This is a genomic window from Vibrio gazogenes (genome assembly GCF_002196515.1).
In the GTDB taxonomy this organism is placed as follows: domain Bacteria; phylum Pseudomonadota; class Gammaproteobacteria; order Enterobacterales; family Vibrionaceae; genus Vibrio; species Vibrio gazogenes_A.
In genome coordinates this window covers 3,401,546-3,459,216 of the sequence record NZ_CP018835.1, presented here as the reverse complement: position 1 = coordinate 3,459,216, position 57,671 = coordinate 3,401,546, and the positions used below count along the sequence as shown (strand labels likewise).

55 protein-coding genes (2 of these 55 running past the window's edge) are annotated in these 57,671 nt (G+C 43.9%); 27 read left to right on the top strand and 28 right to left on the bottom strand.

From position 1 onward, the window contains the following. On the bottom strand, positions 1 to 974 hold the 5' portion of the coding sequence (locus tag BSQ33_RS15650; protein ID WP_088134486.1) for a trans-sulfuration enzyme family protein. The gene continues 265 nt to the left of window position 1, outside the view; only the first 974 of its 1,239 coding nucleotides appear in the window; its start codon is at positions 972 to 974; its stop codon lies beyond the left edge, outside the window. 218 nt (positions 975 to 1,192) lie between these two features. Between BSQ33_RS15650 and BSQ33_RS15645 the strand changes: the two genes are divergently transcribed. Next, entirely contained in the window at positions 1,193 to 1,669 is a 477-nt protein-coding gene (locus tag BSQ33_RS15645) for an Lrp/AsnC family transcriptional regulator (RefSeq protein ID WP_021019383.1), read from the top strand. 152 nt (positions 1,670 to 1,821) lie between these two features. Here the strand turns inward: BSQ33_RS15645 and BSQ33_RS15640 are convergent, their stop codons facing one another. Both BSQ33_RS15640 and BSQ33_RS15635 read right to left on the bottom strand, forming a co-directional pair. Further along, the gene (locus tag BSQ33_RS15640) at positions 1,822 to 2,019 is read right to left on the bottom strand and encodes a DUF4250 domain-containing protein (RefSeq protein ID WP_021019384.1); all 198 of its coding nucleotides are present in this window, start codon (positions 2,017 to 2,019) and stop codon (positions 1,822 to 1,824) included. Between the two features lie 107 nt (positions 2,020 to 2,126). Beyond that, positions 2,127 to 2,804, bottom strand: a complete 678-nt coding sequence (locus BSQ33_RS15635) for a hypothetical protein (protein ID WP_027694047.1) — start codon at positions 2,802 to 2,804, stop codon at positions 2,127 to 2,129. A gap of 209 nt (positions 2,805 to 3,013) precedes the next feature. Here BSQ33_RS15635 and BSQ33_RS15630 point away from each other — a divergent pair, with 209 nt between their 5' ends. After that, on the top strand, positions 3,014 to 5,254 hold the full coding sequence (locus BSQ33_RS15630; RefSeq protein WP_088134485.1) for a YgiQ family radical SAM protein: 2,241 nt from the start codon (positions 3,014 to 3,016) through the stop codon (positions 5,252 to 5,254). Between the two features lie 61 nt (positions 5,255 to 5,315). Here BSQ33_RS15630 and serC read toward each other — a convergent pair whose 3' ends face one another. Both serC and BSQ33_RS15620 read right to left on the bottom strand, forming a co-directional pair. Then, the gene (serC, locus tag BSQ33_RS15625) at positions 5,316 to 6,410 is read right to left on the bottom strand and encodes a 3-phosphoserine/phosphohydroxythreonine transaminase (RefSeq protein ID WP_088134484.1); all 1,095 of its coding nucleotides are present in this window, start codon (positions 6,408 to 6,410) and stop codon (positions 5,316 to 5,318) included. A gap of 159 nt (positions 6,411 to 6,569) precedes the next feature. Next, complete coding sequence (locus BSQ33_RS15620; RefSeq protein ID WP_157721412.1) at positions 6,570 to 7,826, bottom strand: DUF945 family protein; 1,257 nt, start codon at positions 7,824 to 7,826, stop codon at positions 6,570 to 6,572. A gap of 265 nt (positions 7,827 to 8,091) precedes the next feature. Between BSQ33_RS15620 and BSQ33_RS15615 the strand changes: the two genes are divergently transcribed. From BSQ33_RS15615 to BSQ33_RS15605, 3 genes are all read left to right on the top strand, one after another. Beyond that, positions 8,092 to 10,044: an ATP-binding protein gene (locus BSQ33_RS15615; RefSeq protein WP_088134482.1), complete on the top strand. Its 1,953-nt coding sequence runs from the start codon at positions 8,092 to 8,094 to the stop codon at positions 10,042 to 10,044. 24 nt (positions 10,045 to 10,068) lie between these two features. Further along, entirely contained in the window at positions 10,069 to 10,569 is a 501-nt protein-coding gene (locus tag BSQ33_RS15610; RefSeq protein WP_021019390.1) for a response regulator, read from the top strand. 314 nt (positions 10,570 to 10,883) lie between these two features. Next, complete coding sequence (locus BSQ33_RS15605) at positions 10,884 to 11,432, top strand: hypothetical protein (RefSeq protein WP_021019391.1); 549 nt, start codon at positions 10,884 to 10,886, stop codon at positions 11,430 to 11,432. 65 nt (positions 11,433 to 11,497) lie between these two features. Here BSQ33_RS15605 and BSQ33_RS15600 read toward each other — a convergent pair whose 3' ends face one another. After that, positions 11,498 to 12,103 (bottom strand): TfoX/Sxy family DNA transformation protein, encoded by a 606-nt coding sequence (locus tag BSQ33_RS15600; RefSeq protein WP_027694048.1) that lies wholly within the window; start codon positions 12,101 to 12,103, stop codon positions 11,498 to 11,500. Positions 12,104 to 12,421: 318 nt separating this feature from the next. Here BSQ33_RS15600 and BSQ33_RS15595 point away from each other — a divergent pair, with 318 nt between their 5' ends. The 5 genes from BSQ33_RS15595 (at position 12,422) to BSQ33_RS15575 (ending at position 18,643) form a co-directional block, all read left to right on the top strand. Continuing rightward, positions 12,422 to 13,342, top strand: coding sequence for an HDOD domain-containing protein (locus BSQ33_RS15595; protein ID WP_088134611.1), 921 nt, complete (start codon positions 12,422 to 12,424; stop codon positions 13,340 to 13,342). Between the two features lie 141 nt (positions 13,343 to 13,483). After that, positions 13,484 to 15,136 carry a pyridoxal-dependent aspartate 1-decarboxylase PanP gene (panP, locus tag BSQ33_RS15590; protein ID WP_088134481.1) on the top strand — a complete coding sequence of 551 codons (1,653 nt, stop codon included), beginning with the start codon at positions 13,484 to 13,486 and terminating at the stop codon, positions 15,134 to 15,136. A gap of 325 nt (positions 15,137 to 15,461) precedes the next feature. Beyond that, positions 15,462 to 16,316 carry a MurR/RpiR family transcriptional regulator gene (locus tag BSQ33_RS15585; protein WP_027694049.1) on the top strand — a complete coding sequence of 285 codons (855 nt, stop codon included), beginning with the start codon at positions 15,462 to 15,464 and terminating at the stop codon, positions 16,314 to 16,316. 179 nt (positions 16,317 to 16,495) lie between these two features. Then, positions 16,496 to 16,762: a GrxA family glutaredoxin gene (locus BSQ33_RS15580; RefSeq protein WP_027694050.1), complete on the top strand. Its 267-nt coding sequence runs from the start codon at positions 16,496 to 16,498 to the stop codon at positions 16,760 to 16,762. A gap of 198 nt (positions 16,763 to 16,960) precedes the next feature. Beyond that, complete coding sequence (locus BSQ33_RS15575) at positions 16,961 to 18,643, top strand: aspartate:alanine antiporter (protein WP_021019397.1); 1,683 nt, start codon at positions 16,961 to 16,963, stop codon at positions 18,641 to 18,643. Between the two features lie 80 nt (positions 18,644 to 18,723). On the opposite strand, the gene fabV is transcribed toward BSQ33_RS15575, so the two are convergent. Next, complete coding sequence (fabV, locus tag BSQ33_RS15570; protein ID WP_088134480.1) at positions 18,724 to 19,926, bottom strand: enoyl-ACP reductase FabV; 1,203 nt, start codon at positions 19,924 to 19,926, stop codon at positions 18,724 to 18,726. 396 nt (positions 19,927 to 20,322) lie between these two features. Here fabV and BSQ33_RS15565 point away from each other — a divergent pair, with 396 nt between their 5' ends. Next, positions 20,323 to 21,252 carry a 1-aminocyclopropane-1-carboxylate deaminase/D-cysteine desulfhydrase gene (locus tag BSQ33_RS15565; protein ID WP_088134479.1) on the top strand — a complete coding sequence of 310 codons (930 nt, stop codon included), beginning with the start codon at positions 20,323 to 20,325 and terminating at the stop codon, positions 21,250 to 21,252. Between the two features lie 32 nt (positions 21,253 to 21,284). Here BSQ33_RS15565 and BSQ33_RS15560 read toward each other — a convergent pair whose 3' ends face one another. The 3 genes from BSQ33_RS15560 to BSQ33_RS15550 form a co-directional block, all read right to left on the bottom strand. Beyond that, entirely contained in the window at positions 21,285 to 22,649 is a 1,365-nt protein-coding gene (locus tag BSQ33_RS15560; protein WP_088134478.1) for a TrkH family potassium uptake protein, read from the bottom strand. A 1-nt stretch (position 22,650) separates the two neighbouring features. Further along, positions 22,651 to 23,304, bottom strand: coding sequence for a potassium channel family protein (locus tag BSQ33_RS15555; RefSeq protein ID WP_021019401.1), 654 nt, complete (start codon positions 23,302 to 23,304; stop codon positions 22,651 to 22,653). Between the two features lie 90 nt (positions 23,305 to 23,394). After that, positions 23,395 to 24,453, bottom strand: a complete 1,059-nt coding sequence (locus BSQ33_RS15550; RefSeq protein WP_088134477.1) for an FAD:protein FMN transferase — start codon at positions 24,451 to 24,453, stop codon at positions 23,395 to 23,397. Positions 24,454 to 25,033: 580 nt separating this feature from the next. Between BSQ33_RS15550 and BSQ33_RS15545 the strand changes: the two genes are divergently transcribed. Continuing rightward, positions 25,034 to 26,773, top strand: coding sequence for an ABC transporter ATP-binding protein (locus tag BSQ33_RS15545; protein ID WP_088134476.1), 1,740 nt, complete (start codon positions 25,034 to 25,036; stop codon positions 26,771 to 26,773). Further along, on the top strand, positions 26,770 to 28,554 hold the full coding sequence (locus BSQ33_RS15540; RefSeq protein WP_021018692.1) for an ABC transporter ATP-binding protein: 1,785 nt from the start codon (positions 26,770 to 26,772) through the stop codon (positions 28,552 to 28,554). Before BSQ33_RS15545 ends, BSQ33_RS15540 begins: the two co-directional genes overlap by 4 nt. 122 nt (positions 28,555 to 28,676) lie before the next feature. On the opposite strand, the gene BSQ33_RS15535 is transcribed toward BSQ33_RS15540, so the two are convergent. Together BSQ33_RS15535 and BSQ33_RS15530 are read right to left on the bottom strand one after the other, a co-directional pair. After that, entirely contained in the window at positions 28,677 to 29,207 is a 531-nt protein-coding gene (locus BSQ33_RS15535; RefSeq protein ID WP_021018691.1) for a NifB/NifX family molybdenum-iron cluster-binding protein, read from the bottom strand. Positions 29,208 to 29,630: 423 nt separating this feature from the next. Further along, positions 29,631 to 29,906 carry a DUF134 domain-containing protein gene (locus BSQ33_RS15530; RefSeq protein WP_021018690.1) on the bottom strand — a complete coding sequence of 92 codons (276 nt, stop codon included), beginning with the start codon at positions 29,904 to 29,906 and terminating at the stop codon, positions 29,631 to 29,633. 355 nt (positions 29,907 to 30,261) lie between these two features. Here BSQ33_RS15530 and BSQ33_RS15525 point away from each other — a divergent pair, with 355 nt between their 5' ends. From BSQ33_RS15525 to BSQ33_RS15485, 9 genes are all read left to right on the top strand, one after another. Then, positions 30,262 to 31,689, top strand: a complete 1,428-nt coding sequence (locus tag BSQ33_RS15525) for a S41 family peptidase (RefSeq protein ID WP_088134475.1) — start codon at positions 30,262 to 30,264, stop codon at positions 31,687 to 31,689. 201 nt (positions 31,690 to 31,890) lie between these two features. After that, positions 31,891 to 32,844, top strand: coding sequence for a M23 family metallopeptidase (locus BSQ33_RS15520; RefSeq protein WP_021018688.1), 954 nt, complete (start codon positions 31,891 to 31,893; stop codon positions 32,842 to 32,844). A gap of 8 nt (positions 32,845 to 32,852) precedes the next feature. Next, a complete protein-coding gene (locus BSQ33_RS15515; RefSeq protein WP_021018687.1) occupies positions 32,853 to 33,203 on the top strand; it encodes a bactofilin family protein in 351 nt (116 codons plus the stop codon). A 361-nt stretch (positions 33,204 to 33,564) separates the two neighbouring features. Continuing rightward, complete coding sequence (locus BSQ33_RS15510) at positions 33,565 to 34,710, top strand: substrate-binding domain-containing protein (protein WP_088134474.1); 1,146 nt, start codon at positions 33,565 to 33,567, stop codon at positions 34,708 to 34,710. Positions 34,711 to 34,748: 38 nt separating this feature from the next. Then, positions 34,749 to 35,720, top strand: a complete 972-nt coding sequence (locus BSQ33_RS15505) for an ABC transporter substrate-binding protein (RefSeq protein WP_420070637.1) — start codon at positions 34,749 to 34,751, stop codon at positions 35,718 to 35,720. A 40-nt stretch (positions 35,721 to 35,760) separates the two neighbouring features. Beyond that, positions 35,761 to 36,573: an ABC transporter permease gene (locus tag BSQ33_RS15500; protein WP_088134609.1), complete on the top strand. Its 813-nt coding sequence runs from the start codon at positions 35,761 to 35,763 to the stop codon at positions 36,571 to 36,573. A gap of 3 nt (positions 36,574 to 36,576) precedes the next feature. After that, positions 36,577 to 37,362, top strand: coding sequence for an ABC transporter permease (locus BSQ33_RS15495; RefSeq protein WP_021018683.1), 786 nt, complete (start codon positions 36,577 to 36,579; stop codon positions 37,360 to 37,362). 27 nt (positions 37,363 to 37,389) lie between these two features. After that, complete coding sequence (locus BSQ33_RS15490; protein ID WP_088134608.1) at positions 37,390 to 38,475, top strand: ABC transporter ATP-binding protein; 1,086 nt, start codon at positions 37,390 to 37,392, stop codon at positions 38,473 to 38,475. Beyond that, complete coding sequence (locus BSQ33_RS15485; protein WP_021018681.1) at positions 38,469 to 39,284, top strand: phosphodiesterase; 816 nt, start codon at positions 38,469 to 38,471, stop codon at positions 39,282 to 39,284. Before BSQ33_RS15490 ends, BSQ33_RS15485 begins: the two co-directional genes overlap by 7 nt. Before the next feature lie 198 nt (positions 39,285 to 39,482). Here BSQ33_RS15485 and BSQ33_RS15480 read toward each other — a convergent pair whose 3' ends face one another. Further along, complete coding sequence (locus BSQ33_RS15480; RefSeq protein WP_021018680.1) at positions 39,483 to 40,265, bottom strand: NAD(P)H-dependent oxidoreductase; 783 nt, start codon at positions 40,263 to 40,265, stop codon at positions 39,483 to 39,485. 88 nt (positions 40,266 to 40,353) lie between these two features. Here BSQ33_RS15480 and BSQ33_RS15475 point away from each other — a divergent pair, with 88 nt between their 5' ends. Next, complete coding sequence (locus tag BSQ33_RS15475) at positions 40,354 to 41,259, top strand: LysR family transcriptional regulator (protein WP_088134473.1); 906 nt, start codon at positions 40,354 to 40,356, stop codon at positions 41,257 to 41,259. A 420-nt stretch (positions 41,260 to 41,679) separates the two neighbouring features. Continuing rightward, complete coding sequence (locus BSQ33_RS15470) at positions 41,680 to 41,874, top strand: hypothetical protein (RefSeq protein WP_021020225.1); 195 nt, start codon at positions 41,680 to 41,682, stop codon at positions 41,872 to 41,874. A gap of 111 nt (positions 41,875 to 41,985) precedes the next feature. Here BSQ33_RS15470 and BSQ33_RS15465 read toward each other — a convergent pair whose 3' ends face one another. From BSQ33_RS15465 to BSQ33_RS15435, 7 genes are all read right to left on the bottom strand, one after another. Continuing rightward, the gene (locus BSQ33_RS15465; RefSeq protein ID WP_088134472.1) at positions 41,986 to 42,921 is read right to left on the bottom strand and encodes a tetratricopeptide repeat protein; all 936 of its coding nucleotides are present in this window, start codon (positions 42,919 to 42,921) and stop codon (positions 41,986 to 41,988) included. A gap of 617 nt (positions 42,922 to 43,538) precedes the next feature. Continuing rightward, positions 43,539 to 43,862, bottom strand: coding sequence for a hypothetical protein (locus BSQ33_RS15460; RefSeq protein ID WP_157721411.1), 324 nt, complete (start codon positions 43,860 to 43,862; stop codon positions 43,539 to 43,541). A gap of 253 nt (positions 43,863 to 44,115) precedes the next feature. After that, on the bottom strand, positions 44,116 to 44,673 hold the full coding sequence (locus BSQ33_RS15455; RefSeq protein ID WP_088134471.1) for a hypothetical protein: 558 nt from the start codon (positions 44,671 to 44,673) through the stop codon (positions 44,116 to 44,118). A gap of 81 nt (positions 44,674 to 44,754) precedes the next feature. After that, positions 44,755 to 45,522 carry a tetratricopeptide repeat protein gene (locus BSQ33_RS15450; RefSeq protein ID WP_088134470.1) on the bottom strand — a complete coding sequence of 256 codons (768 nt, stop codon included), beginning with the start codon at positions 45,520 to 45,522 and terminating at the stop codon, positions 44,755 to 44,757. A gap of 288 nt (positions 45,523 to 45,810) precedes the next feature. Beyond that, positions 45,811 to 46,317: a hypothetical protein gene (locus BSQ33_RS15445; RefSeq protein ID WP_088134469.1), complete on the bottom strand. Its 507-nt coding sequence runs from the start codon at positions 46,315 to 46,317 to the stop codon at positions 45,811 to 45,813. Next, positions 46,299 to 47,195, bottom strand: coding sequence for a hypothetical protein (locus BSQ33_RS15440; RefSeq protein WP_088134468.1), 897 nt, complete (start codon positions 47,193 to 47,195; stop codon positions 46,299 to 46,301). The genes BSQ33_RS15445 and BSQ33_RS15440 overlap by 19 nt, the downstream gene beginning before the upstream one ends. 37 nt (positions 47,196 to 47,232) lie before the next feature. Then, complete coding sequence (locus BSQ33_RS15435; protein WP_021020223.1) at positions 47,233 to 47,670, bottom strand: hypothetical protein; 438 nt, start codon at positions 47,668 to 47,670, stop codon at positions 47,233 to 47,235. 62 nt (positions 47,671 to 47,732) lie between these two features. Between BSQ33_RS15435 and BSQ33_RS21620 the strand changes: the two genes are divergently transcribed. Continuing rightward, the gene (locus BSQ33_RS21620) at positions 47,733 to 47,912 is read left to right on the top strand and encodes a hypothetical protein (protein WP_157721410.1); all 180 of its coding nucleotides are present in this window, start codon (positions 47,733 to 47,735) and stop codon (positions 47,910 to 47,912) included. A 126-nt stretch (positions 47,913 to 48,038) separates the two neighbouring features. On the opposite strand, the gene BSQ33_RS15430 is transcribed toward BSQ33_RS21620, so the two are convergent. From BSQ33_RS15430 to BSQ33_RS15410, 5 genes are all read right to left on the bottom strand, one after another. Continuing rightward, positions 48,039 to 48,350 (bottom strand): hypothetical protein, encoded by a 312-nt coding sequence (locus BSQ33_RS15430; protein ID WP_021020227.1) that lies wholly within the window; start codon positions 48,348 to 48,350, stop codon positions 48,039 to 48,041. A 121-nt stretch (positions 48,351 to 48,471) separates the two neighbouring features. After that, positions 48,472 to 48,699 carry a hypothetical protein gene (locus tag BSQ33_RS15425; protein WP_088134467.1) on the bottom strand — a complete coding sequence of 76 codons (228 nt, stop codon included), beginning with the start codon at positions 48,697 to 48,699 and terminating at the stop codon, positions 48,472 to 48,474. A 119-nt stretch (positions 48,700 to 48,818) separates the two neighbouring features. Continuing rightward, positions 48,819 to 49,322 carry a hypothetical protein gene (locus tag BSQ33_RS15420; protein WP_088134466.1) on the bottom strand — a complete coding sequence of 168 codons (504 nt, stop codon included), beginning with the start codon at positions 49,320 to 49,322 and terminating at the stop codon, positions 48,819 to 48,821. Positions 49,323 to 49,334: 12 nt separating this feature from the next. Next, complete coding sequence (locus BSQ33_RS22255) at positions 49,335 to 50,510, bottom strand: peptidoglycan-binding domain-containing protein (RefSeq protein WP_088134465.1); 1,176 nt, start codon at positions 50,508 to 50,510, stop codon at positions 49,335 to 49,337. Further along, positions 50,500 to 52,482, bottom strand: a complete 1,983-nt coding sequence (locus tag BSQ33_RS15410; RefSeq protein ID WP_088134464.1) for a type VI secretion system Vgr family protein — start codon at positions 52,480 to 52,482, stop codon at positions 50,500 to 50,502. Before BSQ33_RS15410 ends, BSQ33_RS22255 begins: the two co-directional genes overlap by 11 nt. Positions 52,483 to 52,902: 420 nt before the next feature. Between BSQ33_RS15410 and BSQ33_RS15405 the strand changes: the two genes are divergently transcribed. Then, positions 52,903 to 53,097, top strand: coding sequence for a hypothetical protein (locus BSQ33_RS15405; RefSeq protein WP_021020225.1), 195 nt, complete (start codon positions 52,903 to 52,905; stop codon positions 53,095 to 53,097). Between the two features lie 205 nt (positions 53,098 to 53,302). Here the strand turns inward: BSQ33_RS15405 and BSQ33_RS15400 are convergent, their stop codons facing one another. The 3 genes from BSQ33_RS15400 to BSQ33_RS15390 are packed head-to-tail and all read right to left on the bottom strand — an operon-like array spanning position 53,303 to position 57,048. Beyond that, entirely contained in the window at positions 53,303 to 53,707 is a 405-nt protein-coding gene (locus tag BSQ33_RS15400) for a hypothetical protein (RefSeq protein WP_088134463.1), read from the bottom strand. After that, complete coding sequence (locus tag BSQ33_RS15395) at positions 53,700 to 55,082, bottom strand: hypothetical protein (RefSeq protein WP_088134462.1); 1,383 nt, start codon at positions 55,080 to 55,082, stop codon at positions 53,700 to 53,702. Before BSQ33_RS15395 ends, BSQ33_RS15400 begins: the two co-directional genes overlap by 8 nt. Beyond that, the gene (locus tag BSQ33_RS15390) at positions 55,075 to 57,048 is read right to left on the bottom strand and encodes a type VI secretion system Vgr family protein (protein ID WP_088134461.1); all 1,974 of its coding nucleotides are present in this window, start codon (positions 57,046 to 57,048) and stop codon (positions 55,075 to 55,077) included. The genes BSQ33_RS15395 and BSQ33_RS15390 overlap by 8 nt, the downstream gene beginning before the upstream one ends. Positions 57,049 to 57,477: 429 nt before the next feature. Between BSQ33_RS15390 and BSQ33_RS15385 the strand changes: the two genes are divergently transcribed. After that, on the top strand, positions 57,478 to 57,671 hold the 5' end (the start) of the coding sequence (locus BSQ33_RS15385) for an AraC family transcriptional regulator (RefSeq protein ID WP_021020220.1). The gene runs 634 nt beyond the window's last position; 194 of the gene's 828 nt are visible here — the first part of the coding sequence; its start codon is at positions 57,478 to 57,480; the stop codon falls past the right edge of the window.

Sequence of the window (57,671 nt, the reverse complement as noted above, 5' to 3'; positions counted from 1 at the left end):
ATGATTCCTCCGCCATAAGCCATTTGTTCACAGGCCAGAGGATATTGAGGGTGAGAAGCAAGTCCCGGATAATTCACTTGTTTGACCCGGGGATGATTCTCCAGCCATTGCGCGATCTGTAACGCAGAATCACTGATGGTTTTCATCCGTGGATACAATGTCTCGATACCACGCATAATCAACCAAGCATTTTGAGCACTGATCGTTGCACCAAAATGCGCCGCCGCTCTGGAACGAATTTGTGCAATCAACGTTTTACTCCCCGCAACACATCCACCCAATGCATCCCCGTGCCCGTTGATAAATTTCGTCAGAGAATGAATTACAAGGTCAACTCCCAGCATGACCGGGCGAGTAATGACTGGCGTAGCAAAGGTGGAATCAACCGACAGCAGTACATGATGCTGTTTGGCTAAATGGGCCAATTGTGCCAAGTCCGTCAGACGAAGTAATGGGTTACAGGGACTCTCAGCATGTATCAGTTTGGTATTGGGGCGAATCGCCTGTGCAACTGCATCGAGATCCGTCAGATTCACCGGAGTCACTTCGATACCGTAATCAGGCAGAACGTCTCTTGCTAACTCATAAACAGCGGCATAGCACACATCACTGATAATCAAATGATCACCGGCGCGAAGCAGTGAAAAAAACACGGCAGACAATGCTGCCATACCGGTTGTCGTCGCATAAGCATCATTGGTACATTCCAGTGCAGCAATGCGCTGTTCAAGCTGGCGGACGGTTGGATTCGTCCAGCCGGCATACAAAAAAGGTGCATCGGCCAAATCCTCAATCCCGTTCGCAGAAAATGAACCTTCTTCTGGAACAAAACTGTGATTCACCGACATTGTAATGTGAGGCGTTGTGGGTTGGGTTTGTTGATCCGGCAAAAAACCAGCTGACAGTGCCAGCGTTTCAGAACGATACGCATCAGGGCGATACGTTTTACAATAATGCGGCAAGGGCTTAGACATCAATACCTGCTTCCATAAGTTTCAAATCGAGGTTTCAAAAAAGAAATTTCCAATAGCGTGCACAATAGAACAGATGTGAACGGTGACACACATCATCTCAGATCAAATAGTATCGGGTAAAAAAGAGCGGCTGAACGGAGAAATCACCCGACCAAGTTATGATTTTCTGCATTGTTTATCGTAATATGCAGAAAATCCGCATCTTGAGACCTTAAAATATGCAGCTTGACTTATTTGATAAAAAAATACTGGATATCATGCAACGCAACTGTCGGCTGCAAACCGAACGGATTGCAGAACAGATTGGATTATCGGCATCCGCTGTACAACGACGGATCAAAAAACTACGTCAGGCAGGGGTCATTCAGCAGGAAATCGCCATCATTGATCCGCAATATCTGATGAATCATATGAGCTTTTTGGCGGGTTTGGAGATCGAGCGAGATAACTATCAGACCCTCTCCCACTTCAAAAGCTGGGCCGAGCAGAAAGAAAATATCCAGCAAATTTATTATGTGACGGGTCAATTCGACCTGATGGTCTTGGTGACCGCAGCGACAGCGCTTGAATATGATGCGTTTATCGAAAAATTGATGCAGGAGAATCCGAGAATCCGGCGGGTTACAACGCATGTGGTTCTGGATAGTCCGAAACGTTCCTTTTATACCCCGGTCAAAGACCATCAACCCGAGTAACCATCACGCTCAACACCGCTAGTCATTCACGAAATCAATGATACAGAATAACGCTTCAAAATCAGCAAGGCCGAATGTCACGTCCGGCCTTGCTGATGCCAATCTGCCCTGTTCATTCAATGAGACTCACCCTTTCTCAACCAATGACTCGCTCAGTTTTCGGCTTTAAATTGATTGGTGAGCGGATCGTACTGATAGCCCAGATGACCCAACTTATCGAGTACGGCTTGAGAGTTAAACTCATAAGTGGTCACTAAATCATCAAAACTTTCACATTCGAGTCGCAGTTTCTCATTGATGATACCAAGCAAAATCGAGTTATCTAAACGATCAATCATTGAAAAATCCATCACTATCCTCCTGTCGGCGATTCTGAGGCCATAAGCCTGAATGAAGTCAACCTGATTTAAGTGTAGTGCGAAATCCTGACAAACAACGGAATAAAAATACTATCGAATTAAAAATACAACAGATGAAATCCGGTCATCGATGTTAAAAGCACCACACAGGAAATCCCCAGTTGAACTTTATCCGCGCTTTTGGCCATGAGTAAGTGCCACGACCAGATAATCACAGCCGTGACTAACAGGGAAAAGCTGAGCAAAATGGAATGGAGTACGTTTTGCAACTGAATCGGATCCATATTGGCAGCCAGCGGTACAATACAAAGCGTCAGTAACATCGCCGCCAGAATCCCTGCGATGGGTAACAGTCGGTGGAAAGCTTGCAGACGTGTTCTGGCAATCGTCAGTAACCAGTGTGCTGCAATTGCGCCTAACAACAGACATGACAATATCAACGTCACCGCAGCAACCCAATTCGGTGCAGTCAGTATGGCATAAAGCATTGTCAGTCCGGCCACCCCATTTGCGAGATAAAGTATTTTGAGCGGCCCTTCTTGTCGCGTTTTACCCGTTTTAACCTGAGAATAGAAATAACCAATCAGCACAACATTGAACAATGTATATAAATGCTGGGAAGCAACCAGCAGCCATAGCACCAGTAAGAGTGGTAAAATGCGGTGAATTCTCCCACGCTGTCCCGGACAGATTTCTCCTTTAGTCAAAACGAGGGTAAGAATAAATTGTGCTCCGGCGGTCATTGGAAGCAATACAGCAATAAAAGCATTCAGCATAACGAAATCTGGCATAAAATTAGATAGCGCGATCATACCAAAAACGCAGTTGGATGAAAGCCGAATGATGCAGAACTGTCGAGGCACATCGTGTCAACAAGCCCTGATCATAACAAATCAATCCCCCGATTAATTTTGTGGATGAATGAGGCTGGCGAGTCCCCCCACTTGCCGCTATAATGCCCGCCGCACATTCATGAGGTCAAAATATGCACAGCTCCACAACGCCAATTCATCATTATGAACCCTACTGGGCCAAGTGCTTTGGTCACGCACCATTTCTGCCAACCAGCAGACAAGAAATGGACCAGTTGGGCTGGGATAGCTGTGATGTCATCATCGTCACCGGTGATGCCTATGTCGATCACCCAAGCTTTGGTATGGCGATAATCGGTCGGCTGCTTGAGGCTCAGGGATTCCGGGTCGGCATCATTTCGCAACCGGCGTGGCATAACAAAGATGATTTTATGGCGCTGGGACAGCCAAATCTGTTTTTTGGCATCACGGCCGGCAATATGGACTCAATGATCAATCGTTATACCGCAGATAAAAAACTGCGTCATGATGATGCCTACACACCCGGAAATGAAGGTGGAAAACGGCCGGACCGAGCGACACTGGTCTATTCTCAGCGCTGCCGCGAAGCCTATAAAGAGACACCGATTATTTTAGGCGGTATCGAAGCCAGTCTGCGTCGTGTCGCCCATTATGACTACTGGTCCGATAAAATCCGTCGTTCGATCTTATTTGATGCCAAAGCTGACCTGTTACTGTTTGGTAATGCTGAACGGGCTTTGGTTGAAGTGGCTCATCGACTGGCGCAGGGAGAAGCCATTCAGTCGATGACACGTATCCGAGGCACAGCCGTGATCCGCTCGCAAGCCCCTGATAACTATCGAGTCATCGACTCTTCACGGATAGAAAAACCGGGAAAGCCGTTTGTACCGACCAATCCTTATCAGGCAGAACCCGACTGTGAAACCAATACCACCGGTGAGACTGCGGCACAACCCATTACTGTTCGTCCTTCCCGTCATGATGCTGAAACGACTGCGGTTCGTCTCCCGTCGTATGAAAAACTGGTCAATGACCGGATTCTTTATGCACACGCAAGTCGGGTGCTTCATTTGGAAACCAACCCATACTCAGGACGAGCGCTGATACAAAAACATGGTGATCGGGAATTATGGGTCAATCAGGCGCCGATTCCGCTGTCGACTGAAGAAATGGATTTCGTGTTTGGCCTGCCTTACGCCCGGGTTCCACATCCTCGCTACGGAAAAGCGAAAATTCCGGCCTACGATATGATCAAAACATCGGTCAATATTATGCGTGGCTGCTTTGGCGGCTGTTCTTTCTGTTCAATCACCGAACACGAAGGCCGGATCATTCAGAATCGTTCGAAAGAATCGATTCTGGAAGAGTTGCAAGAAATTCGCGACAAGGTTCCCGGCTTTACCGGCACAATCTCTGATCTCGGCGGGCCGACGGCCAACATGTATCGTTTAGGCTGCTCGGATCCGAAAGCCGAAGCCAATTGCCGTCGCCCTTCCTGCGTATTCCCGGGCATCTGCCATAAACTCAATACAGATCATAAGCATACAATTGATTTATACCGATCAGCCCGCCAGGTAGAAGGTATCAAAAAAGTATTGATTGCTTCCGGTGTCCGCTACGACTTGGCTATCGAATCACCAGAATATGTCAAAGAACTGGTAACCCATCATGTCGGTGGCTACCTGAAAATTGCCCCGGAACATACTGAAAAAGGGCCGTTAGATCTGATGATGAAGCCCGGGATGGGGACTTACGAACAGTTCAAAACAATGTTTGAACAATACAGTGCTGAAGCCGGGAAAAAACAGTATTTGATCCCCTATTTCATCTCAGCACATCCTGGCACCGAAGACGAAGATATGTTGAATTTGGCACTATGGCTGAAGAAAAATAATTTCGAGTGCGATCAGGTTCAAAATTTTTACCCATCCCCGATGTGTAACGCCACAGCCATGTACCATGCAGAGACTAATCCTCTCAAACGCGTCAAATATAAAAAGCGGGATATTGTTCCGGTGGCTAAAGGAGAACGTCAGCGCCGTCTGCATAAAGCATTGCTTCGCTATCATGATCCCAAGAACTGGCCATTAATCCGACAAGCGCTGGTCGATATGGGGAAAAAATATCTGATTGGAGACGGACCACACTGTCTGATTCCGGCAGATGATCAACACAAGCAAACACCGGCGCAGCGCAGACAATCCGGCAGACACGGGGCGAAACGTTTTGCGACCAAACACAGCAAATCTCAACCGGGATTTGCACCATTACGCGAGGGACGCGATCGCGATCGATCTCAGGGAACGCGATCTCAGGAAACGTCATCTCAGCCAGTGAAATCCCAGCGACGTGGCAAAAATACTGCCAAATCCAAACGAGTAAAAACATCGTAACCCATAAAAAAACGCAGCACTTTTGCTGCGTTTTATCAATCAATATTGCGGAAATTCAGAGTTATGCGTATTCCGCCTCGAATTCTTGCATAAACGCAACCAATGCCTGAACACCGGCTAATGTCATTGCATTATAAATTGACGCTCGCATACCACCTACGGCACGGTGCCCTTTCAATGCCACCAAACCTCGCTCTTTGGCTAGCTCAAGGAATTTGCCGTCCAGTTCAGGTTTTGCCAACTGGAACGGAACATTCATCCGAGACCGATTATTCGGGTGAATCGTATTGCGATAAAAGGACGACTGATCGATGTAGCCATAAATTGTCTCGGCTTTTTCACGGTTGATCTGCTCAATTGCTTTGACCCCACCCTGACTTTTCAGCCATTTAAAAACCAGACCAGAAAGATACCAAGCATATGTCGGGGGCGTATTGAACATTGAATCTTTTTCCGCCAGTTCTTTATAGCTCAGGACACTCGGTAACATTTTATGGGCGAATTCAAGTAAATCATCCCGAACGATAACAATCGTAATCCCAGCCGGCCCGATATTTTTCTGAGCACCGGCATAGATCACGCCGTACTGACTGACATCAATTTGCCGAGACAGAATATTGGAAGACATATCTGCCACGATAGGTTTATCCGTGACCGGCAGGTCATTAATCTCAATACCATCAATGGTTTCATTCGGACAAAAGTGAACATACGCGGAATCCGATGCAATTTGCCATTCACTGGCTGGTTTTACCGCCAATTGTCCGTCAATATCGGTCTTGGCATCAAATGTATCGATGTTGCAGTATTTACTCGCTTCATCAATCGCACTCTCTGCCCAATATCCGGCATCAATATAAGTCGCCTTGGTTGACTGACCCAATAAGTTCAACGGTACCGCTGCAAATTGTGCTCTGGCCCCCCCCTGACAAAACAGGACTTTATAATTATCAGGAATATTCAACAGATCCCGAAGATCCTGCTCCGCTTCTTGGGCGACTTGAATAAATTCTTTACTGCGATGGCTGATTTCCATCACCGATGTGCCCAGTTGATTCCAGTCGATAAATTCGGATTGCGCTTGTTCCATCACGGCTTTTGGTAAAGCTGCAGGGCCTGCACTGAAGTTATACACGGTGTCAGACTTTAACTTCATGGGTTCGTTGCTCCTACGGTCAATCATGCGTTTATAATAGAGACTTTGATTAATATCACTTTTCCTGTGACAAAAAAAGCAGAAAAGAGGCAAATTGCCTCTTTTCGAATTCTGATGCTGAAATAACCCGGAATAAATCGATTGAACGATAAAAAGTGGTTACATTTGCATCATTACGGACATCAATATCACCATCAGCGGGACTTTTTTCCCACTTTCAAACACAAGGTCGCCATCTTGCACAGTTGCGTTCATTTGATAGGCATCACCATTTTCCTGCATCATTTTCATGGTCACCAGTTCATCGACGCCTTGACGCAATACAGGGAAAGCATCAGCAACCGCTTTAGGCACTTGACTTTCGACATGCCCCGTCAGTTTTTTGACAACTTCCAGCGGGTCTTGTGGGGTGGCTTGCATATCTTCTGCCGGCAATTTCAAATCAACTTTAGACTCGATTTGTCCTTGTGCTAAACCGATATCCAACTGTTCTAACGCCATTGAGAAACCTTTGGTAACCAATTGATCAAGTGCTTGCTGTAAACTTTGCGCATCAGCCGGTGTGATATCGGTATAGTGCTCCAATATTTTCGCGATCTTCGCCAGACTGTCGACATCTAACTGCCCCATCGAGAAAATTACATTCAGGTGTTCGACGACACCATCCTGAGCTGAAATTTTGGCAATGTTGAACTGTTGACGAGTATCGTATCGAGCCCGATCCGCATCCATTGATGAGGTGTTCTGATACCCAACCTTCTCTAAAGTAAAATTACCGAGTTCTGAATCATCAGACATCACCATTTTATCGACTTGGAGTGTTTGAGAACCAATCCAGAATCCTTTTTCTTTCTTACCCTGACCATTGCCATAAAGATTGGTTAAATTGATTTGCAGATCGGCATGACTAAACTGCACTGATGGAATATCCAGTTTATAGTCAACTTCACCTAATGTGGTTACATCACCAGATAAAGACATCGGTGTCGATGTCATTGACCACGTGGTGCCCTGATAATGGGCCACCTGACTATCGATTTCAAAATGAGTATTGCCGTTAAGTTGTGTCTGAGTCACGATTTTTAGCGGCTCATCCGGCTGATTGTCTAACTGCGTCACTGCATCAATCGAAAAAAGGCCATGTTTCACATCACTATTCAAAATCCATGACGTGGGTAAATTATCATTCTGCATCTGGGCTTTTAAACCTGGGTCAGTCACCTGAATCTCGGTTTGAACATGTGACGAAAGATATCCACGGTCATAATTCAGCACTTTTGCGGTCACCAACTGATTCTTAATATTGGCAATGTTGTCTTGAAATACTCTTTCAGCTATCTGTCCGACGACTAATGGCCAACAGGCCACCAAGCAGACCGCACCGCCAACTGCTGCTACTTTTTTAAGTTGATTCATAACACAGGATCTCTTTGGTTTATTGTCTATCATACATAGTCAAATAACCTTGAAACGGATATCCACCCGTTTGAACAGAAAAGTTATTTGAATATTTATTCTTACACTTTCAATCATATTTATCGATGATATTCACATCAATCGTGCAACCCAGACTGTTTCATTTCTTTTCACCGATAAACCGTTCATTATAGAACTTAGCTCTCATCCCCATCAGTAAAACCTTGGTAAAGTTTCAGAAAAATATTGTATCCGTGAGAGCATTGTGAACCACTACGCGATTATCTGCTTAGATAACAACCCGATCAGTGTGGAACAGTATCAGCATGAACTGACCCCTTTCACTGGCCTGTTCGATCTATATTGCGTCGATTCTATCAGCGACGCGCAGTATACACTGGATTTTATTCATCAACGTTCACAAATTGTTGCTTTAGTGATCGCCTGCCACCATGATGCACTTAATGGCGCAGATTTCTTAATTCAGCTTGACAAACAACCACATACCAAAGATGCCAGAAAAGTGCTTATCAGCGCGGGAAAAGATATTCAGGTCATTTTGTCTGCCGTCAATGAAGGAAGATTGGATCACGCACTCACCAAGCCACTGCCTGATCAAATATTGTACCAAACCGCCTACAAAGAACTGACTCAATTCATTCTCGACGCCGAATCTGACAATTTATTAGACTACAGTCAAGTGCTTGACCAGAAACAACTCTTACGTGCTCATGTGGATAATTCCATGCGACATTTCCGCCAAGGATTTATTCATGATTATCATCAGATGAGTGACACTGAACTGGCAGAAAAGGTGATCGTCCTTCTTTATGCCTTCTTTGAGCAAAAAGATGAAACCCACGCGTGCCGGACATACTCCTCAAATCACCTGCTCACCCGGGAAGGCGAAGAAAATCAGTTTCTCTGGTTTATCACGCAAGGAGAGGTTGCCCTGTTTAAGCAAGATGAACTGGGTCATGAACGCGAAGTTGTCCGGCATCAGAAAGGAAATCTGGTCGGTGGGATGTCATTTGTGACCGGAGAGGCTTCCTTTTCAACGGCTGTCACCCTAACCAAAACCCATGTCATCAAGCTTGATCGAGAGGTTTTTGCCAAAGTAATGCATTCCGATAGTCAGCTATTGCCACTATTCACTAATTTACTTTTACGTCATTTTAACCGACGCCTTCAACGCAGTATTACCACAAAGCTGGAATTACAGAAAACGCTCGAATCACTGGAAGCAACGCAGCAACAGTTAGTCGAACGAGAGAAGCTTGCCGTCCTTGGCCAACTCGTAGCCGGAGTCGCCCATGAACTGAATAACCCTGTTGCAGCGATTCAACGTGGCGCTGAAACACTGGCCGAACAAATTCAGTGGGTATTCAATACACACACACCGGCATTGACTGAACAAGCAACTGCGTTACTGCACCGAGCCATGACCGTCACCCCGCTTTCAACATCAGAAGAGAGACAACGGGTAAAAGCGCTGGAAAATCAGTTACCGGATCGCAGCCTCGCCAAAAAATTAGTCAAATTACAACTGGATCATGATCATGATCTCATCAAACAGCTCACAACCGACCAGACCGATGCCAAAGCGTACGTGCATCAACTTGAACATTATATGAAAACAGGTCATGCGCTGCGGTCCGTGCTCATCTGCACTCAGCGGATCACAGATATGGTCAAAGGCCTGAAGAGTTATGCGCGTAAAGATGATGAAGGCTATCTTCCCGTCAATATTCATGAGGGCATTGAAGATACATTAGTCATTTTTGAAAACCGACTCAAAAGATATCAACTGATCAAAGAATATGCCGATCACTCATTGGTTTACGGTCAACCTACTGCATTACAGCAAGTCTGGGTCAACCTACTGTCGAATGCACTCGATGCGCTCCCTGAACACCATGGCAAGATTGAAATACACACCCGACAGGTCGAACACCAACATCGCGCTTACTTATGTGTGACCGTGACCGATAATGGGACAGGTATTCCGGCTGAACTCCAAGATAGAATTTTTGAACTAAACTTTACCACCAAAAAAGAAGGAAACTTTGGTCTCGGGATCGGCCTTTCAGTCTGTCAGCAGATCATTCAACAACATCAAGGCTGGATTCAGCTCAATTCACAAGTGGGTGAAGGCACAACAATTGATGTTTATCTACCTCTCGTCCAACCGAGCATAGATAAACACATGCAATCATGAATAGTGATGATGAAGGAGCACACTATGAATCAACGTTATTTGATCCTCTGTGTTGATGACGAACGGGAGATTTTAGACAGCGTGGTCCAAGACCTCGACTGTTTTGAAGATGATTTCGTCGTTGAGGCAGCCCAGTCGGTATCGGAAGCAAAAGAAGTCTTGTCTGACTGTCAACAACAAGAGATTCCTCTGGCACTGATTCTTTGTGATCACATTATGCCGGAACAGACTGGGATTCAATTTCTGATAGAACTCAATGCCGATCCGCAAACGGCCAAGGCACGTAAAGTCCTCCTGACCGGGCAAGCTGGCCTTGATGATACCGTCAAAGCGATTAACCATGCTGGTTTGGATTTTTATATCAGTAAACCTTGGCAAGGTGATGCACTTCGCCAAACCATTAAACACCAACTCACCCAGTATATGATTGAGAACGAATCTGATCTGTCCCCCTGGATGAAAATACTGGATACAGCGGAAATACTTGCGGCACTTTCACAACGGCGTCGTGAATTTGGCGAGTGATTCAAACAACGCTTAAGGACGCCTTGAGAAAATGACATGATTGAATGGTCTTCAATAGTCATTCGCTTTCCCATACTTTTATATGGAAATGGTTATCGCCCCCGTCATCAATGTGATGATGTGTACCAACATGATGATGTGTTTTAGCTCTCATTTATGGCATTGTATTTGCAATACGCTTCACTCACACGACAAAAGCATGACACTCTTAAGGTAGCATTATGCCTCTCATCCGGTTTATGATGTGTTAAAGGGTTGATTGAAGGCAGAATTACTGCCATTTTACAGGGATTCTAAATAAGATAGGTTCGGTTATGCGTAAAATTATTAGTGCAGCAGTGTTGTTACTAGCCTCTGGTTATACATTTGCAGCGGTAGATCCAAATAGTCCATCGGTAATGAGCAACTTCAGTTATGACTACTATGAAGCTCGGATAGGTATTAGTCCCAATACTTATGGCGCAGGTTTTAGTATGTCAGTTCATCCCAATGCGCATGTGATAGGACGAGTCGATTCAGAACTTGAAGGTGATTACGACCTGACAGGCGGCTTAGGCTTCCACGCTCCCATTAACAATTGGGCTGACTTCACTGGTGAAATGTTAGTCCGCATGGTTGATCACGATGACTCCCGAGGTAGCGATACTGGCATGGAATTGAATCTGGGTGTTCGCCAGTGGTTAGGGCCACAACTTGAAGTCGGTGGCAAAGTGGGCTATCTGAGCATTGATGACGACGACGACTGGTTGGGTGCTGCCTATGCTCGCTTCCACTCGACAGAATTGTTCTCGGTTGCGGCTGAAGCTCGCTTTAATGACACATATGATGATCAAATTATCTTAAGCGCTCGCTTCAAATACTGATTTGAACAATTGACCTAATTACTCATGACTAATACAGCCAAGTTAAGCGACTTGGCTGTTCAATATTACCCCTCCTCTATTCCCATCAGGATGCAGCACTCATTCAACAACTGCTGTTTGCGCTTTTCCGGGATCAGTTTCCAGTGAATTTCGTCAATGGCTCCTACAAATTTCCATAACAGTTTAATGTCTGTCGTCGTGCCATACAGTTGCCTGACTTTGATAAAGGTTTTCAAAGCCCCCAATTTAAAGAATGTGGCAACATCCGGAATCCCCGATTTCTTCATCATGCGTTCGATAGTCAAGTGTAAATTGGGCAAATCTCTCAAACGCCGGTTCGATAATGCATATTTTTGCTTTTTCTGAAAAATAGCCAATGCCTTGGAACGACTGATCAGCTCTCCCAAATAAGGATAATCGGATTGAAACAATTCAGTAATATCATAATAATTCACTTTAGAAATACTTTGTTTTTTAACAAAGACATATTTTGAGCAATTTAACGCATTTAATTTTTCATCCAGAACACCGCCTCCTCGAATATAAATATGATTGGTGCTGATTAAAGCAAACATGGCATCTTGCCAAAATAGCCCGATATCCCCAAATATTGACTTCGTGTCAAAGTTTTCTCTTTCCATTAAGTAATCAAAAAATTTTGTTGCTATCATTTACCCTAGCCTCGGTAGTCGTTATATGTTTATTTCAGGCTGACGTCATAGGCGATAACTCGGAGATTCATTGCGGGAACGTCCGAGCTGTCGTCTTATTGTCGGTTTAAAAGATATAACGAATTGATTTCTAAAATCTCGGCAAGGGGTGTGAAATGAGTCCCATCAAAACTAGAGCAATCACGCAGAGATAATAAATATGCGTGTGTATTCTCAATTTGAACTTAAGACCGATATTTTTTATAACGCTTCGATAATTCATTGCGGTGCTGTCAGTGCAACGCTAAAATAACCTAAATAGCAACGAATCTGATGAATATGAATCACGTCTCTTTTTTTTGGCTTCCGAGTGATCAACAAGCCTTATTTCTGGCAATTGAAACCGAATTTGCCCAAATGGTTGAACTGTCTATACGAAGCGGAAAGATAGAACTCCCTCCGATCCCTCAGGTTGTACTGGAAATCCAGAAACTCTGTTTGGATGAAACGACGACTGTCACTGATGTCGCAGAATGTCTGATCGATGATCCAGGCTTGACCGCAGTTGTCCTGCGTATTGCGAATTCCGTCATTTTTAATTCCAGAAGCATTGCCTATAGCGATATCAACACAGCTGTATCAAGACTGGGAATTTTTAGGGTCAGAGACATTGTCACGGCACAGGCCGTGAAACAACTGAAGTACTCGGTGAACCTTCGCGACGACTGTAACCAAATCCTCCGTCAGAGTGCGACCAACTCAAGAAAACTATGTGCAACAATGGTCTTGGTCACGAATACATTTAAACATCTGGATCCACAGGAATATGCTTATCTGGAATCAGATAAGGCCTTGCTGGTCGGTCTATTAGCGGATATCGGGTTATTCTGCCTACTCAATGAATATCATCTCTACCTTGAACAAGGTAACTACCTTGATCATGACTTGGCCATGCGTATTTTTGAATCTCGCTGTAGCCGAACTAGCTACCATGTCCTCAAAACATGGGGATTTGATCAAGATTTTCTTTCTGTGGCATCCAACAAAGAGAGACCACATAAACCCAAAGAGGTCTCTTATCTTGATATCGCCAAGATTGCTTACCACTTATTGCTGTTTCGTGAGCAAGATGAAAGCATTGACGATCACGAGGTTGAAATCAACGCGACTGGTGCTGAAGTTTTATATGAACTAAGTAACCTATCGGATAACGACTTTAAATCTCAGATTCGTTCGATCATTCATTTATCTGGATTTTGACCTTTTATTATTGAGCCTCCCAAACCGCCATCATCGAGACAGTCGTGGTTTGGGTAAGCCCATCAATTAATACGGGACATTCACTAGGTTTTCGTTTAGATTGTCCCGCCCAAATAAGCCACGACACGATTTGATAGCTTTATGGTTGTAAAAAGCAAAACAGCGCAAGCCAATTTTGATAGCCTGCTTCGAATTTTCACCATACCGGAAGGTCCGGGGTCCACGCTGACCCAAATCGAAGAAGAGATCTCTCAGAACCTCAATCAGTTCTTACGAGAGCATATCGTTTCCGAAGAAAAACCGCTGAAAACCATTGAGCAAGATTTTCTTTCTTCACAGATTCCGGAACAACCGACATTTGTCTCTGAACATACCCAACATTTGCTGGACAAAGTCGTCGCTCAGTCGGTTCATACATCGGCTCCCAGCTTTATCGGTCATATGACATCGGCGCTGCCCTATTTTCTGATGCCGCTGTCAAAAATCATGATTGCGCTGAACCAAAACCTCGTCAAAATTGAAACCTCGAAAGCCTTCACACCACTCGAACGTCAAGTCATCGGCATGTTACACCGACTGATCTATACGGGTAATGAAGAGTTCTATACGCAGTGGATGCACAGTGCCAACCATTCACTGGGAGCATTTTGCTCAGGCGGAACCATTGCCAATATCACGGCCTTATGGGTCGCCCGCAATAATGCGCTCAAGGCTCAGGGTACATTTCAGGGCGTTGAGCAGGAAGGTCTGTTCCGAGCCATGCAACATTATGGCTATGAGGGGTTAGCGATTCTGGTCTCAGAACGCGGTCATTATTCGTTAAAAAAAGCAGCAGATTTACTGGGAATCGGTCAGCAAGGTTTAGTTGTCATTCCGACGGATGAACATAATCGAATTATACCCGACGAGCTAAAAGCAACCATCCAACGGTTGAAGCAACAACAGATTTTGCCATTTTCAGTCGTCGGTGTCGCCGGAACAACGGAAACAGGCAATATCGACCCACTTGCTGAAATGGCTGCAATTTGTCAGCAGGAACAGTGTCATTTCCATGTCGATGCAGCATGGGGTGGTGCAACATTGATGTCGAATCAATACCGTCATCTGTTAAACGGTATCGAACAAGCCGATTCAGTGACCATCGATGCGCATAAACAACTCTACCTTCCAATGGGCGCTGGAATGGTGATATTTAAATCACCCACATCAAGCCATGCGATTGAGCACCATGCCCAATATATTCTTCGCGAAGGCTCGAAAGATTTAGGTAGCCGGACACTCGAAGGTTCCCGCTCCGGCATGGCAATGTTGGTTTATGCATGTATGCATATCATCAGTCGTGCGGGTTATGAATTGCTGATCAATGAAAGTATTCAAAAAGCGGCTTATTTTGCCGATCTTATTGGTCAGCAGGATGACTTTGAACTCGTTTCAGAACCTGAGTTGTGTTTATTGACTTATCGTTACGTTCCTCACCAAGCACGTCTTGCCTTGCAACACTGCACTGGTGATACACTTGCCCAACTCAATCAACAATTGAATGCACTGACAAAATTCATTCAGAAAAAACAAAGAGAATCAGGAAAGTCATTTGTTTCCCGAACGCAACTGACACCCAAGCGTTGGCAGCATCTCAATACCATTGTTTTCCGCGTCGTGCTTGCCAACCCGTTAACCACCAAAGATATATTACATGCAGTTTTAGAAGAGCAGCGGCATATTGCTACGCTCGCCCCGACATTACTGCGCCAAATCCAACGCTCAGCAGAAAACATTCTGTCAGGCAACATATAATATGCATCCCCTGTTTTCAGTCACCCGATCACATCTGCTGAAATTTTATTTCTGACTGATGTAAGAAATGAATCATTTTGTCTTAGATAAATACTGTTTTGTCGGATTTGGCGGTAAAATTAGGGGATCATATGAAATTTAGTTTGAGGCCTGTCATATTCTTATCATTTGATAACCTGAAATGTTACAGAATTACCGGTGCATACGTTTATACTCATTTCCCATGCCCACTTCGTGATGAATGTTGAATGCTTTGGGTATCATGATTCGATATCGCCAGTGATCAGGTCGAATTCCTGAAATGTTCTTTCCCCGTGTGAACACTATGAATACATTAGAAAAAATTCAAAAAAACCTGGAAAATTTTAGCAAATCTGAACGCAAAGTTGCAGAAGTCATCATGGCATCACCACAAACTGCAATCCATTCCAGTATTGCGACCCTTGCCAAAATGGCTGATGTGAGTGAGCCTACAGTCAACCGCTTCTGTCGCCGTTTAGATACCAAAGGCTTTCCTGACTTTAAACTTCATCTTGCCCAAAGTCTGGCAAACGGGACACCGTATGTGAACCGTAACGTTGAAGAAGATGATGGCCCCGATGCTTACACGCATAAGATTTTTGAATCCACGATGGCTTGCCTTGATGTTGCCAAAAACAGCATCGACGCTGCACAAATTAACCGTGCCGTTGATTTGCTGACACAAGCCAAGAGAATCTCATTTTTTGGCTTAGGGGCATCTTCTGCGGTCGCACGTGACGCGCAGAATAAGTTTATTCGTTTTAATATTCCGATCTCTTGTTTTGAAGATATTGTCATGCAGCGAATGAGCTGTATCAATTGCACCGATAATGATGTTGTTGTACTGATCTCTCATACTGGCCGGACGAAGAGTCAGGTTGAGATCGCACATCTCGCCAAACAGAATGGTGCAACCGTCATCGCCATCACTGCCAAAGACTCACCGCTCGATCAGGTCAGTTCACTCTCCATCTGTCTTGACGTCCCGGAAGATACTGATGTCTATATGCCGATGGCAAGCAGAGTGGTTCAGATGACGGTCATTGACGTGCTCGCAACCGGGTTTACATTACGTCGCGGCTCAGGGTTCAGGGAAAACCTCAAACGAGTGAAAGATGTCTTGAAAGACTCCCGCTACGATAAATTACCTCAGTTCTGACACAGCGCATCATATCCTTAAGATTTTCACCGCATGTGGGCCCATAAATGGCCCACATTTTTTCAGCGGCAGCTCATCGATTACATCGTTTTAATCTATTAAAGCAAGAGGCAGATGTAACTTTATTTCCGAAGTCACTTCAGGCATAGTTACGCCAACAACACATGAAGGAGAAAGTTATGTTTGTAGTGATATTTGGTCGTCCCGGCTGCCCATTCTGTGTTCGGGCAAAAGAACATGCAGAAACGTTGAAAGAAAAACGTGACGATTTTAATTTCCGCTACGTTGATATCCAAGCAGAAGGCATCAGCAAAGCCGATTTGGAAAAAACCGTAGGTAAGCCCGTTGAAACTGTACCGCAAATCTTTATCGATCAGACTCATATTGGTGGCTGTACTGAATTCGAAGCTTATGCTAAAGAAAATTTAGGTCTGTTTGACGCATAATCACGACCTGACTGACCTGCCAATTATCTGGCAGGTTTTGTTTTTCTGACACGCCAACGCATTGATTCTCTCCCCTCTCCCCCTCGGTAAGATGAAAATTCTTCTTTGTGCCAAAAAGCCTAAAAAATACCCTTATTTTTTCTTATATTTCAGATACAATTTATCCGCCATCTTTCTTCCACATCCCTGAGTCAAGTTGTGAATATAAACGTTGTTCTGCTGTTAAAAGAAAATCCTATTCTGCTTATTTTTGTTGTTCTGGCGAGCGGTCTGGCGCTGGGAAAAATTCGTTTCGGTAGCCTACAGGTCGGCAACTCCATCGGGGTTCTGGTGACCTCGCTCCTGATGGGCCATCTGGGTTTTTCTCTGAATTCAGAAGCACTCACTATTGGCTTCATGCTATTTATTTACTGTGTCGGTATCGAGGCGGGCCCCAATTTTTTCGGGATCTTTTTCCGAGATGGGAAACACTACCTCGTCCTGAGTCTGACGGTCCTGATCATTGCCAACCTAATCACTTATTTCGGAGGCAAAGCCCTGCATCTGGATTACGGCCTTTCTGCGGGAATGATGGCTGGCGCACTGACCTCAACACCGATTCTCGTCGGCGCCCAAGATGCCTTAAGCTCCGGACTGGCAGAAATCCCCCGAAACATGGATATGTCCCGCGTTCTGGAGAATGTCTCAGTCGGCTATGCGATTGCTTATCTTATCGGCCTCATCAGTATGATTATGTTTGCGAAGCTTCTGCCGAGACTACAAAAGCAAAATCTCTCCGATTCTGCCCGACAAATCGCTCGGGAGCGCGGCTTAGGTCATAACGGACAACGAAAAGTCTACTTACCTATTATTCGTGCATATCGGGTGGGAAAAGAACTGACAAACTGGATTGATGGTCGGAATCTTCGTGAATTAGGCATCTACCGTCAAACCGGCTGTTACATCGAACGAATCCGGCGAAATGGCATTCTGGCCCATCCGGACGGTGATGCGATCTTACAAGAAGGCGATGAAATTGCACTGGTCGGCTTCCCTGATAGTCACGCTAGACTGGATCCCAGTTTCCGAAACGGTAAAGAAGTTTTTGACCGCAATTTACTTGACCTGCGCATTTCAGAAGAAGAGATCGTCGTCAAAAGTGACAGCATGGTCGGAAAGCGCCTGTCTGACTTGAACCTTTCTGAGTATGGCTGTTTTCTCAACCGCGTGGTCCGGGCACAAATTGAAATGCCAATGGACTCAGATATTGTGCTCACCAAAGGCGATCTCCTTCAGGTCAGTGGTGAAAAAAGTCGGGTGCAAGGGCTCGCGGATAAAATCGGTTTCATTTCGATTCACAGCCAGATGGCAGACTTATTGGCTTTTTGTGCCTTTTTCATTTTTGGCATTACGCTCGGCCTGATTACCATGACCTTCGGCCAAGTGTCTTTTGGTTTAGGGAATGCTGTCGGGCTATTACTTTCTGGAATTACGCTCGGCTTTTTACGGGCCAATCACCCAACCTTTGGTTATGTCCCGCAAGGTGCGCTCAATATGACCAAAGATCTCGGATTGATGATTTTTATGGTTGGTATCGGGCTGAGTGCCGGTGGCAGTATGTTTGAACACCTGTCAGAAATCGGTATCAAAGTGATTGGCCTCGCATTTCTGGTCAGCGTCGTCCCGGTATTTTTTGCTTACCTCATTGGTGCTTATGTCCTGAAAATGAACCGCGCGTTGCTGTTTGGTGCCATTATTGGTGCAAGAACCTGCGCACCGGCAATGGATATCGTCAATGACTATGCGAAATCAACCATCCCTGCGCTCGGATATGCGGGCACCTATACCATTGCCAATATTCTGATGACACTAACCGGTACCGTCATCATTCTACTGAGTTAATCAATCAGGCTAACGTCTGCTCCGATGCGGATCAAAAAAAGCGCCATGATGGCGCTTTTTTATCTTTCATCGAAAACAAATCAGATATCAATTACATCAAACTCAACGGCCGGATTGACATCCGCGTCATAATCTACGCCATCAATACCAAAACCAAACAGCTTCAAAAACTCGTCTTTGTATGCTTCATAATCTGTCAGTTGTTTGAGGTTTTCGGTTGTGATTTGTGGCCACAGCTCACGACAATGTTGCTGAATGTCTTCTCTCAGCTCCCAGTCATCAAGACGCAGACGATTGTGGTCATCCACAGCCGGTGCCTGACCGTCAGCGCGATACAGTCGCTCACTGAACAGACGATAGATCTGCCCCATACATCCTTCATGAACGCCTTCTTCACGCATCTTTTTAAACACCATCGAGATGTAAAGCGGCATGACCGGAATTGCAGAACTGGCCTGAGTGACAACCGATTTCAAGACAGCAACATTTGCCGAGCCCTGTTTGGCGCTCAGTTGCTGGTTCAGCGCTGTTGCAGCACGATCCAAGTCCATCTTCGCACGACCCAACGCACCATCCCAATAGATCGGCCAGGTCAGCTCGGTACCGATATAGCTATATGCAACGGTTTTACAACCATCTGCAAGTACACCAGCGTCGTTCAATGCATTAATCCAGAGTTCCCAGTCTTGTCCGCCCATGACGGTCACTGTGTCTTCAATTTCCTGCTCAGTTGCAGGTTCAATACTGGCCTCAATAATGACATCCCGATTGGTATCCACAGCAGTTGATGTGTAAGTTTCACCAATGGGTTTCAGCGCTGAGCGAACCAATTCGCCACTATCAGGCATTTTTCTGACTGGGGATGCCAAAGAATAGACAACCAGATCAATCTGACCCAAATCTTGCTGAATCAGCTCAATCGCTTTCTGTTTTGCTTCATGAGAAAACGCATCGCCATTAATGCTTTTCGCATAAAGACCGGCTTCATGCGCACATTTGTCAAACGCAGCAGCGTTGTAAAATCCTGCGGTCCCCGGTTTCTTCTCGGTTCCCGGCTTTTCGAAGAAAACGCCGATTGTTGCCGCACCACCACCAAATGCCGCAGCAATACGTGATGAAAGTCCATAGCCACTGGAAGACCCGACAACCAGTACGCGCTTAGGCGCATTATCTACGCTTCCTTGTGATTGGGTATAAGCGATCTGCTCTCTGACATTCGCTTCACATCCGACTGGATGTGTTGTCGTACAAATAAATCCACGAATTTTAGGTTTGATGATCATATTCAACTTCCTTTAAAAAACCCCGTAAGAATAAAAGTTTCGTCTCGAAATCTCACCCTATTTCTTAAGATTTCCCCTCAAAAAGTGAGTGGTTGGATCTCTTCTTCCCAACTTTAAGACTAGAAATGGCATTATCTCATTGAAAATAATATTAAATTTATTTAACAGTGCCTCGCTCGCACTATGGATTCAAACAAAAAAATGAAAACATAAGGAACTATCTGTGACACCACCAGTCTGATTTAACAAGATTGACAGAAACGTTGAATGATTTTTTTGTCAATACTGCTTTTTCTTGTTAACTCCTATTTATAGCAGCCAGTACAGTTTGTACTGGCTTTTTTTTGTCTTGGATGCGTATTGTGATGGCGAACAACTCAAGCTATCCTTGCCGACATGAATATATTGACCCATAGCCCGATGACCGAGCACACGTTTGACGGCAAGCACTTCTATCTCAAGCGAGATGATTTACTTCACCCCCAGTTTTCAGGCAACAAAGCCCGCAAACTGATGACCTTACTTGATGCGCCTTTGCCTCAAATCACCACGTTAATCAGCTATGGCTCTCCGCAAGCCAATTCTCTTTACTCATTTGCCGCACTGGCACAACTCAGAGGCTGGCAGTTTGAATATTACGTTGATCATATTCCTCAGTGGTTAGCCGAACACCCACAGGGGAATTACAAAGCAGCGTTGGCACTCGGTGCAACAATCTACCCCACAGGACAACATCCAACTTCAGCGATGCATCCTTGTGACTATATTCAACACGTTCGTCGCCCTGATGAGCGTTGTCTGGTTTTACCGGAAGGCGGACGAAGTGATATTGCTCAGCCGGGAATTGCGACTCTTGGGGATGAAATCATCGACTGGTGCCATAAACACCGGATTGAGCGCCCTGTTGTCGCGCTGCCCGCTGGCACCGGCACCACAGCACTCTATTTACATCAACATCTGGCAACGCATCAGATTGAAGTGCTGACCTGCGCCTGTGTCGGTGGTGAATCTTACCTGAAGCAGCAGTGGGATATGCTGTCTGCCACCAGCTACCCGACCGTTTTATCTCTGTCGCAAAAACACCATTTCGGTAAATTATACCGCGAAGACTACATAATCTGGCTGAATCTCTGCCGCGAGACCCAAGTCGAATTTGATTTACTCTATGACCCACTGATGTGGCGCTGTCTGCAACGCTGGTTAACCGAGCACCCTGATACACCGCTGATCTACATTCATCAAGGTGGTTTACTGGGCAATGTCAGTATGCAGGCCAGATACCAACGTAAATACGCGGATCTTCTTTCAGGCAGACATGATGGTTGATACAGCAACGAACACAACAGATTGGCTATCTGCTACCCAATAACCAGTTTTGTTTCCGGATAACGTAAACGATGCGTTCTGGGGCTAGCAAGAAAGTACGCGATTGTGAGCGGTCCCAACCGGCCGATAAACATCATCAGCATGATAATTACCTCTCCGGTACCAGACAGCGATGCTGTCAATCCTCGGGAAAGTCCGACCGTTCCCAATGCCGAAATGGCTTCAAAAATAATATCAACCATCGGGGCATGTTCACTCAGCAGCAAACCGAAAATAGCCATCCAACTGACCCCAATGGAAATAACGGTCAGCGCCAATGCTTTATTGATCGTTTCTTTGGAAATTTCTCGTTTAAATACTCGAATGGCTGAATCGCGTCGCAAATACCCATATGTCGCCAGAATCAGCACAATGAATGTCACCACTTTTATGCCACTGGCGGTACTCATTGAACCGCCGCCGATAAACATCAGCACCAGTATCACGGATGTAGTGGCATCTTTAAGCTGATCGATTGGCAGTGTGTTGAACCCGGCGGTTCTCGGTGTTACCGCCTGAAACCATGAGGCCAACCACTTCCCTGTTTGGCTCAAAGGTGCCAGCGTATGAGGATTATTATATTCAATACAATAGATTAGAATCACGGCTACCGCGTTAATGATTATCGTCCCGGAGATCATTAATTTGCTGTACGGTGTCAGTAAAACCCAACGGCGATTACGGATCAAATCCAGCCAGACGGAAAAGCCCAATCCCCCGATAATCAACAATCCGGTAATCGTCAGATTGACGACCGGATCCGAAACATACGGCATCAGACTACGGCTATCCAGCGCAAACCCGGCATTGTTAAACGCACTGATGGTATAAAAGAAACCATGAAATAAACTGGTTTTCCACCCCAGTTCCGGCAACCAGTAAAGCGACAAAATGACCATGCCGATCGATTCGACAATCAACGAAAAATATAAAACGGATTTGGCAGTAGAAACTAATGTCGGCGCATCGGTTTGGTTGAATGCTTCTCTGATCACCGTTCGCTGCAAGAAATTGATTTTACCGCCCAATGCGATTAACGTCACAACCGCAAAAGTCATCAGCCCCAACCCACCGAACTGGATCAGTATGGCAATAATCACCTGACCAAAACCGGTAAACTCGGTTCCTGTATCAACAACGGAAAGTCCGGTCACCGTCACTGCCGAGGTCGCTGTAAACAGACTGTGCGCCCAACTAATGGGGGCCACTGTCGCCAGCGGCAACTTCAGTAAACATGTCCCCAGTAAAATCAACAACAGAAAACTGCCACATAAGACAATCGGGGGCGCGGCTGCAATCTTGCGCCTTGTTTTTGGTCTTCTGACTATCGGAGATGTCGAGGGCTGCCATAATGCCATATCACACCAACCTTGGCGCAATATGCTCTAACGCTTCTCTGCTCCCGCACAACAAACATGTATCATTTTCCTGTAAGAGAAAATCATTCGTCAGGCGGGTAAATGTGTCTCGCCCGCGTTTCACCAAAATCGCTTCAACCTTGCCTTGCGCTTTATCCAGCAAGGTCGAAACTGGCTGGTGATGCAGTCCCGACTTCACTTCAATATCCACGACATATAAGCCATTGCCGATCGCCAGGTAATTATTCACCATTGGATAATTGAGAGCCTGTGCGATTCGCACTCCCATCTCTTCTTCAGGGTGAATAATCCTCGCCACACCAAGCTTTGACACAATGTTATGATGGGCTCTAGAGCTAGCCTTCACCCAAATCTCTTTTACACCCAGATTCTTTAACGCCAGAATACACAGCAGGCTCGATTCCAGCTCTTCACCAATCGCAACGAGCACGGCACTACTCGCTGCCAGTTCCAGCTCCCTGAGGGCATGTTCATCGGTCACATCACAAATGATTGATTGCGTCAGATCTTCGACATACAACTCAGCGATTTTCGGATTTCGATCGACGCCGGTCACGGTATGCCCGAGATTGATCAACTCCAGACTTGTTGCCACGCCAAACCGCCCTAAACCAATCACCGTAAAATGTGCCATACTTTTCACCTTTTCCTCAGGTCGCCCTGTATTTGCCGTTACTCATCGCGAGTATTAACTGATATGTCCCTTCGGCGTTCATTCTCAGATTTACTCCTGAGTGAACATCACTCGTTTGGAATGCTCGAGAGCCGAACTCTGCTGATCAATAAATTTGCCTTGTTCTGCACGAATAAAGAACACCTCTAGATTTTCCCGCTGCGCGACCTGATACCCTGCTTTCGGCCCAAGACATAACATTGCCGTGGCCCAGGCATCACTTTCTGCGGGGGTCTGGCCGAATACTGATGCAGACACCAAATCATGCGTCACAGAAGCCCCGGTGCGCGGGTCAAGAATATGCGAGTATGACTGACCATCAGCATCAAAAGAACGGCGATAAGTCCCTGATGTATCGAGCGTCACACCTTGTTCATCCTGAATCGTCACAATTTTATAAGGCTGAATATCAGCCTCTTTATGAATTGGGCGTTCAATGGCAATACGCCACTTCGAACCATCGGGTTTGTGACCTTTGATTTTCATATCTCCGCCAAACTCCACCAAATAATTGCTAACCCCGTGAGATTCCAGAATCGCACTGAGCTTACCAATCGTATAGCCTTCTCCCATCGAAGAAAAATCGATCTGTACCTGGGGTAAAGTTTTACGAATGCGTTTGCCCTGTTCATCAACCTGAATTTTGTCCAACCCAACCTCGGCTTTCACGGCTGCGATTTGCTGACTATCCGGTACTTTGAAATCATGCTTTCTGAATCCCCACAAATTGAATAACGGCCCGATAGTCGGATCATAGCACCCCTGGGTTTTCTGATTGATTTTCCGAGCAATACTCAGGAGTCGTAAGAAATCATCTGAAGCAGGTTGCCACTGAGTTGAGGTGCTTTGATTAAATGTTGAAATATAAGAATCATTCCGATAAGTCGATAACTCTTTATCAATATTCGCCAATTGCTGATCAAACAGCGGACGAATGTCATCGCTCGAAACATCCGACGCTGACCACCAGCTGATATGATAGGTTGTTCCCTGTGCATAACCTTCCAACTTTTGTAACTCAGGTGTCCGGCTACAGGCCGTCACCATAACAAGGCACACCAGCGCAACAACACAACGAAAACGGTTCAACAACATTCTTTGGGTAAACATAAAACAACCTGATTGCTAAAAAAATTGGACAAAGTTTAACGGTAGGCAGAAAAGATTACTATACCCAAAGTATCGGGGATACGCCCCAAAAACATTGACTTCACAGCCAAAAAATCACTCAGCACCGGGGGATTTCGAGTCGCGTAACAACCGCAATCATGCCAACCATGCGACAGCATAAAAGCAAGTTCAGGACGCCTGACTAGGGGCTGCTGACCTTTCGTGGTTGAATTTTGTTCAATCTGAACGGGTATTGATCGCGGCGCGGGGCATGCCGCTTAGCTATCCTAAGCAAATGACCCGTAACAAAGAGCAAGACACGTTCAGATGAACCCTCTGGGCAGCATTTGTCGCTCATTTATCCAGCGTTAGGTCATGGTTCATGTAGATCGCTACACTTCACATGACCTGCCTTGACTAAATGCACGACAAATTGCTGCAAAAACCATCACGAAAGGTCAACAGTCCCTAGACAAGGTGACTTGGTTTACGTAAGAATGTTCCGGTAGACAATGAAACCGACTCAATATGGGCAGCCTAGAAAAAGCAACGCTCACTCGCTTATCCGGATAAAAATTACATGCAATTATTTCAACACTTGGGATGGTTTTTTCGCCGCTATTGGCTGACTTACACATTCGCGTTACTGATGCTCGTCATCGTCGCGCTGATCAACATGGCTATTCCATGGTTTATTGGTCAAATCATTGACCACCTGCTCGAAACTCGTACCATGGCGCAAGCCAAATACGACCTGCTCGGTTTATTGCTCGCCAGTATCATCGTCTACCTGCTCCGTTATGGCTGGCGACGCATGTTATTCGGCACATCCTATAAACTGGGCAATCTGTTACGCCAGCAGTTTTATCAACGCCTGACCCGGCAAGGGCAGGCATTCTATAATCACCACTCAACCGGTGATTTGATGGCGCGCGCGACCAATGATATTGATGCCGTTGAAATCGCGGCGGGTGAAGGGATTCTATCGGGCTTTGACGGGCTGCTGACCTTTATTCTGGTCCTCGTGATGATGTTTATTTTTATCGACTGGCGGTTAGCAGCCTTAGCCATCCTCCCCTTTCCATTGATGGGGATTGGCTTTTACCGCCTGTCCAGCCAGATTCATCACCAGTTCAAGACCACACTTGACCGTTTTTCCTCATTGAATGAGCAGACCCAGCAAGCCATGGCTGGCATTCGTATGATCAAATCAATGGGCAGAGAGTCCATCGAAGCCGAACAGTTTGACCAGATTGCAGAACAGGCAGCCAACAGCACCTATAAAGTGCAGCGTTCTGAAGCCTTGTTTGATCCCATCATTCAATTGAGTCTTGGCGCGGCTTTACTCATCGTCTTACTTGCCGGCGGCTGGCAAATTCACGAAGGCCGCTTAACTGTCGGACAATTAACCAGTTTCACATTGTATTTGTCAGAATTGATCTGGCCGATGTATGCCTTTGGCTGGTTAATGAACATATTGCAACGCGGGAATGCGGCCATTGAACGTCTCGATGAATTACTCACCTTACCCGATACTATTGAAGACCACGGTCAGTTCACCCCCAGAGGATATCGGGTAACGGTCAGCCATCTGACATTTCATTACCCGAATATCTCTCAACCGAGCTTGAAGAATGTTTCGTTTCGCTTGAGAGAAAACCGCGTATTCGGGATTGTCGGTGCCACTGGTGCAGGGAAATCAACCCTACTCCAGCTTTTGATGCGCTACTGGGAATCCGGAGAAGGTGCCATACAAATTGGTGGCACACCACTACGCCAGATTCCACTGGCTCAACTGCGGGCTCTTTATGCCTATGTTCCTCAGGATGCATTTTTGTTCAGTGCGACGATCATGGAAAATATTCGCATGGGACGCCCCACAGCCACCGATGAACAAGTCTATCAAGCCGCTAAATTAGCCGCGATTGATGATGATATCCGCCAATTCCCCGATGGCTACCAGACCACCGTCGGGGAACGCGGCGTGACGCTATCCGGGGGACAGCGACAACGGATTTCGATTGCCCGGGCATTGATCAGTGATGCACCGCTCCTCATTCTGGATGATGCGCTCTCAGCCGTTGATATCCGGACGGAAAAAATCATCATTCAGCATCTGCGGCGACGAAAAGCTCAGACACTCATCATTGTCAGTCACCGCTTATCCGCTGTAGAACATGCAGATGAAATTATTGTCATGGCCCATGGTGAAGTGATTGAGAGAGGCAAACATCAACAATTAGTTGCAGGTGACGGCTGGTATTCACGAATGGCAGCCTATCAACAAATGGAACAGGCGATGGAGAGTACATCCTCATGAGTACCAAGAGTTCTAAGCAGGATGATAAACACGCAGGCTCACTACGCCTATTGATGAGTTATGTTTTCGCAGACAAAGCTTTATTGATTAAAACCTTAATTCTGGTTGTAATTGCGACGGGATTTGAGGTGTTAGGGCCGCTATTGAGCAAAGTATTTATCGATGACTTCATTGTGCCGGATCATTATCCGTTCTGGCCGATTGTCGGCATTATCAGTTTGTTTATTCTGTCAACAATCGTGGGAACTTACCTCAAATATCGACAAACGCTGCGTTTTCTGGATATGGCATTGTACGCAGTGCTTGATATTCGCAAACGGGTGTTTAAGCATGTCCTGTCTTTACCAATGTCGTATTTCGATTACGCCCGTACTGGTCAGCTGGTGAGCCGGATTACCAACGATACCGAATCAATTAAAGATATTTATGTGCAGTTTTTATCGAATGTCCTGACCAATATCATTCTGCTGATTGGTATTTTGATTGCCATGGCGATTTTGGACATGCAACTGATGCTGGTTGCCCTCATGCTGCTGCCGACAGTGGTCGGATTAATTTATTTGTATCAGCGTTTCAGTGTCAAAAACGTCACCGACAGCCGCCGTTTACGTTCAGACATTAACGCCACAATGAATGAATCGATTAGCGGTATGACCGTGATTCAGGCAACGAATCAACAACAGGCGAAACTGTCTCAGTTTGATCAGATTAATGCGCATTACTACGATACCCGGCTGAAAACCGTGACGATTTCATCCTTGCTGCTCCGCCCGGCAATCAACTTATTCAGTATTATAGTGCTGGGTGGTGTGGTGTGGTTTTTTGGTCTGCAAGTGGTTCAGGGAGTCGCAGAAATCGGGGTGCTATACGCTTACCTCAACTATTTGGGAAGATTCTCAGAGCCATTAATCGAGATTACCCAACGTTTCGGACTATATCAGCAAGCCATTGTCGCCGGTAACCGAGTCTATGAACTGCTGCAAGAATCTTCGGCAAAGCCCGAAAAAGGCACCCTTTCCAAGATTGATGCCGGACATCTGAGTATCAAAAACTTGAATTTTGCCTACCACAATAATCATCCGGTGTTGCAGGATATCAATGCCGAAATCAATGCCGGACAATTCTTTGCCATTGTCGGGCATACCGGCAGTGGTAAAAGTACCTTAATGAGTCTGTTACTCAACTTCTATCAGCCCCAGTCTGGCACGATCTGTATTGATGAGCATCCCCTTGATCACTATAGTCATGATGCCTTACGTCAAGGTGTCAGTTTTATTCCACAGGATCCGTTTATTCTTGCCACCACCATATTCGATAACATCGATATGGGGCGGAACTTAAGTGAGTCAGCCGTACGACGTGCCGCGCGTCAGGCGCATTTGCATGATGTGATTATTGCCATGAGCGAGGGTTACCACACACAGCTCGGCGAAGGCGGCTTACGGCTCTCAACCGGACAACGTCAGCAACTGATTATTGCGCGTGCTTTGGCAGGCTCACCTAAGGTATTGTTACTGGATGAAGCCACCGCGAATGTTGATAGTGAAACGGAACAGGTTGTCCAGCGGGCGCTGAACGATCTGCAAGGTCAGGTCACATTGATTGTGGTTGCCCACCGCTTGTCCACCATTCGTCATGCCGATCAAATTCTGGTACTGGATCATGGCCACTTAATCGAACAAGGTGACCATCACCAGCTTATGGCGCTACCTCAAGGTCGATATCGTGCCATGTATCAATTACAACAGCAGGAGAAACGCGTGGCTCAAGCCGCTAAGTGACAACGTCACCGATATCAAATCTTCCACCACAGAAATGAGAGCCATATGGCTCTCATTGTTATGCATTTTCAGGGGTGACAAGCTATTCAATGGCAACAGCCTATTCAATGGTGACAATCTCTTCAATGGTGACAACAGCGCCCTTTGCCAGATCGATGTTGATGATGTTCACCGTTTTCATGGGCACCACACCCACGATGCTGCTCACCTGTCTCACAACAACGATGTCCCTGACCATGGGCGTGATCATGATGTCCATGCTGATGATGTCCGCAACAACCGCCTTGCTGTTGCTTCGTTTGATAATTTACAGACTGACGCCCCTGCTCTGCATCCGTGAGCGGAACCAGTTCCGCACCGGTCTGGACAATGTGCTGTAACGTCTGGCGGCCTGTATGCGTTTGAAACACCGCCAACTGGCTTTCAAGCAACCGCCCCAGCATCCGCTGCCCAATCTGACGGACAATCACTCGCTCAACCTGCTCGCTCTGGAGTAATGCCAGTAATGCGGACTTCCCCGCACAACCAGCATGTTGTGCAGGATTGGGTTTCTGCCCCACGACCTCACCAGACTCATCCATAAAAAGAAAATGGTCAGCTTTGGTAAAATGGTTGGCAATTCGGTCTTCTTTCATCGGGATAGCAATAATCATCAGAAATAACTCCTGTACTGAGTGTTGATCAAACCCAACCGACAAAATGAGCTTGGTCGAAATAAGCGTTTGATCGAAATAAAAACGGTGCTCACCAGTGCTGCCTTGTCATCGACAGCGTGAGGCTCGGCACCTCAATTAATTAGCATATGCTATTTATAGTCCTATTTTTTGGCATATGCAAATTATAAATTTTCAGAAAGTGCCGGATAACGCCCCACAGAGTGACGTAACAGGAGGATGTGAGCGATGTATCAAGAAACCAGAAAGACAGGTTCGTCACGGATACCAATAACCGGACATACCGTTGATGCGGCATGCCTAGGGGCTGTTGACCTGTCGTGGTTGAATTTTGTTCAGATGACCCCTCTGGGCAGCATTTGTCCGAAAAGCGGGCAGTCAGAAAGTAGAGAGGCGGATGATTTAATGGCTCATCATGAGCGCTTTGCCATTGACTAAGCAGTCCGCGACTTTAAAACGGGCAGCTTTGACCAAATTTGCCAGCGTTTGTCGGGAAACCCCCATTGCGGCAGCCGCATCCTGCTGATGCATCCCTTGTAAATCAACCAAGCGCAATGCTTCAAATTCATCGGCAGCTAAGTCAAGATGCTCAAGCTGGCTCATCGGAATGCCGTTCGGTTTGAAACAACTATCCGCAGGTTTACCACAAATAACACGAGGAATTTTATTCCGCCCCATCGATGAATCCTTCAATGTATGTATCAACAAATCATCCGCTATCTTAATCGAACAATGGCAAAACCGATAGTTTCTATAACACTCATTGTGACTGACAGGTCGAGACAGGTGCATATTATTAATATCGACATGACGGTTTTGAACAACAACGACGCATCCCGCACAACAACACATCAACGTATGCCATTCTCATCGCCTTATATTCTGAGTAAACCGACTGTCAGACAAATTGTGTCTGATTGTCGCTTCTATCACTTTTTCACACTTTTGTTCTTAGCATTGATTTAATGTAATCCGGCTGGTTTTCATCCCCCAAATTTAATATCAAATAGTTAAGATACAATAGGATACAACGATGATTTCAATTTCATGGATCAAATATACTTGCCGGTTTGTCTGCATTATGCCCCTCACTTTATTCTCTGCTTGTCATGCTTCAGCGCATTTTGATGGGGTGTGGAAACATACGGGATACGGTGACATTTATCAGTTGAACGATACTGAAAGTAAAATCTATCAATTTAACAGTGAGGGCTGTGTGTTGGCAGAAACGATGACCAAAACAGCCATGCAAGCCACCTACTTTCCCAATGCGACGCTCTCTGATGACGGTATGAACCTGACGTCACACCAAATAGCACGTCCTTTTGTGCAGCAATTTGAACGCCTGTCCGCATTACCCGCCATGTGCCAACCCGGACAATTATTCGATACGCAGACCTCTCCCCTTGAGGTCTATCGTTTTTTCTGGGCAATTATGCATGACTATTATGCTTTCTTTGAGGAACGCGGTATCGACTGGGACGAGGTCTATCAGCAAGCAGCAGCGAATTTGAGTACCAACATGACCGACAGTGAATTACTCGCGGTAATCAAAACGTCACTCGGTGGCTTTTCCGATGATCATGTCTCTCTGACTGATGGTGATGAAGAGTATTCTCCCGCCCCACCGAAAGGTGTGTTACGGACACTGCAACAAGGCTTTCTCAATCAAACCGCAGTCAGCGACTTCGATACCTATATTGCCAACAGTCTGGCGCAAGTCTCCCAGACTCAACAGCAAATGATGGATTCCGGCAGTGTACGAGTCATCAATGGCAGCTCAGCAGATACTTTATATGGTGCGGAACGCATCGTCTGGGGCACGTTCAATCAAGGAAGTATTGGTTATTTTCGCCCGAATATGATGCTCTTGGATACGGGAGAGAACCCAGATGATCCTGATCAATGGGTGGGCAGTATGGCGCAGGTCATGGATCAGGCTATGCAGGAGATGCGTGATACGAATGCCATGATCATTGATATGCGCTTCAATGGCGGTGGTGCCGACGGTGTCTCACTGGCGCTGGCCAGTCGTTTTAATCCGATTGCTCAGCGAGTCATCGGTAAATTTACCCGAACCAATGCAGGTGACGGTGAGATCCATTGGCTCGAATTACCGACGCCACTCAATTCACCCGCTTATACGCACCCAGTCATCATTTTGGTGAGCGGCAGTACCGTGAGTGCCGGAGAAGTGTTTCTGATGATGATGAAAACGCTCCCACAAGTGACTCTCATGGGAGAAACGAGCAACGGCTCTTTATCCGATGCTTTGGTGAAAACACTGCCCAATGGTTGGCAACTTACTTTATCGAATGAAGTCTATATCGATGCTCAGTATCAATCTTATGAAGCGAAGGGAATGCAACCGGATATCCCGATGATACCTTTTACGCTGGCTGATCTCAGCGATCATCGGGATGCGGCATTAAGTCAGGCGATCCATCAACTGTCACACTGAAATTACCTTCAATCATGCAAAACAATTATTTTTGAGTGAGAGCCGCACCGGCCAGCCATATGCATGTCGGTGCTTCTGCGCATCGTTTACACGAAAGTTACACAATGTTGCATTTTTCCACTCAAGATCACTGATGAAAATTTAATCATTGACAGAAAACTGATAGAATCCTGACATTGTATTTGCAAATGCTGATGATGTATGAAAGAGAACCTCGTTATATCAGTATCTTCTATCAACGGAACCCATCATTTCTATGTCGGCCGTTGGTATCAGAAATTTATTAAGAGTGCTGGTTATATCCTGATGGCAGCCATTATTGGTACTGCCGGGATCATTTATTACCTGATGAACGAAGTGGATTTTGCTAAATCAAAGCAAAAAGAGCTAGAAAATCAGTCGATGTCACTTTCTGAAGATGTCGCCTCACTCAAAAAACTAAAGGTCGGCTTACAGAGTGAGCTGCTTGATCGTGAAGAGAAAATGCAGACAGTCTCGGATCGTCTGGGTGATTTGGAAAAAGTTCTCGGTGTCAGTGACTCCGACGATGCCACACTTGAATCCCGATTAGATACCGCAGCGATCACCTCTTCTGTTCGTATGGTGCTACTGAATCAGATCCCGAACGGCTACCCGGTTCTCAAATCCAGAATGTCTTCCGATTATGGCCGCCGGATTAATCCGGTAACCGGAAAAAGTGAATTCCATCGCGGTCAGGATTTTTCAGCGCCAAAAGGCACCAAGATTTATGCGCCAGCCGACGGTGTGGTCGAAGTTGTGCGCCCCAGCCTGGTCAAAGGTTCTGGAAATTATCTAAGATTGAGACATTCATTCGGATTTTCCAGCTCTTATTCTCATATGAATAAATTTGCTGTCAAAATGGGTGAGTTCGTCAACAAGGGCGATCTCATTGGTTACGTGGGTAATTCTGGATTGAGTACCGGACCACACCTCCATTATGAAATTCGTTTTGTTGGCCGCTCGTTAAATCCCAAACCCTTTGTGAACTGGGGAATTAATAATTTTGATACGATATTTACAAAAGTTGGAGGAGTAAGATGGGAATCTTTGATAAACAACGTCGAGCAAAGAGTCAGTGCTCAGTTACAACTCTCATCGCTGAAGGCTGCACCATTAATGGCCAGTTCAGAGTAGAAAGCAATATGCAGGTAGATGGCAAGATTGAAGGCCAAATCCAGACGGATAAAACGCTCATCATCAGTGAGTCCGGCTCTGCAAGTGGTGAAATTTATGCCGAGCACATTATCGTCAACGGTTGTTTCAACGGCACCTGCTATGCCACTCGTGTTGAAATCTTAAGTAAAGGCCGTGTCGATGGCACACTCTATACTGACGATATCAGCATTGAACAAGGCGGACGCTTCAATGGCGTGACCAAACCGGCTCCGGAACAACAAGTCGTCGATTTTCAGGAAGCCAAAACAACTGAAAGTTTAACTGCACCGGCTAAAGCACCGCACAACAAAAAAGCGCAACAAGGATCGTCATCCTAATCAAGTCACCTCTTTGTTTTAGGTAAGATTGCTGAAGGTGCTCATTCTATGTCCGACGCAACACCGATCTGACAGTCCCCGTCGCGGGACTGTCAGGTTGAGCAACACGGATAATCACGCCATTGATAACCAAGCCCCTCAAAATGTGATCAAAATCTCATTATAAATAATATTTAACTCAGTAATAATTTTCTGTATCTGTCATAACTTGTGAATGAAACGATAATATTTCATCGACGATCTTGAGAAAACATGTCGCGAAAAAGCAAAAACACTCTGACAAAATGATATATCCCGTCGATTTTTTGTCATAAATACGTCACCTGCGATTCCTAACCTTGCTGCAATACTTGGGAGGGAAATGATGAACATTAAAGATATTGCAGCACTTGCCAATGTATCTCCGGCAACCATATCGCGTTACTTCAATGGCAATGAGCTGATATGTCATCAGACGCGTGAGCGGATTGAGAAAGTCGTGCACTTAACCGGCTATCATCCAAAACAGAAATCGACTCGCGTCGCACTCAACCACAATCCGACCATTGGTGTCCTGATCCCCAGTTTACTCAATCCGGTATTTGCTGAGATCGTCGCAGGGATTCAAGCAAGAGCCCGTCACTTTGGCTACTCGACCATCATTATCGACACCGAATATCACCAAGCGCGTGAACACCAAGCCGTGGTCGATTTCATTCGCCAACGCGTCAGTGGTGTCATCCTGACCGTCGCCAGCATCGACAACAATCAAGCCTTGTCGCTACTGAAAGAATTCAACTTCCCGCTCAGTTTGGTCCACAACCAGTTTACCGCTGATGATGCCACGGTGTACGTCAATAATTATCAAGCCGGCTGGGATGTCGCAGATCACTTGCTCAAACTCGGCCATCACAAACTCGGAATGGTCGCAGGCCAGTTCAATCGTTCTGACCGGGCGCAATTGCGTTATGAAGGCTTCAAAGCTCGCATTGCTCAGGATAAACAGGCCCGGTTGCTGACGTTACTGGAAATAGATCCGATGGCGGACGCTCCATTCACCGACCTTGAACAGTCACTAACGCACCGTTTTGGGTTAAACAATGATCCGTTAAACAACGATCCGTCAAACTATGATTCGTCAAACAACGCCTCGCTAAACCATGCTCCGTCAAATACTCCCTTGTTCAATAATCCCTCGTTCAATAACCGCCCGAGTGCTTGGTTTTGCAGCAATGACCTTATTGCGCTGAAACTCATCCGTCACCTACGCCACACCGGGATACGCGTTCCCGAAGAGACCTCCGTAGTCGGGTTCGACGGTATGTCACTCGGACAAATCACCTACCCTGCTTTGGCAACGGTGAAGGTCCCCCACCTACAAATGGGACATCTTGCCGTTGATTTACTTTTAAATTCGAAACACCACACCGCTTTACCACGTCAACGAGAACTACCCTATGAGCTCAGCCTCACAGGGACCGTTGCGCCGGTTAAACCTCACTTTGAATCAATTCAATCAATAGGATGATTGTTATGAAATTAAAACATATTGCTACTTTGGCGCTGATGGCAACCGGCTTGATTGCCGGTAGTGTGCAGGCAGCCGATGCCATTTGTTATAACTGTCCGCCGGAATGGGCTAACTGGGGCGGCCAGTTACAACAGATTAAAGATAAATTAGGTATCAATATCCCCATTGATAACAAAAACTCAGGACAGTCTTTGTCTCAGCTCGTCGCAGAAAAAGACAACCCGGTTGCAGATGTAGTCTACTACGGTGTTTCTTTTGGCATTCACGCGGCTCAGAAAGGGGTCGTCGAACCGTATAAACCACATAATTGGGACAAAATTCCGGCAGGGTTGAAAGATCCGCAAGGCTACTGGTTTGCGATTCATTCCGGCACCTTGGGCTTTTTTGTCAATAAAGCAGCCCTCGATGGCGCACCGGTGCCTCAGTCATGGCAAGATTTACTCAAACCGGAATACCGGGGGATGATCGGTTATTTAGATCCAACCAGCGCGTTTGTCGGTTATGCCAGTGCCGTGGCGATCAACCAAGCCATGGGCGGCAATATGGATGACTTCACTCCGGCCATTCACTATTTCCAAGCCCTGCGTAAAAACCACCCAATCGTACCCAAACAAACCTCATACGCGCGCGTGGTTTCAGGCGAGATCCCGATTCTGCTTGACTATGACTTTAACGCCTATCGGGCCAAATATAACGATAAGGCCCCGGTTGAGTTTGTGATCCCCAAAGAAGGAACCATTGTTGTGCCTTACGTCATGAGTAAAGTGAAAAACTCGCCTCACCCTGAGAATGGTCGCAAAGTGCTCGACTTCGTGCTCTCTGATGCAGGGCAACGGTTGTGGGCCGATGCCTATCTTCGTCCGGTTATCCCTTCGGCAATGAGCGCCGCAACTCGCGCGAAATTCCTGCCGGATGCGGACTATCAACGGGCACAGGCAGTCGATTTTGCCAAGATGTCACAGGCACAGAACGCCTTTGCACAACGTTATCTGAATGAAGTTAAATAATCACAGGCTGGGTGGTGGCAACACCACCCTTCATTTTATGATGAAGCACGATTTTTCACGGCTGATGTTACTGCTCCCGGCATTGATTATCAGTCTGGCTTTTTTTCTACTGCCCGTCGGAAAGCTCGTCTGGCTATCGCTGGCCGATGGTACGGGGCTGCCCTACTGGTCAATTTTCACCCAACCGACGTACTACCGCAGCCTGCTCTCGACGATTGTCCTGTCAGCCATTGTGACCTTCGTCAGTTTGGTGATTGCGACGATCTCGGGGCTGTTTTTAACCCGCTACCAGTTTCGCGGTAAATCACTCCTGATTGCCATGCTGAGTTTTCCGCTGGCCTTTCCGGGGGTCGTGATTGGCTTTTTCGTCATCATGCTGGCAGGCCGACAGGGGATTATCGCTCAGACGAGTCTCGCACTGGTTGGCGAACGTTGGGTGTTTGCTTATACGATGGCGGGGCTGTTTCTCGGCTATCTCTATTTCTCGATTCCGCGTGTAGTGCTGACCGTCATGGGTGCGGCCGAAAAACTCGATCATCATCTGGTTGAAGCAGGACGCTCACTGGGTGCCGGTCGCTGGCAAATCCTGCGGGATATCACCCTGCCGGCTTTAACGCCCGGCCTGATTTCTTCCGGCTCAATCTGTTTTGCAACGTCGATGGGCGCGTTCGGCACCGCCTTCTCACTGGCAACCGACATCAATGTGCTGCCGATGACCATCTATACGGAGTTTACCTTGAATGCCAATTTCGCCATGGCGGCAGCATTGAGTCTGATATTGGGTGCGGTGACATGGCTGTGTCTCGCACTGGCACGGATGAAAGGGGCGACATCCCTGAACATGGGAGGCTGACATATGGACAAAAATCGTTATTTCTACGCACAACTGATCTTTACCATGCTGGTGTGCGCATTTTTGATTATCCCCGTGGTGATGTCCGTCATGGCAGGTTTAACCGAGAACTATTTCGTCGGTCTGAAAAGCGGGCTCACGTTACGTTGGGTTGAACAAGTCTGGTCGATGTATGCCGATACGGTCTGGCTGACATTACAAATTGCGTTAGCCACCACCTGTATTAACGTGATCGTCGGTGTACCGTGTGCTTACTATCTCGCCCGCTACCGCAATCGTTTTGCGCTGTGGTTCGAAGAATGCCTGACATTACCGATTGCCATACCGGGCATGGCGATTGCGCTGGGGCTGATTTCGATTTACGGCGGCTTTCACAACTTCCGCTCCAGTTGGCTGTTCATCTTAGTCGGTCATGTCATTTTTACTTTGCCATTCATGGTCAAAGCGGTACTGGCGATTCTCACCAGTATCAACTTTCACGTGTTGGAAGAAGGTGCAGCCAGTCTGGGAGCGCGCTTCTCACAGCGATTTATGCATATTATCGTGCCAAATTGTATGACCGGCATCATCAGTGGCGTGCTGATGACACTGACCCTCTCCGTCGGTGAATTTAATCTCACCTGGATGCTGCACACGCCCCTCACCAAAACGCTACCGGTCGGGTTGGCGGATGCTTATGCGTCGATGCGTCTTGAAGTGAGTTCGGCCTACACCCTGATCTTTTTGTGCCTGATCCTGCCGCTGCTGATTCTGGCCCAACTGTTTAACCGAAAAACTCAGCGTCGTTAACCGATGCTGCATGAAAGTGATATCCATATGAATATAGCGAAATCCAGTGTTGCAATTACTCTGAATCAAGTTCAGAAGACCTTTGCTGATGGCACATTGGCACTCAAACCTCTTGATTTACACGTCGAACCCGGTGAGATTTTAGTCCTGCTCGGCCCTTCCGGCTGTGGCAAAACCACCACCCTGCGCCTGATTGCCGGACTAGAGTTTGCCGATCAGGGCGGCGCGATCCATTTCGGTGAGCGTGACGTCACGCATCAACCCATCGAGCATCGCCAAGTCGGGATGGTATTTCAGTCTTATGCACTGTTCCCGAATATGAATGTCCGGGAAAACATTGGCTATGGTTTGCGGGTGCGCGGCGAAAGCAAAGCACAACGACACGCCAAAGTCGCAGAAATGCTAACCATGTTCGATCTTGAACCCTATGCAGAACGTGCTATCCACCAACTCTCCGGCGGGCAACGTCAACGCGTCGCGCTGGCCCGGGCGATTATTACCCAACCGGAAGTGTTATTACTTGATGAGCCCCTGTCAGCCTTAGATGCCCGCCTTAAGCAGCGACTGCGCGGTGAAATCCATCAGATGCTCAAACGGTTAGGTATCACGGCGATTTATGTCACTCATGATCAGGAAGAAGCGATGGTGATGGGGGATCGGATTGCGGTTCTTGAGCATGGTGAAATTGCGCAAATCGGCAGTGCGGAAGAGATTTATCTGACGCCCAATAATCACTTCGTGGCTGATTTTATCGGCCAGATCAACTGTTTTTACGGCAAACGTGAACACGATGTATTCGTTCTGGGACAGGCGCAGCAATTACGCCTGAGCGAGCAACATTGCGCTCAGCTCCATGAGGGTCGCCCCGCCACCGCGATGGTCCGCCCGGAAGATATTCAAATCCTTGATGAAGCTACCGAAGAGACACTCCTCGGTGAAGTTCAAACCAGTACATTTTTGGGTGACCGGACCCGTGTACAGGTGAAAATCGCCAGCCTTGATGAACCATTGTTGATCGACTGTTTTGCCCGACGTCACTATCAGCCAGACCAACCCGTTTATTTATCCATTGCGCCCCAGCGATTGGTTTTTCTGGGAGATCGTGAATGTTAATCGCACAGTTAACCGATTTACACATTAAACAGTCAGGAAAGCTGGCATACCAAAAGGTTGATACCTTAGGTTGCCTGCGTCGCGCTATCGACCATATCAACCAGCTCAACCCCATGCCGGACCGAGTGGTCATCACCGGTGACTTGGCAGATTTCGGCCACCCTAGCGAGTATCAATTGCTGGTTGCCGAACTCAAACGCCTGAAACCATCGGTCCGAGTGATTCCCGGCAACCATGACAACAGAACTCACTTACGTGATGCGTTGCAGGGGTGGCTCACGTTTGACACACCTGAGTATTGTAACTTCAGTGAATCGCTCGGCGGCTATCAACTGATTGGGCTAGATACATCTGTCCCCGGTCAACCGTATGGCATGTTGAGTCCAACATCGCTCCAATGGCTTGATGAACAACTCGCGGCAGTCGCGCCACATCCGGCGTTACTCTTGATGCACCACCCACCAATGGCGGTTGGCTTACAGCATATGGATGTACAAAATCTGCAAAACAGCGATCAACTCTATGCTGTATTGCAGTTTCACCCGCATGTTGCCGGCATTGTCGTCGGCCATGTTCATCGCCCGATTGTGGCAACGTGGCATCGGATCCCCGTTTGGGTCGGCCCGTCGCATAGTCATGCCGTGACGCTTGATTTGGATCCTCAGGCACCGGCTTGTTTCTCGCTGGAGCCAAGAGCGATTCAGCTCTTTCGTCTGGAGCCCGGCGGCATTTGCAGCCATATCAGTTATATCGATGCAGTTGACGGGCCTTACCCGTTCTTTGATGACAACCACCGTCTGATTGATTAGGGGATGTTGACCTCTCGTGGTTGGGGCGGCCTGAAGCTAACATTCCGGCCACCCCACCCAAAACGAGAACTGCGTCCTATTTCAACAACCAGAACACCACACATGACTGCCGTATCATGAAGCGAATTGATTCGGGATTTGTCTTAAATGACAGTCCAAAAAACCAAAGGTATCGCGACAGACAAAAAATACGGCCAGTTAACGCTCATCCATATGGGCAGAGAATCCGCTCAATTGTGGATTAATATCTGATTTCAACGTTAGGGACGGGATATCATAGGCACCGCCATTTTGAGTGAAGTAAGGAATCGGATCGGTTGTTTCTAAGCTATCCAAACGTGCAAACAACTCTGTACAGGTTTGTTGAAAGCGAGTTTCATCCATTTTCCCGACCCGATACATCACATAAGGGGGTAAGACTTGAAAACCGGGATAAAATAACATGCCGTGATGAATCGGAAACAAAATGTCATCAATCGGTCCATTGACTCCCCGAGCGCTGTAGTGAGGCTCCCAACCGCCGGCAGTCACGACCAACATGGCTCGCTTGCCAGAGAAGCGCCCTTCTCCGTAGCGATCGCCCCAATGCGTGTCAGAATGCTCGCCATATCCATAAGCAAAGCCATACGCATAGACACGTTCAAACCAGCCTTTCATGATCGCCGGCATGGAGAACCACCATAACGGAAACTGAAATATGACATGGTCAGCCCATAATGATTTTTCTTGTTCCTTGGCAATATCAATCGATTGGGTGCCACTTTCATAGGCATGTTTCGAATCAAGTGACGGGTCAAATGGTTCAGATGGGTCTTTGGACATCATATCGTGTCGATCAAGGACAGCTTTCCAGTCCATCTCATATAAGTCTGACACTTGCACTGAATGGCCGGCGGCACGTAAGTGATCGATCATTTGAACTTTTAACGCATGATTCAGTGACTGGGGCTCGGGGTGTGCATAAACAATCAATATGTTCATCGAATAACTTCCTTAGATAAGTGGGAAATTCATCTTAGAAAGAAACATGTTATAGTTAAAATTAATTTCTATTATACCTGTTATTAAAATGGTTAATTTCAATAATCTCGATCTAAATTTACTCCGAACATTAGATGTGCTTTTAGCAGAGCATAATGTGACTCGTGCGGCTGAGCGACTCAATTTATCACAGCCATCTGTCAGCGTTCATTTGAGTAAATTGAGAATGCTATTTAACGATCAATTGCTCATTCCAAGTTCAAGAGGAATGCGGCCAACCGTATTCGCAGAAGAGATGCGACTCCCGCTTCGAGAGGCGTTATCTGCCATAGAAATTGCACTGAATCACTCGTTAACCTTTCATCCCGAACAATTCGACAAAACGTGGAAATTAGCGGCTGCCGACTACGCAGAGCAAGTCGCGATTCAGCCGATGATGAACCGTATTTTAGGGATGTCATCGCATTGCCGTTTATCAATCCGTCATATGATCCCGAAACGACTGCCGCAACAGTTAGAACGTGGTGAAATCGATCTTGCTTTTCACTTGCGGGAAGATGCATTGGGCACCCTGAAAAGTCGGACAGTGCTGAAAGAAACGTATGTTTTAACCGGAAGACGCAATCACCCGATGTTGCAAGAAACACTTGATTTGCCTTGCTTCTGCCAACTCTCTCACGCGATTGTTTCACCCAATGGTGGGGGGTTTATGGGAGTGACCGACGAGATTCTCAAGCAACAGGGACAGCGAAGAAATGTGGTACTTTCGTTGCCGAATTTTCAGTCTCTCATCAGCGCATTAAAGCAATCAGATTTAGTCGCGTTGGTTCCTTCAAGGCTAGTCACCAATGATCCCGAACTGAGAGTCATTGCTGCACCGATTGATTTACCGACATTTGAACTCGTTATGCTTTGGCATGAGCGCTCACACCATGACCCGGCACATCAATGGTTAAGAAACCAATTTTCATCCAGTCACATATCTTCTGATTGATGTGCGAGTGCTGATATCGTAGCAAGAGGGGTTATCTAATCCGTCAAAACAAACGAATGAGAGAATGAGCGCCAGCCATTCCATCAGAAAAGTGAACTGACTCGAAGAACCTCATACTTTTTCCATACTTGCGTCTATTGTTCCAACGCCCGACGTTCATTAATCTAACCCTGTACCGGAAACATTCCGGAACGGGATTGGTCCCCCGTTTTCTAATACTTAGGTGCATAAACACGGTTCTCTCCGAACTGTTTTTATGCGACTATCAGTGCCGCCTAAAAATTATGGTGGACTGATTGGGCAGCCGCTTGGCTGGCCGTAGCCTAGGTAACGGTAGGACCAAACCCGACTCAGTCCACCACCCAATGATTGGTCCCTTTGGATGATGGAATAAATTGTAACTTTACCTGGGAATTTACTATGTTCGAAACCATCCACTATGATCCGCAACTATCACAAAAAGCCCGTGAATACTTACGTCAACTGGAAGAAATTTTTCTGGCGGAACAGCGAGAAAACCGACAGGAAATGTGTGAAGTATTACTCTATCTCAACAACCTAATCACCACCCACTATTGTCGGTATCATGAAGATGGGGATGAAAATATTGCATAAAGCCTGATGGGTGTTTGTGATAAGCGAGCCGCGGATGCGGCTCGGTTTGAGAGATAGTTAAACTTTAAATTGCACAACAACCACGACTCACTATTCAACAGTTCCTAGTAATCATCGAGCAACACGTTCTAAGACTTGCTCAGAAATTTTACTTTCCTTACCATCTTTTTTCATTAATTCAATATAAGTCCGATATGCATCTTTTGCTTTATTGGTCTCTTCAAGCGCCCAGTAAGCATCACCAAGATTTATATATGCAACAGCTTTAGATTGGTAAACATCAATAATATGATTTAATAAATATATAGCTTCTTTATATGCTTCTTTTTTTTCTAGAGAGTAAGCCAAGTTGTTGTATTGAGATACATTCTTATTTGTAATATCATATTTTTTAATCAATGCAGCATATCGTTGGGTTGTTTCAAATTTACTGTATGGTTCTTCATCTACTCTTTTGATAAAATCATCAATTGATACAGTGATGTCAAATGAGATCGTACATTTATCATCTCGATCACTTTCATCTGGAATCTGATTAATATGCATACTTGAATTCGAATATAGTTTTTTCAATTTAATATTCTGATTTACAGTACAAACATCAACCCTTCTATCATCATCAAATGAATACCCAACTGTATATATCGTTTTTTCCAGATAATACTCATTATTTTTAAAAAAAACAAAATAATTTATTTTACTATTTCCAGAACCAGGAAAAGAAGTTTTTATAACTAATCGGTTATTTTTATTCAAAACGGGATAAATGCCAGTCATAATATAACCACCATCTTGAGAGAAATTATATCCTTTAAGTGATAAATAATACTTTTTATCTCTATTAACAAAGAAATATAATTCATCCCCCATAAATGGTTTGCTATAAACCACATAGTCTAGAATACCATCAAAGTTAACATCTATTTCTTTTGTTTCATATATTTCTTTATCAAAATTTTTTGGATTATATAATGTATCTGAGAAAGCATCTACAGATAGTATTAACCCTAATATTACTGTTAAACTATTTATTAGTACATTTTTCATAACAGAATATCCCTTTCAATATATCATTACCTCTTCTTATTTATTTTATGCATTACGAAGTAGATGATAAAAATATTGTATAAAAAACAATTGGTGTTTTGATGAATGAACCGTATTTTCGGCTTCTTTGATTAACAATGAATTTCAATAATATTAATCTGAATGATAGTATTCAATGCTTCTTGAATTGCCTGTATTTACCATAAAAAATGAGCACACAATAAACGAGTATCAATAAAAACCCAAAAACCAATGACAAATATTCTATGTAATATCGTGCATTGGTCTCACCAACATATTGACTTCCATCTAATACAGACCACTCATATAATGGATATAAATCTTTTGCGATAGTAACTAGATATAATAAGAATAACACTAGTGTTATGCTAATTGATAAGAATGATTTCTTTATAAAGTTCATTTGGTTGTATAAAAACTATAATTAAAGACGTCTGGAATTCCCCAAACGCCTCATATTGATTACTCACTAACCCAGATTCTCATCTTCTATCAGTCTTAGCGCTCTAGCATGATAAACCAAATTTTTCGGGTAGCAGAACATATGCCGATAACATCTAATTATACAAATAAAATCCAGAAGAACACTTTATCATTCATTTAGCAAAGTTTTCACAGACATCTGTTTTCATAGCTATTGCAACATAATCATTCCCATACTTCCTCAAAATTAAAGGAAATTGAGTGTTGTAACTACCCTGCTTTGCTTTATCAACAAAACAAGCATGAAATCCCATTTTATTTTTCTTCAATACAGTAATTGAGTATGTCCAACTATCATCATCTATTGTTATATTATTATCATTTATTTTTGCTTTTGATAGTTCAAAATCAGAAAAATGTTTCTCATTACCTACTCTCATAGGCATTAATGAACTATTGAAAGAAGTGACATCTAAATGATTATAAATATCTTCCATAGGATAAGACCAACAAGAATAACTAACCATAAATAGTAAAAATGATATGATGCATTTCATATTAACCCCTTAATTTTATTTGCTTCTTTGTGTCGTCTTGTTTTATAACTATCTTTGAAATCCATAAGATTATCATACATAGATTTCCAATCTTGAGTTATAGCTTGATTCCAAAAACCTTTTGTTCTTGTTGACAGATTATCATTGAGGTAGTTCTTTATTTCACTAAACGATATCAGTTCTATCCAATATTTTATGGAGACTTTTCATAAGGATATTCATCTATAAACTTAGTATTAAAATTTTTGTCAGATCTCGTAACATGACATGTCTCTCTCCCCAACTTACTTATCACACAGATATGTAATGAATACAAATCATCATCGTAAAAAGAATCAAATGTAACAGTTTGAACAAGCTCTAATTTATTATCTTCTATACTTAAGAAGTATTTTTTCTCTTGACCTCCAGCACCGGAGAACATTGATATTATAGATAAATCAATATCATCACTGTTCTCCTCTTTAATGTCTCTCACCATATAAACTCCCTGAAAATTATAATTTTCAGATTTATATTGATACTGATAACCTCCATTGATATTTAAAAATACCAATATTTCTTCATGAGATGAATCATTAACGACAGCGTCTTTAACACCATCATGATTTACATCGATATCATATATATTAGATTGATCATCATTTTTAAAATCATCAAGATCATAAGCTAACACGTTCATAGACATAAGAATTGAGAATAAGAAAAGACTATTTATAATCAGAAATTTTTCTATCTTTAAGACTTTCATAAAACTATTTTTCCATCATTTACTAGCAGATCAAACTTTGAACAAAAATAATATCAAATACATATCAACCGATTTCATAATTCATCGAGCTGCGCGTTCTAAAACTTGCTCAGAAATTTTACTTTCCTTGCCATCTTTTTTCATTAATTCAATATAAGTCCGATATGCATCTTTTGCTTTATTAGTCTCTTCAAGCGCCCAGTAAGCATCACCAAGGTTTATATATGCAACAGTTCTGGCTGGGTAGATATCAATAATATGATTTAATAAATATATAGGTTCTTTATATGCTTTATTTCTGACTAACATAGAAGCAATACTACTATATTGAGCTACACTATCACTATTTAATGGGAATTTAACTAATAAGTCCTTATATCTATCTACACCTAGATAAATAGCAGATTCATCGTCATTGAATCGAGATTCAAACTCAGATAAAGAAGATTCTACATAATATACAACTGCGCATTTCTTATCGTAGTCATCTGAGTTAGGCGCTGTATGTATTCGACTATATGATTTCAACTCAATATTCTGTTTAACATGACAATGGAAAGTTTTCGTATAGTCATCCAAGTTATTATTAATAACATAATCTGTTGATTCTATATACCACACGCCCTGAATATATTTGATATGATGAATTTCTTTGTAATTTTCATTGTTTGATTTTAGTATAATAGAAAATATTTCCCTCTTACGATCCATATCTGATTGAACAATGTTATCGAATATCGTCCCACCATCTTGAGAGAAATTATATCCTTTAAGTGATAAATAATATTTTTTATTTCTATTAACAAAGAAATATAACTCATCCCCTATAAATGGTTTGCTATAAACCACATAGTCTAGAATACCATCAAAGTTAACATCTATTTCTTTTGTTTCATATGTTTCTTTATCAAATTTTTTTGAATTATATAATGTATCTGAAAAAGCATCTACCCTAATATTACTGTTAAACTATTTATTAGTACATTTTTCATAACAGAATATCTCTTTCAATATTTCATTACCTCTTCTTATTTATTTTATGCATTATGAGGTAGATGATAAAAATATGGTATAAAAACTATAATTAAAGACGTCTGGAATTCCCCAAACGCCTCATATTGATTACTGACAAATATATTATTTGCATTTTTCTCTATCTTTGTTTACATCTTTCAGATCGCTATCTATAGACCATTTCTTCGAAAAATTCTCATATGTGTTAAAACTTCCAAGGTCATTTGGACCATTCATTGGCAATACTTCTCTAGTATGTTTATATAAGTACCAATTATTTTGGGAGTATTTATAATAGTAGACATCATTTTCTCCCCAAACACCACAAGAAAATACAATATCCCCTTTATCACCACTATTTATAGAGAAATCAGAACAATCATTGTTATTTTTAACTACAATTTTTTTGCTAAATCCAGAATCTAGTTTTATCACACAATTGTAAGAAGGTTTGGAAATATTTTCACACTGTATTTTGTCAATAACATCATTATCATCTAAATATCCTTTTACTGTCATTCCAGACATAGAAGATGCAGCAAAGGATATACTAGAAAATACATAGCATGATATAAAAACAAAAAGCTTACATGATTGGTTAACTTTATTCACTATAAGTTCACATTGCATTTATCTAACTCTTTCAATTCCATTTGAATAGTTTTTGGATCAGGTAGGAACGTATAATTTTTTTGATCATTAACAATAACTTTAAACTTATTCGGAGTTTGAATGGCCTGAATAAAGTTATACCACTCTGAACGTCCAAAAAGTGTCGGAGGAATCCAATATACAACACCGTTAATTAGTATTGAAATTTCAGTATTATAGTTATTTGATGAATATATCTTTCCACTACTATTTTTAAACTCTATAAATGTTTCATCCGTATTCTCTTCTTTCATATTACAATATATTGAGAACAAATCACCATCATCATTTTCTATTGATATTTTCTTAATTTTACCATTTAATTTTGATGACCATTGATCTGTTAGATTGCTATAACTCACATTGGGTATTGGATCTACATTTGTCGATTTTTGAGAATTATTACTCGGACTGCACTCATCTAAATTAGATAGAACGTTTTTTGTACTTTCAGGAAGAGAAGTAAAATTATATGTTTTTTCACCATTTACAAGTACTTTAAACTTATAATTCACTTTAAGAGCATTAATTAAATTTTGCCATGTTTTTATATTACTCCCCTTATCTATATCTGATGGGACATGATACATATGCTCATTCATCACGATATCTATAGAAGATGTATTAGCATCAATAGAACCGACATCAGTATTTAATATAGAAATACTGATTGATTTATTATTTCCCAAAATATTTCCACAACTAATAGAGAATACATTCCCATTAATATTTTTAATGTTATACTCTTGAATGCCATTATTATATCCTGACGTCCATACATTATAAATAGCAAAGGTACTATTACTATATAGTAACATAGTAAAAAAAGTTAATAATTTAAAATATTTAACTTTCATCTTTAACCTGACTTATATAATTGAAATGAATCTCATATTATTTATCACACACCTCTTCTTTCACTAGTTCTCCGGATATTAATCTATAACATTTATTCTTATATTTTTTATTATTAAATCCACTTCTTCCAGAAAAGCATATTTTGTTAGATCCTTTATTATAATGAGCATTAAAACCATCGATTAAAAACTCTGTTGGAAAATCAACAACACTCAATGTACTACTATCAAAAATATATCCACAAATCACCCCACCACCACAACCAAGTGTAAAAACATAATCATTATGATTAAAATTTGGCCCTTTCTTATAAACTCTACTCAGAGAATTTCTATAATTATCGCTCCATGATTCATCATTAATGATGTTATTAATTTTAGCATCAATATCGTTAGCATTAACATTAGAATTAATAAAAAAACATGCAAAAACAAAATATACGATACTAATACATGTAGATATTTTATATTTCATTTCTTATCTTTCCTTTCTTGATTATATTTAACTAAAGACGTTTCCATCTGTTCTGGGTAAATATGAGCTTTATTATAACCATCGCCTTGATAATAAAATACTTACGTCAACTGGAAGAGATATTTCTGGCTGAACAGCGAGAAAACCGACTGGAAATGTGTGAAGTATTACTCTATCTCAACAACCTAATCACCACCCACTATTGTCGGTATCATGAAGACGGGGATGAAAATATTGCATAAAGCCTGATGGGTGTTTGTGATGTGATAATCGAGCCACATTTGTGGCTCGATTTTTTATACATGTATTTATTCGAAATAATCAAAGTATTAGTCAATCATCCATATTATTACTTTTTATTAATATGATTATTTAAAGTGACATCTTCTTTGTATAATCGCACGTGAAATATCTTGAATCTCATTTTCAGATCCTAATTCAAGATAATAATTTTTAATATTTTTACACTGTTTATCATCTAAAGAGATAGACAATCGCAATAAAGCCGCTGAATCAGACGGATCTACATCCAACTGCTTCAATGCTATTTCTTTAGCATTGTCACTACCTTTTATATACTCTACAATGAAATCTGAAGAAAGTTTTTTATATTCATTCACCATCTCATTTGCATGAGATAAATTTGTTAAAAACAACAGTGAAATTATGATTTTTCCCATTTTATGATAACCTTCTCCTCTCTCACATAAATAAATCAATCTTTTTTAACTTCCAACTCTTTCATTACATCAGCGAGGAAGAACTTTGTATTACTAGAGAAAATAACTTTCATATTTTTATTTAAGGAAAATTAAATCCCCCTTCAATCCAAGTATTATTTATTTTTACTTGTCCAGATTTAACATATATATCAGATGTACAAAATTTACATATATCTCTAGTATAACCAACCAATTCCCACTCTTGATTACCTGGAACAACATAAAGATCAGTATTATTTAATTTAGTATTACTCAAAACACCAAATGAAGAGAAAAATAACAAGAGAATAAAATATCGATTTACCATTTTTTACACACTCCATTATTATAGATCGCAAGCTCATAACTCCGACGATTTATTAATCCATCACTTTTCTCTTCCTTAATATCTCTTACCATTTATATTAAGAAAAACCAATATAAATTTTATAAACCACCAATGCCAATATATGATTTTATACTATATTTATATATTGATGGCTCATTATTTTCATTAAGGTTAAAGTAACTATCTACCGTATCATCTCTTTTTGATTTCTCTAGAATAAATTTTTTATCTAATTTTTTTCCTTGTATTTTTTTTGAAAGATAACTATATAAATCACCATGTCTAATAGTAAGTAATTCTGATTGAAGCAATTGATTCAATATATTCTTATAGTTATTTAAAACAGTTTTTCTATCACTTGATAATGAATAATAGTAGTCAATATAAAATTCTTTCATGAAACATATGTCTTGCTTGATTAACATAAGATCACCGTTAGGGAATACAAAATAATTCCACACTTTTTTCTCTTTTGTCAGATTATCGTTTTTGTAAACGGATTTAATTAGATAATTTGATTGAAACTGAACCGCATTAGAATCATCACATGTATATGCATTAACACTAGCAGCCAGAAAAAATAGAATAAAAAATAATCTCATTATTTTAAACCTTTATTGTGATATTTCAATGTGCCAACATTTATTAGACTTATTTGTTTCGTCAATAAGGTATATTTCATTGTTATCAGCCATTTTTTTAAATTCATCTGTCAATTTTTTTATAATGGAATAATCATTTCCATTTGCGGCCAGAACTGAGTTAACACCAATATCAATAATGTTGACCTTATTATAGTCCTCAAATGTTGTACAATGTTTAGATGTTTTATTTCCTTCAGATAATTGTTCGATAATTTTATTTTTCATTAATTCAACTGTGTTAGAAGAATGTTGATTGTTTTTATAAACATCTAAAACTGACTTACCAACCCAACGATACATTCTATATTGCTTTTCAAAATTAATCTTTGCATTTCTATACATTATCTGAGCCTGTTCTTCAGGTGTTCTTAATGTACTTGTAATTACAGCTTGCCGTACTTTTACATTTTCAAATGCCCTTTTAATTAACTCAATTGACTTATCACTCACCACTCTCTTGTTTTCAGGAATATTGGCCTTATATGTAACAATAACTTCAAATTCATATTTCCACCCATCAACCAAAGCCTCATCTAATGCTTTAATTGAATTCTTTCCAACAATACCATCGGCAGATCCTATTTTATAATCAGGATGGACATCGTTTTTAGGTTCATAGCTATTTTGAAATAGTTCTATTTTACTCTTCGTCCCGTTCCCAAAATCACCATCAGCGCCAGCAGTTCCCAGATCAAAACCGAGCTTAAGCAAAGCTTCCTGAATCAGCTTAACTTCATCTCCTTTATCACCTTTTTTATAAGATTTACGTTTTTTGACCGCCAGTTTGTTAAGAGCTTCCGAAGGTTTTAATAAATCAGATTTCAGAACGGTTGGGATAACATCAATCACTAACTGGTTGTTTTTCTGCTTCGCTTTATCGTGATCGATATCGACCTCGATTTTAACGCGCGAAACTTTTTCAACCGGAATATTCTTTTGCTTCACTAAATCATCAACTTTCAGAAAGTGCTCAATCTTCTTCCCAAGAACTTTCAGTGCTTCAGGGATTGAATCCAGTATATTTCCCAGTTCATCCACAAGATGAATCGTTGCATTCACTGGTGTTCCATCCGGTAAATTAATTCTTTCACCTAAACGACATTGGCGATGGCTTGCAATCTCAGCCAATGATTTTTTAGTCGGCATAACTGACTCCTAGTTCAACTCTATCCCCATCAGACAACGGCAACTCTGCCATCTCCCCACCAAACCCACTGCCACTTCCGGCACTGCCACCGGAGTTGAGGTTGACTCCGGCACCACTGAGGGAAACACCGGATGGATCGACTTTAACGAAGCTGCCACCGGCTTTAAGGGTGATTTCATTCCCGGCTTCGATGATGACTTGCTCACCGGCTTTGATGTGGATTTCGGTGCCCGCTTCATTGACCCACACTTTACCGGCTTTCACATGCAACTCACCTTCAATCATCAGCGTCTGGCTTTTGGCGATTTTAGTGCGCGCTTCACCGCTGACGGTGTGGTGATCATTGACCTTGATATGGCTGTAGCGATCATTGTCGATGGTGGTACTTTGGTTATGCTTGATATGCGTGGTCGCGTCGTTCTCGACCAGCGTGTCGGTATCTTTCTGCGCATGCAGGTAGATTTTCTCACTGCCTGACTGGTCTTCAAAACTCAGCTCGTTATAGCCTTCGCCTTGGTGCGTTTCGGTGCGGATCACCGTTTTGGTTTTGTTTTCCGGCAACGGATACGGCGTAACATTATTGGCATTGTAAGTCCGACCGGTAATAATCGGCTGATCCGGGTCGCCATTGAGGAAGTGGATCACCACTTCATGACCAACCCGCGGCACGGCCATCATCCCATACTGCGCACCGGCCCAACCTTGGGTCACGCGGAGCCAGCAAGAGCTTTGCTCATTTGAGCTGCCGTATCTGTCCCACGGGAACTGGACTTTCACCCGGCCATGCTCATCACAGTAGATTTCTTCCCCTTCGGGGCCGACCACCGTGCCCATCATCGGGAACTTGAGGATCGGCTTGCTGCGGGGGGGCATCTGCCACACTTGATCACCGAGAACCGCTGCAAACTGGTTGGCATACGTGGTTGCACCACTGCCACCGGATTCTTCCAGCGCTTGCGGCTGGCTGCCCTGATGCGCCACCTGAACCAGCAGATAGTTGCGATTCATCTCACTGTCCAAGTGCTCCATCAGATCAAAGCGCTTACCGGCCTGAAGCTGTGCGTCGTTACTTTTGCCGTGGAAGGTGTGCGCTTGTCGGCGCAACGCTTCAAGGCGGATTTGCGTAAACGCCTGACCGCTGGTGTCATCTTTAAACCGTCCCGGATGGTCAAAATGCTCATAGTCGCCACGCTGATAACTCATATCGGATGCCGTGGCCGACTGAGCCAGATTGTAGGATGGCTTTTTAAAACTGTAATCGCCCAGTTGGACGTCACTGACTTCCATCTGTTTCTGCTCGGTCAGGGTCGAGATATACGGATTTTCAAACACTCCACCGGACAGCGCGTTATACGGCACCGGCATCGCCAGACGGCCGAACCCTTCAGGATTATCCGTCAGGACTAACACATGCTTGTCTTGCTGATGTTCAAAGTGGTACATCAACCCTTCTTCCGCAGCCAGACGGTGGAAGAATTCTAAATCGGTCTCACGGTACTGAACGCAGTATTCGCGTTTGGCACACTCGCGGCGCACTGAAAACGCATAATCATTGATATTCATTTCCTGAAGCAGCACGGAGAGGATTTCCGGCACATCCAATTGCTGGAAGATCCGGCTGTTATGGCGCAGCGACAGTCTTTCTAAGGCAGGCACGAGTGTGAGTGAATAAAAGGTATGATGGTGACCGGTATCGCCCCGACTGAAATTACGAATAATGCCGTGAACCTTTTGTACCACTTCGTTATCACGCAGCACTTCCAGTAATGCACTGCTATCGACCATCTGCTCGAAACTCAGGTCACTGTTGCGGCTGGCAATATCGATGCGATACCGATAGCCATAAACCGGTTGACCTTGATCATCCACCGAGTCTGAGATCGATTCGATGCCCTGATAGTCACGGACCACCAATGTCTCATCATTGACACCATCGATGGTGAGCCTGAATCCTAAGCCGTTGAACTGCATGTACACTTAATAATATTCATCAAATTCTTCGCTGATTATATGCCTGTTTCCTAAACCATCGATGACTCTTCTCTTGTATCCCATCCAAAACGAGAAGTGCGTCGAAGAACCTCATACTTTTTCCATACTTGCGTCTATTGTACCAGTGCCCGACGTTCATTAATCTAACCCTGTACCGGAAACAATCCGGGACGGGATTGGTCCCCCGTTTTGAATACTTAGGTGCATAAACAACGGTTCTCAGCGAACTGTTTTTATGCGACTATCAGTGCCGCCTGAAAATTATGGTGGACTGATTGGGCAGCCTCCGAGCTGGCCGTAGCCTAGGTAACGGTAGGACCAAACCCGATACAGTCCACCACCCAAAGATTGGTCCCTTTCCGTGGTGGAACAAAGTCTAACTTTACCTGGGAATTTACTATGTTCGAAACCATCCACTATGATCCACAACTATCACAAAAAGCCCGTGAATATTTACGCCAGCTGGAAGAGATTTTTCTGGCGGAACAACGGGAAAACCGACAGGAAATGTGTGAAGTTTTACTCTATCTCAACAACCTAATCACCACCCATTATTGTCGATATCATGAAGATGGGGATGAAAATATTGCATAAAGCCTGATTGGTGTTTGTGATAAGCGAGCCGCGGATGCGGCTCGGTTTGATGTAGGCATCAATTGAATAGCTTATCTGAATTTATAGAATGAAACTCACATTATAACTAACAGTTTCACTTTATTGACTCACCCAAAATATATGGCTGAAGTTCTCATCCTTTCACTGGTTCGGGGCTTGATCACCATGATTTAACCATTATAAATTAAACATAGGTAAACAATATAAAAATAGGAAAGAAAGACATCCATATATTAGCTAACAATGCTGATAAAAATAATGCACCAAAATAATTCCCATAAGTTTTCTTGATATTCAAATGCCAACAATACATTTCATCACTTGGTATTTTCCATATAAATCTCAACATCAGATACCCAAACCAAAGGTACATCGCTGAACTTGCAAAAACCCAAGACATATTAACTTCTAGCATGAATTTTGCACGCTCCTTGAATTTAAATGGAGCATTCCTTAATATATCAATCATCATGGTTCTCTTATTTTTCCTCAATATAACTGATAAATAAATATTAATTATAAAGAAAGGGAAAATACTTAAAACCACCATAATTCCAGCAAAGTTTCTTAATATTTCAAAATCAATCAAATATCATCCCCTCTGCAAACGTCCCCATTTCATTAGAAATATCTCCCCCATACATGCCCCATAAGAATGTTGCAGCACCAACAATTACAATAGATAATCCAGCGCTCATTGGAGCAAGAGCAATGCCAACACCAATACCGTAACCTACACCAACATTAACCGTAGCAGAGGTCAAATTCCTTACTGTTGAACGACCACATGCCTCACTAATAGCTCCACTAACTTCACAAGTTTTATAAATGTCATGAAAATTACCAACAGTTCCTACTCCAGCAACAATCCAACTTGTCCGGCTAAGCATCTTACTAAATGACATAGCTTGCTTATATAAGGCTGTCATTTCGATACCAGCAACTGCTTTAGAAAAGTCTTTAGCTCGATAGAGTTGCTTTTTCCCAACATTTAGATAATTATTAATACGCTTCGCCTGTATATTTTTAATATAACTAGGTTTTCCTACTTCTGACAAAATTCCTTTCATTTTTTTCTGAAAACTACGAGCTTCTTTTCTCCACTCTTTATAGATCGGATTTGAATATAATGCTTGTCCAGATAGCCCTTTAGTCTGCTCCGATACTTCTCGAGAATACTCTGAAAAAGCTTTAATTGCATTGCTAATTCTATCTCCTTGAATTTGTGCACCAGCGACCACTGCACCTGTACTAGAGAGAATCTCAGTTAAATTTATTTCTGATAATCCATTATCTCCAGAACTCCCTTCATAAACACCTAAATTTGAACTAGCCGTGACCAACAATGCATTGGTGGCTGTTTCATGATGCTGCGCAAACCACTGTTGCTCTTCTTCAGATAAATGCAGGAATTCATTCATCAGTTCATCAGCTTGCTGAATTGCGTAGGATTCATCAGGATGCGTATATGAATAAGGAGAAACAACCATCGGCATTCCCTCTACAATCTGACTAAAACTACGCTTGAGGTGCGGGTTGGCTGTCATCACATGGTCAATGATAACTGGATCGTGAGAAAGATAGACTTTATCGGCAAAACTTTCGATCGTCATTCTTTCGTCGGCAAAGGTGATATAGGTATCATCAATATCGGCAACCACAGGCAGCACAATTTTATTCTGAGCCTCAAATACCCGTGCATGGTCAACATCATGAGTCGCAATGAGCCGAGTGATTCGGCTGACATCAGCACCATTTTGTTTTGCTAAGTCATCAATTTTAATCGGAAAGTTGACACTTTTATCCGATATAGTCAGTGTCTCTTTTATTACCGCAAGATCTTTTTGAGCTTCATCTTGTAATTGAATCGTCATGTCAACCGCTGTTCCATCAGGAAGATTAATATCCTCACTGAGGCGGTACTTCTGATTAACCAATAATTCTGAACTATGTTTATTACTCACGACGAATCCCCATACTCAATCGTTGTCCTTCACTCATTGGCATTTTTGCCATCTCTCCACCAAACCCACTGCCACTGCCGGCACTGCCACCGGAGTTGAGGTTGACCCCGGCACCACTGAGGGAAACACCGGATGGATCGACTTTAACGAAGCTGCCACCGGCTTTAAGGGTGATTTCATTCCCGGCTTCGATGATGACTTGCTCACCGGCTTTGATGTGGATTTCGGTGCCCGCTTCATTGACCCACACTTTACCGGCTTTCACATGCAACTCACCTTCAATCATCAGCGTCTGGCTTTTGGCGATTTTAGTGCGCGCTTCACCGCTGACGGTGTGGTGATCATTGACCTTGATATGGCTGTAGCGGTCATTGTCGATGGTGGTACTTTGGTTATGCTTGATATGCGTGGTCGCGTCGTTCTCGACCAGCGTGTCGGTATCTTTCTGCGCATGCAGGTAGATTTTCTCACTGCCTGACTGGTCTTCAAAACTCAGCTCGTTATAGCCTTCGCCTTGGTGCGTTTCGGTGCGGATCACCGTTTTGGTTTTGTTTTCCGGCAACGGATACGGTGTAACATTATTGGCATTGTAAGTCCGACCGGTAATGATCGGCTGATCCGGGTCGCCATTGAGGAAGTGTATCACCACTTCATGACCAACCCGCGGCACGGCCATCATCCCATACTGCGCACCGGCCCAACCTTGGGTCACGCGGAGCCAGCAAGAGCTTTGCTCATTTGAGCTGCCGTATCTGTCCCAAGGGAACTGGACTTTCACCCGGCCATGCTCATCACAGTAGATTTCTTCCCCTTCGGGGCCGACCACCGTGCCCATCATCGGGAACTTGAGGATCGGCTTGCTACGGGGTGTCATCTGCCACACTTGATCACCGAGAACCGCAGCAAACTGGTTGGCATACGTGGTTGCACCGCTGCCACCGGATTCTTCCAGCGCTTGCGGCTGGCTGCCCTGATGCGCCACCTGAACCAGCAGATAGTTGCGATTCATCTCACTGTCCAAGTGCTCCATCAGATCAAAGCGCTTGCCGGCCTGAAGCTGTGCGTCGTTACTTTTGCCGTGGAAGGTGTGCGCTTGTCGGCGCAGCGCTTCAAGGCGGATTTGCGTAAACGCCTGACCGCTGGTGTCATCTTTAAACCGTCCCGGATGGTCAAAATGCTCATAGTCGCCACGCTGATAACTCATATCGGATGCCGTGGCCGACTGAGCCAGATTGTAGGATGGCTTTTTAAAGCTGTAATCGCCCAGTTGGACGTCACTGACTTCCATCTGTTTCTGCTCGGTCAGGGTCGAGATATACGGATTTTCAAACACCCCACCGGACAGCGCGTTATACGGCACTGGCATCGCCAGACGGCCGAACCCTTCGGGATTATCCGTCAGGACTAACACATGCTTGTCTTGCTGATGTTCAAAGTGGTACATCAACCCTTCTTCCGCTGCCAGACGGTGGAAGAATTCTAAATCGGTCTCACGGTACTGAACGCAGTATTCGCGTTTGGCACACTCGCGGCGCACTGAAAACGCATAATCATTGATATTCATTTCCTGAAGCAGCACGGAGAGGATTTCCGGCACATCCAATTGCTGGAAGATCCGGCTGTTATGGCGCAGCGACAGTCTTTCCAGTGACGGCACCAAGGTGAGTGAATAAAAGGTATGATGGTGACCGGTATCGCCCCGACTGAAATTACGAATAATGCCGTGAACCTTTTGTACCACTTCGTTATCACGCAGCACTTCCAGTAATGCACTGCTATCGACCATCTGCTCGAAACTCAGGTCACTGTTGCGGCTGGCAATATCGATACGATACCGATAGCCATAAACCGGTTGACCTTGATCATCCACCGAGTCTGAGATCGATTCGATGCCCTGATAGTCACGGACCACCAATGTCTCATCATTGACACCATCGATGGTGAGCCTGAATCCTAACGTTGCCATGTAAACACCCTTCGTGTTGCTTTCTTTATGATTGTTGGAACATGGTGACTGGCAATATTTAACCAAGCCTTTCCTGATTCACCACGCTACCGCAGCCAGATGATTTATATAAAATAAAAATTGATCTGCAAGTCGGACCATTATATGCAACATGCAGGTCAGGATTCACGCATTATCAAGTCAGTTTGATTTTGGGAAGGCGATTTTTTGAATGGAGATAACATTTTTATGCTGAGGCAGCGGGGATTGGCGCCGAGATGTGCAAAGTTTGGGGACCAACGCCGGGGAACAGCCAGTATCAGTGCGAGGACAATTGCAATATGACTCAGCGATACTCTGTTGTTCATATCGTTCACCTTGATTCATCTTGATTGCAGAAATAATGACCTCTAAGATAGCGACTATTACGTGACGCAAAAAGATTTAAAAATGCCCAAGAGTACTCCTGAGACGACATTACTGCCACCGAGTCAGTTTGCCTATACCATCGACCCTTCTCATCCAGTGCTCACTCACAGCCGCAATATGCTGGCGGAAACTCGAATGACACCCCATGCCCATCCCAGAGGTCAGTTGTTATGGGCAGCGCAAGGCATTGTCAAAGTCACCAGTGATGAGGCAAT

Coding starts and splice junctions, on each gene's coding strand:
- BSQ33_RS15500 (WP_088134609.1), top strand. CDS start 35,761: ATGAAGCACGATTTTTCACGGCTGATGTTACTGCTCCCGGCATTGATT.
- BSQ33_RS15475 (WP_088134473.1), top strand. CDS start 40,354: ATGGTTAATTTCAATAATCTCGATCTAAATTTACTCCGAACATTAGAT.
- BSQ33_RS15525 (WP_088134475.1), top strand. CDS start 30,262: ATGATTTCAATTTCATGGATCAAATATACTTGCCGGTTTGTCTGCATT.
- BSQ33_RS15520 (WP_021018688.1), top strand. CDS start 31,891: ATGAAAGAGAACCTCGTTATATCAGTATCTTCTATCAACGGAACCCAT.
- BSQ33_RS15565 (WP_088134479.1), top strand. CDS start 20,323: ATGAATATATTGACCCATAGCCCGATGACCGAGCACACGTTTGACGGC.
- BSQ33_RS15635 (WP_027694047.1), bottom strand. CDS start 2,804: ATGCTGAATGCTTTTATTGCTGTATTGCTTCCAATGACCGCCGGAGCA.
- BSQ33_RS15620 (WP_157721412.1), bottom strand. CDS start 7,826: ATGAATCAACTTAAAAAAGTAGCAGCAGTTGGCGGTGCGGTCTGCTTG.
- BSQ33_RS15555 (WP_021019401.1), bottom strand. CDS start 23,304: ATGGCACATTTTACGGTGATTGGTTTAGGGCGGTTTGGCGTGGCAACA.
- BSQ33_RS15440 (WP_088134468.1), bottom strand. CDS start 47,195: ATGAAAGTTAAATATTTTAAATTATTAACTTTTTTTACTATGTTACTA.
- BSQ33_RS15580 (WP_027694050.1), top strand. CDS start 16,496: ATGTTTGTAGTGATATTTGGTCGTCCCGGCTGCCCATTCTGTGTTCGG.
- BSQ33_RS15435 (WP_021020223.1), bottom strand. CDS start 47,670: ATGAAATATAAAATATCTACATGTATTAGTATCGTATATTTTGTTTTT.
- BSQ33_RS15560 (WP_088134478.1), bottom strand. CDS start 22,649: ATGGCATTATGGCAGCCCTCGACATCTCCGATAGTCAGAAGACCAAAA.
- serC (WP_088134484.1), bottom strand. CDS start 6,410: ATGAAGTTAAAGTCTGACACCGTGTATAACTTCAGTGCAGGCCCTGCA.
- BSQ33_RS15455 (WP_088134471.1), bottom strand. CDS start 44,673: ATGAAAGTCTTAAAGATAGAAAAATTTCTGATTATAAATAGTCTTTTC.
- BSQ33_RS15445 (WP_088134469.1), bottom strand. CDS start 46,317: ATGCAATGTGAACTTATAGTGAATAAAGTTAACCAATCATGTAAGCTT.
- BSQ33_RS15585 (WP_027694049.1), top strand. CDS start 15,462: ATGAATACATTAGAAAAAATTCAAAAAAACCTGGAAAATTTTAGCAAA.
- BSQ33_RS21620 (WP_157721410.1), top strand. CDS start 47,733: ATGAGCTTTATTATAACCATCGCCTTGATAATAAAATACTTACGTCAA.
- BSQ33_RS15480 (WP_021018680.1), bottom strand. CDS start 40,265: ATGAACATATTGATTGTTTATGCACACCCCGAGCCCCAGTCACTGAAT.
- BSQ33_RS15535 (WP_021018691.1), bottom strand. CDS start 29,207: ATGATTATTGCTATCCCGATGAAAGAAGACCGAATTGCCAACCATTTT.
- BSQ33_RS15630 (WP_088134485.1), top strand. CDS start 3,014: ATGCACAGCTCCACAACGCCAATTCATCATTATGAACCCTACTGGGCC.
- BSQ33_RS15425 (WP_088134467.1), bottom strand. CDS start 48,699: ATGGTAAATCGATATTTTATTCTCTTGTTATTTTTCTCTTCATTTGGT.
- BSQ33_RS15540 (WP_021018692.1), top strand. CDS start 26,770: ATGAGTACCAAGAGTTCTAAGCAGGATGATAAACACGCAGGCTCACTA.
- BSQ33_RS15405 (WP_021020225.1), top strand. CDS start 52,903: ATGTTCGAAACCATCCACTATGATCCACAACTATCACAAAAAGCCCGT.
- BSQ33_RS15515 (WP_021018687.1), top strand. CDS start 32,853: ATGCAGGTAGATGGCAAGATTGAAGGCCAAATCCAGACGGATAAAACG.
- BSQ33_RS15470 (WP_021020225.1), top strand. CDS start 41,680: ATGTTCGAAACCATCCACTATGATCCGCAACTATCACAAAAAGCCCGT.
- BSQ33_RS15460 (WP_157721411.1), bottom strand. CDS start 43,862: ATGGAAGATATTTATAATCATTTAGATGTCACTTCTTTCAATAGTTCA.
- BSQ33_RS15485 (WP_021018681.1), top strand. CDS start 38,469: ATGTTAATCGCACAGTTAACCGATTTACACATTAAACAGTCAGGAAAG.
- BSQ33_RS15390 (WP_088134461.1), bottom strand. CDS start 57,048: ATGGCAACGTTAGGATTCAGGCTCACCATCGATGGTGTCAATGATGAG.
- BSQ33_RS15595 (WP_088134611.1), top strand. CDS start 12,422: ATGAATCACGTCTCTTTTTTTTGGCTTCCGAGTGATCAACAAGCCTTA.
- BSQ33_RS15600 (WP_027694048.1), bottom strand. CDS start 12,103: ATGATAGCAACAAAATTTTTTGATTACTTAATGGAAAGAGAAAACTTT.
- BSQ33_RS15640 (WP_021019384.1), bottom strand. CDS start 2,019: ATGGATTTTTCAATGATTGATCGTTTAGATAACTCGATTTTGCTTGGT.
- BSQ33_RS22255 (WP_088134465.1), bottom strand. CDS start 50,510: ATGCCGACTAAAAAATCATTGGCTGAGATTGCAAGCCATCGCCAATGT.
- panP (WP_088134481.1), top strand. CDS start 13,484: ATGGTTGTAAAAAGCAAAACAGCGCAAGCCAATTTTGATAGCCTGCTT.
- BSQ33_RS15645 (WP_021019383.1), top strand. CDS start 1,193: ATGCAGCTTGACTTATTTGATAAAAAAATACTGGATATCATGCAACGC.
- BSQ33_RS15430 (WP_021020227.1), bottom strand. CDS start 48,350: ATGGGAAAAATCATAATTTCACTGTTGTTTTTAACAAATTTATCTCAT.
- BSQ33_RS15505 (WP_420070637.1), top strand. CDS start 34,749: ATGGCAACCGGCTTGATTGCCGGTAGTGTGCAGGCAGCCGATGCCATT.
- BSQ33_RS15545 (WP_088134476.1), top strand. CDS start 25,034: ATGCAATTATTTCAACACTTGGGATGGTTTTTTCGCCGCTATTGGCTG.
- BSQ33_RS15550 (WP_088134477.1), bottom strand. CDS start 24,453: ATGTTTACCCAAAGAATGTTGTTGAACCGTTTTCGTTGTGTTGTTGCG.
- BSQ33_RS15510 (WP_088134474.1), top strand. CDS start 33,565: ATGATGAACATTAAAGATATTGCAGCACTTGCCAATGTATCTCCGGCA.
- BSQ33_RS15610 (WP_021019390.1), top strand. CDS start 10,069: ATGAATCAACGTTATTTGATCCTCTGTGTTGATGACGAACGGGAGATT.
- BSQ33_RS15420 (WP_088134466.1), bottom strand. CDS start 49,322: ATGAGATTATTTTTTATTCTATTTTTTCTGGCTGCTAGTGTTAATGCA.
- BSQ33_RS15465 (WP_088134472.1), bottom strand. CDS start 42,921: ATGAAAAATGTACTAATAAATAGTTTAACAGTAATATTAGGGTTAATA.
- BSQ33_RS15495 (WP_021018683.1), top strand. CDS start 36,577: ATGGACAAAAATCGTTATTTCTACGCACAACTGATCTTTACCATGCTG.
- BSQ33_RS15605 (WP_021019391.1), top strand. CDS start 10,884: ATGCGTAAAATTATTAGTGCAGCAGTGTTGTTACTAGCCTCTGGTTAT.
- fabV (WP_088134480.1), bottom strand. CDS start 19,926: ATGATCATCAAACCTAAAATTCGTGGATTTATTTGTACGACAACACAT.
- BSQ33_RS15410 (WP_088134464.1), bottom strand. CDS start 52,482: ATGCAGTTCAACGGCTTAGGATTCAGGCTCACCATCGATGGTGTCAAT.
- BSQ33_RS15490 (WP_088134608.1), top strand. CDS start 37,390: ATGAATATAGCGAAATCCAGTGTTGCAATTACTCTGAATCAAGTTCAG.
- BSQ33_RS15530 (WP_021018690.1), bottom strand. CDS start 29,906: ATGGGGCGGAATAAAATTCCTCGTGTTATTTGTGGTAAACCTGCGGAT.